This window comes from Pedobacter westerhofensis (assembly GCF_900182595.1).
In the GTDB taxonomy this organism is placed as follows: Bacteria; Bacteroidota; Bacteroidia; order Sphingobacteriales; family Sphingobacteriaceae; genus Pedobacter; species Pedobacter westerhofensis.
Genome location: NZ_FXTN01000008.1, coordinates 288,358 through 330,715, shown reverse-complemented (window position 1 = coordinate 330,715; position 42,358 = coordinate 288,358). Strand labels below are relative to the sequence as shown.

32 protein-coding genes (1 of these 32 cut by a window edge) are annotated in these 42,358 nt (G+C 41.8%); 16 read left to right on the top strand and 16 right to left on the bottom strand.

Features of this window, described 5'->3' with window-relative positions:
- Positions 1–167 precede the first annotated feature (167 nt).
- From FN831_RS17225 to FN831_RS17210, 5 genes are all read left to right on the top strand, one after another.
- Complete coding sequence (locus FN831_RS17225; RefSeq protein WP_185960518.1) at positions 168–1,070, top strand: ATP-dependent nuclease; 903 nt, start codon at positions 168–170, stop codon at positions 1,068–1,070.
- An 8-nt stretch (positions 1,071–1,078) separates the two neighbouring features.
- Entirely contained in the window at positions 1,079–1,228 is a 150-nt protein-coding gene (locus FN831_RS27740) for a hypothetical protein (protein ID WP_185960517.1), read from the top strand.
- A 723-nt stretch (positions 1,229–1,951) separates the two neighbouring features.
- Positions 1,952–3,070 (top strand): Fic family protein, encoded by a 1,119-nt coding sequence (locus FN831_RS17220; protein WP_142529417.1) that lies wholly within the window; start codon positions 1,952–1,954, stop codon positions 3,068–3,070.
- A gap of 430 nt (positions 3,071–3,500) precedes the next feature.
- Positions 3,501–3,791 (top strand): helix-turn-helix domain-containing protein, encoded by a 291-nt coding sequence (locus tag FN831_RS17215; RefSeq protein WP_142529416.1) that lies wholly within the window; start codon positions 3,501–3,503, stop codon positions 3,789–3,791.
- Positions 3,791–5,053, top strand: a complete 1,263-nt coding sequence (locus FN831_RS17210; RefSeq protein WP_142529415.1) for a type II toxin-antitoxin system HipA family toxin — start codon at positions 3,791–3,793, stop codon at positions 5,051–5,053. The genes FN831_RS17215 and FN831_RS17210 overlap by 1 nt, the downstream gene beginning before the upstream one ends.
- A 620-nt stretch (positions 5,054–5,673) precedes the next feature.
- Here the strand turns inward: FN831_RS17210 and FN831_RS17205 are convergent.
- Complete coding sequence (locus FN831_RS17205; RefSeq protein ID WP_142529414.1) at positions 5,674–6,459, bottom strand: hypothetical protein; 786 nt, start codon at positions 6,457–6,459, stop codon at positions 5,674–5,676.
- Positions 6,460–7,686: 1,227 nt separating this feature from the next.
- Entirely contained in the window at positions 7,687–9,267 is a 1,581-nt protein-coding gene (locus tag FN831_RS17200; protein WP_142529413.1) for a hypothetical protein, read from the bottom strand.
- 2,164 nt (positions 9,268–11,431) lie between these two features.
- On the opposite strand from FN831_RS17200, the gene FN831_RS17195 reads away from it, so the two are divergent.
- Positions 11,432–12,448, top strand: coding sequence for an LLM class flavin-dependent oxidoreductase (locus FN831_RS17195; protein ID WP_142529412.1), 1,017 nt, complete (start codon positions 11,432–11,434; stop codon positions 12,446–12,448).
- Positions 12,449–12,578: 130 nt separating this feature from the next.
- Here FN831_RS17195 and FN831_RS17190 read toward each other — a convergent pair whose 3' ends face one another.
- The 3 genes from FN831_RS17190 to FN831_RS17180 all read right to left on the bottom strand — a co-directional run bounded on the left by FN831_RS17190 (position 12,579) and on the right by FN831_RS17180 (position 16,022).
- Positions 12,579–13,223 (bottom strand): DUF6266 family protein, encoded by a 645-nt coding sequence (locus tag FN831_RS17190; RefSeq protein WP_142529411.1) that lies wholly within the window; start codon positions 13,221–13,223, stop codon positions 12,579–12,581.
- Positions 13,224–13,532: 309 nt separating this feature from the next.
- The gene (locus FN831_RS17185) at positions 13,533–14,945 is read right to left on the bottom strand and encodes an MATE family efflux transporter (RefSeq protein ID WP_142529410.1); all 1,413 of its coding nucleotides are present in this window, start codon (positions 14,943–14,945) and stop codon (positions 13,533–13,535) included.
- Positions 14,946–15,059: 114 nt separating this feature from the next.
- Positions 15,060–16,022, bottom strand: a complete 963-nt coding sequence (locus tag FN831_RS17180) for an SDR family oxidoreductase (RefSeq protein ID WP_142529409.1) — start codon at positions 16,020–16,022, stop codon at positions 15,060–15,062.
- A gap of 98 nt (positions 16,023–16,120) precedes the next feature.
- Between FN831_RS17180 and FN831_RS17175 the strand changes: the two genes are divergently transcribed.
- Both FN831_RS17175 and FN831_RS17170 read left to right on the top strand, forming a co-directional pair.
- Positions 16,121–16,891 carry a hypothetical protein gene (locus FN831_RS17175; protein ID WP_142529408.1) on the top strand — a complete coding sequence of 257 codons (771 nt, stop codon included), beginning with the start codon at positions 16,121–16,123 and terminating at the stop codon, positions 16,889–16,891.
- 30 nt (positions 16,892–16,921) lie between these two features.
- Positions 16,922–17,719, top strand: coding sequence for a hypothetical protein (locus FN831_RS17170; RefSeq protein WP_142529407.1), 798 nt, complete (start codon positions 16,922–16,924; stop codon positions 17,717–17,719).
- Between the two features lie 68 nt (positions 17,720–17,787).
- On the opposite strand, the gene FN831_RS17165 is transcribed toward FN831_RS17170, so the two are convergent.
- From FN831_RS17165 to FN831_RS17145, 5 genes are all read right to left on the bottom strand, one after another.
- Complete coding sequence (locus tag FN831_RS17165) at positions 17,788–20,076, bottom strand: GH92 family glycosyl hydrolase (RefSeq protein WP_142529406.1); 2,289 nt, start codon at positions 20,074–20,076, stop codon at positions 17,788–17,790.
- Between the two features lie 3 nt (positions 20,077–20,079).
- A complete protein-coding gene (locus FN831_RS17160) occupies positions 20,080–20,754 on the bottom strand; it encodes a basic secretory protein-like protein (protein ID WP_142529405.1) in 675 nt (224 codons plus the stop codon).
- A gap of 60 nt (positions 20,755–20,814) precedes the next feature.
- On the bottom strand, positions 20,815–22,449 hold the full coding sequence (locus FN831_RS17155) for a RagB/SusD family nutrient uptake outer membrane protein (protein WP_142529404.1): 1,635 nt from the start codon (positions 22,447–22,449) through the stop codon (positions 20,815–20,817).
- 98 nt (positions 22,450–22,547) lie between these two features.
- Positions 22,548–25,586, bottom strand: coding sequence for a SusC/RagA family TonB-linked outer membrane protein (locus FN831_RS17150; protein ID WP_246101593.1), 3,039 nt, complete (start codon positions 25,584–25,586; stop codon positions 22,548–22,550).
- A 396-nt stretch (positions 25,587–25,982) separates the two neighbouring features.
- Positions 25,983–27,512, bottom strand: coding sequence for a DUF6377 domain-containing protein (locus FN831_RS17145; protein ID WP_142529403.1), 1,530 nt, complete (start codon positions 27,510–27,512; stop codon positions 25,983–25,985).
- A gap of 243 nt (positions 27,513–27,755) precedes the next feature.
- Here FN831_RS17145 and FN831_RS17140 point away from each other — a divergent pair, with 243 nt between their 5' ends.
- The 4 genes from FN831_RS17140 to FN831_RS17125 all read left to right on the top strand — a co-directional run bounded on the left by FN831_RS17140 (position 27,756) and on the right by FN831_RS17125 (position 32,550).
- Entirely contained in the window at positions 27,756–29,585 is a 1,830-nt protein-coding gene (locus FN831_RS17140) for an MGH1-like glycoside hydrolase domain-containing protein (protein WP_185960516.1), read from the top strand.
- 162 nt (positions 29,586–29,747) lie between these two features.
- Complete coding sequence (locus FN831_RS17135) at positions 29,748–30,593, top strand: COG1470 family protein (RefSeq protein ID WP_142529402.1); 846 nt, start codon at positions 29,748–29,750, stop codon at positions 30,591–30,593.
- 15 nt (positions 30,594–30,608) lie between these two features.
- Positions 30,609–31,559, top strand: coding sequence for an ABC transporter ATP-binding protein (locus FN831_RS17130; protein ID WP_142529401.1), 951 nt, complete (start codon positions 30,609–30,611; stop codon positions 31,557–31,559).
- Positions 31,560–31,566: 7 nt separating this feature from the next.
- Positions 31,567–32,550 carry an ABC transporter permease gene (locus tag FN831_RS17125; protein ID WP_221931350.1) on the top strand — a complete coding sequence of 328 codons (984 nt, stop codon included), beginning with the start codon at positions 31,567–31,569 and terminating at the stop codon, positions 32,548–32,550.
- Between the two features lie 95 nt (positions 32,551–32,645).
- Here the strand turns inward: FN831_RS17125 and FN831_RS17120 are convergent, their stop codons facing one another.
- The gene (locus tag FN831_RS17120) at positions 32,646–34,235 is read right to left on the bottom strand and encodes a cryptochrome/photolyase family protein (RefSeq protein ID WP_246101592.1); all 1,590 of its coding nucleotides are present in this window, start codon (positions 34,233–34,235) and stop codon (positions 32,646–32,648) included.
- Positions 34,236–34,403: 168 nt separating this feature from the next.
- Positions 34,404–35,081: a MarC family protein gene (locus FN831_RS17115; protein WP_142529400.1), complete on the bottom strand. Its 678-nt coding sequence runs from the start codon at positions 35,079–35,081 to the stop codon at positions 34,404–34,406.
- A 297-nt stretch (positions 35,082–35,378) separates the two neighbouring features.
- Between FN831_RS17115 and FN831_RS17110 the strand changes: the two genes are divergently transcribed.
- Both FN831_RS17110 and FN831_RS17105 read left to right on the top strand, forming a co-directional pair.
- Positions 35,379–36,011, top strand: a complete 633-nt coding sequence (locus FN831_RS17110; RefSeq protein WP_221931349.1) for a sterol desaturase family protein — start codon at positions 35,379–35,381, stop codon at positions 36,009–36,011.
- A 66-nt stretch (positions 36,012–36,077) separates the two neighbouring features.
- Positions 36,078–36,506 (top strand): EamA family transporter, encoded by a 429-nt coding sequence (locus tag FN831_RS17105; protein WP_142529399.1) that lies wholly within the window; start codon positions 36,078–36,080, stop codon positions 36,504–36,506.
- 227 nt (positions 36,507–36,733) lie between these two features.
- On the opposite strand, the gene FN831_RS17100 is transcribed toward FN831_RS17105, so the two are convergent.
- Together FN831_RS17100 and FN831_RS17095 are read right to left on the bottom strand one after the other, a co-directional pair.
- Positions 36,734–37,462, bottom strand: coding sequence for an esterase family protein (locus tag FN831_RS17100; RefSeq protein ID WP_142529398.1), 729 nt, complete (start codon positions 37,460–37,462; stop codon positions 36,734–36,736).
- A 41-nt stretch (positions 37,463–37,503) separates the two neighbouring features.
- The gene (locus FN831_RS17095; protein ID WP_142529397.1) at positions 37,504–38,097 is read right to left on the bottom strand and encodes a GDSL-type esterase/lipase family protein; all 594 of its coding nucleotides are present in this window, start codon (positions 38,095–38,097) and stop codon (positions 37,504–37,506) included.
- A 161-nt stretch (positions 38,098–38,258) separates the two neighbouring features.
- Between FN831_RS17095 and FN831_RS17090 the strand changes: the two genes are divergently transcribed.
- Positions 38,259–39,101 carry a phosphatidylinositol-specific phospholipase C/glycerophosphodiester phosphodiesterase family protein gene (locus FN831_RS17090; RefSeq protein WP_142529396.1) on the top strand — a complete coding sequence of 281 codons (843 nt, stop codon included), beginning with the start codon at positions 38,259–38,261 and terminating at the stop codon, positions 39,099–39,101.
- A gap of 53 nt (positions 39,102–39,154) precedes the next feature.
- Here the strand turns inward: FN831_RS17090 and FN831_RS17085 are convergent, their stop codons facing one another.
- Together FN831_RS17085 and FN831_RS17080 are read right to left on the bottom strand one after the other, a co-directional pair.
- Positions 39,155–39,577, bottom strand: a complete 423-nt coding sequence (locus FN831_RS17085; protein ID WP_142529395.1) for an acyl-CoA thioesterase — start codon at positions 39,575–39,577, stop codon at positions 39,155–39,157.
- Positions 39,578–39,586: 9 nt separating this feature from the next.
- Positions 39,587–41,332 (bottom strand): tetratricopeptide repeat protein, encoded by a 1,746-nt coding sequence (locus FN831_RS17080; RefSeq protein WP_142529394.1) that lies wholly within the window; start codon positions 41,330–41,332, stop codon positions 39,587–39,589.
- Positions 41,333–41,570: 238 nt separating this feature from the next.
- Here FN831_RS17080 and FN831_RS17075 point away from each other — a divergent pair, with 238 nt between their 5' ends.
- Positions 41,571–42,358: the 5' portion of a BNR repeat-containing protein gene (locus FN831_RS17075; RefSeq protein WP_142529393.1), read on the top strand. It continues 550 nt past the right edge of the window; only the first 788 of its 1,338 coding nucleotides appear in the window; the start codon lies at positions 41,571–41,573; its stop codon lies off the right edge, out of view.

The following is a 42,358-nucleotide window of genomic DNA, read 5'->3' as shown; positions in this document are numbered from 1 at the left end:
AGCTGCTTTTGCTCAGTGCCAGATGGGGGCGGCGGGAATTTATTATCTTTGGTAGTACTTAGTGGAGCATCCGCTACTACGCTCGGCAGCCAGTGGGGGGGTCAGTTTGACCCGAAACAGAGGGGGCACTTTCGCTGAAATACGCAGAGGCAGAGATAATACAAGAAATGAAAAAAGAAGCTAGGTCAGTTACCAATTATATGCAGGATTATGCTTCATCCTTAAAGGCTGTAGAAATTACTCCTATAATAAGTTGGAAAGATGCGATCAAAAACGTTGATGTTAATTTCCAATTTGAAGGTGATGATAAGTTCATCCCAATGAGTCACAAAGGTACTGGGTATCGGAGGCTATTTATGGTTGCTCGATTTAGATATTTGGCTGAGAAAAATAAAGGTCATAATGTTATTTACCTAATTGAAGAACCTGAAACCTTTTTACATCCTACTGCTCAACATGACTTACTAAACGCTTTGAAAGAACTATCTGTTGATAATCAGGTAGTCATATCGACGCACTCACCAGTATTCGCAGGAGCTACTGGAATTGAAGGTGTTGTTCTGTGTACAAAGGTCGGCCAATCTAATTATGAAAATGCAAACTTAGACAACCCACAGCTTTTTTTAAGAAAGATAGTAGATGAATTGGGAATCAAACCTAGCTTCAACTTGAGAGATCATCATGAGAAAATTGTATTTGTGGAGAGTTCCAATGATGCAAAATTTTACAATTTGATCTGTGAAAAACTTTTAGATGGTACTTTGACCAATAGCGAAAAGATATTGGTTCTCCCGTTTGGAGGTGGTGAGGATATTGAAAGTTTTTTAAATCTTGACTATTTTGATAGATCGGGAAGACCTCTTTACCTAATAATTGATAGTGATAAACAAGAAAATAAATTTGAAAAGCAAAATGGTCGTGCTATTAAATTCTCTCAAGATAAAGAGTTGGGAAAAGCATGGGTTTTACATAAAAGTTGCATTGAAAATTATTATCACCCAAGGGCAATTGAAAGGCTATATGCTTTGAATAGTAATGTTTTGATTTTTTTAAAGAAGACGATAACGTAAGAAAAATTATGAAGCAGATTATAGCTGACAGGGAACTAACAAATAAAAATATCAAAGAAAAAAATAATTTTAAGATCTTTAATTCCATGACATTAGAAGAATGGGTAGAAGTTGTCGATGACGGTTTAATACAGTTTTTATCTGAAATAATAAAATAAAAATTTAGAGACTTTCGGTTCATACGATGACAGAGAGCAGTTTCCGAGCAAAAGTTTGAAATGGGTATCACCACCATTTTAAAATTCCCCTTCACGCCCCAAAACCTCACTTAACATCTGCAAATCATCCACAAAATAGTTTGAAATCGGAATCTTTACGGCCACAAAAGTTCAGTAGTACTCAAGTACTATCGAACTTTTTTTTCTTAACTTTGGATGATCATTCCTAGCTAAGAAGTACAGCTATTTTGGTGCGATTTTATCCTGTACAGTAGTCACAAATGGATATTATTTTATCCATATTCGCTATTTTTGGATAAAATAATATCTATTAATCAAATCGGGTAAATTTCTTGTTAAACAACTGAAGATTGGGAACTGTTAATTTTTCATCACGTGTTCATTTATGTCATAAAGGTGAAGAGATTCAATTGAAGGATGGACATAAATTTAATATGTGTTCATTTTTTCGATAAAAATGAACACATCGGAAGAATAGAACCTATTATAAGGGGGGGCTGATGCGAAAGTGATTGATAATCTCAGCGAAAATAATGCTAGGTTGTACCCATAACTATGCTTTAAGGTCAAAAATTGAGCTAACCTTAAAATGAATACTAATTTAAGGTTAGCTTAATTTCCCTTCATTGTTTTAAGGTCAAAAACTAAGCTGGCCTTAAAAAATACTATTTTTTAAGGCCAGCTTAGTTTGTATATTTGTATATGGCTTATGTAATAAATCCTGACAGAACTAAACCATGGAATGGTCTCCCTGAGTTGCCAATCGACAAGATACTATATGAAGATATAGATATTTACCGTCAGCTTGGGGATTCTAAGGCTGCTTTGGCAAGATTACAGGGGCGAAGTATTGCAATCCCCAATCAAGCCATGCTAATTAATTCAATAAGCTTACAAGAAGCGAAAGCTTCAAGTGCTGTAGAAAATATTTTTACAACAGACGATGAATTGTATAAGGCCTACAGTGAAAATCCTGCTAATGAACCACAAGGGCCGACAAAGGAGATCTTAAATTATAGGAAAGCATTATGGATGGGGTATGATCATCTCAAGCAGCATGATTTTGATGAGAACTATTTTGTGAAAATGTATAGAATTGTAAGCCAGTTCAGTGACGGAATAAGAAATCCAATCGCACAAGTCTATATTAAAGAAGGGGGGAGCGGACCAAACGCAGGCACAGTTTTTTATACTCCACCAAGAGGTAAAGGGATTATTGAAGCGAAACTTCATAACCTATTGGAATTTTTAAACGATGATAAAACGTATCCATTAGATCCTCTTCTAAAAATGGCAATAGGGCATTTTCAGTTTGAGGCAATACACCCTTTCCGAGATGGAAATGGAAGAACTGGACGTATTTTTAATATTCATTATTTAACTAAAAAAGGCCTTCTGGATTATCCTATATTATTTCTGAGCCGGTACATTATCGATAATAAAGAGGAATATTATGGAGGGTTAGCTGGAATAACGCAAAGAGGCAGTTGGAAAAAATGGTTATTATACATGCTCAAGGCAGTAGAGGTAACAGCAAATATTACATACTATAAGATAAATGATATCATATCTGCTAAAGATGCTATTCTTGAAGCGATCATTGATGACAATGAAATTAGTAGACCGGAAAGCCTTGTAGATGCGCTATTTACCCAACCATATACAAAAGTAAGGCATCTTACTGACCGAAAGCTTTTTGCGGAAAACACTGTGCGAAAATATCTCGATAAATTGTCTGATATGGGTATTTTAGAGAAACGAATAATGCAAGGCAATAGCTATTATTTAAATCTCGAACTTTATCGCATTCTCTCAGAATAGTTTGAAATTCGTTTCACCACCATTTCAAAATCCCCCTTCACGCCCCAAAACCTCAACAACCATCTGCAAATCTTCAACAAAATAGTTTGAAATCGGAATCTTCGCGGCCACGAAAGCTCGGTAGTACTTAAGTACTACCGAGCTTTATATTTCAATTCTTCCACCGATTAATGTCTATTCTGAGCTATTCTATTTATAATCTGAAAAATTTGTGATTTAAGTCGTTATAGTCTGAAAATATTTGTAAATAAGCTGCTGCTGTAGCAGTACAATAAGAATTATTTGTATTTATGGATAAACTTATGCCTAATTCTTTTCTGCCTCTAGCCAGATACATTAAATTTACAGTTAGCAATACCGTTTGTTAATATAGCAAAAATGGATATTATTATATCCATTTTTGCTATATTTGGATATAATAATATCCATTATGAAGTCAAAGCAGGTAGTTGTCTTTCCCAAATACCAGAAGATTTGGGACAAGCTTGGTGAGAATATTAAATTAGCTAGGAAACGACGCAACATTACGGCAATTCAGCTTGCTGAACGTGCAGCAATAGAGCGGGTAACACTTCGCAAAATTGAGCGTGGTGATCCCAGCGTATCGATGGGAGCTTATTTTAATGTGTTAAGGGCACTTAACCTACATGAAGATTTTCTTAAGCTAGCTGTTGATGACGAACTGGGCAGGAAATTACAGGATCTTAATCTGTTATCATAATGGCAGTAAATAAAACAGACATCTGGATTTACGCACACTGGCAGGGAATGATAAGGCCTGAATGTATCGGAATTTTATCTGCCCAACAGAGTAAAGGTAGTAAGGTTTTTAGTTTTGCCTATGATAGAGATTGGTTGAGTACTAAAAACAGATTTGTATTAGATCCTGATATTGATTGGGTAACCGGACCACAATATTTAAGTAATAAAAACAACTTTGGCGTTTTTATGGATTCCATGCCGGATACATGGGGAAGACGGCTTATGCAGCGGAGAGCTGCTCAAAAAGCATTAGAAATGCAGCAACCAGTATCGTCTTTATATGAACTTGATTATTTACTGGGAGTTCATGATGTCACAAGAATGGGAGCTCTACGTTTTAAATTAGATCCTGATGGCCCATTTCTCGATGATAATCTTGACACTCCTGCTCCGCCAATAGCACATATAAGAGCATTGCAGGAAAGTGTGAGGGAATATGAAATGGATGAAGATGGTAAACATGCAGATAAATGGATGCATGTACTAATTGCACCTGGATCTTCTTTAGGCGGTGCAAGGCCGAAAGCCAATATTGTGGATACGAGTGGCAATCTGTGTATAGCAAAATTCCCTTCTAAAAATGACACGACCGATAAGGCAGCGTGGGAATACTTAGCTTATCAATTAGGCCGGAAAGCAGGGCTTGTTCTTCCATCCTGTGACCTTATTAAAGTTCGTGGGCCGTATCGTACATTTTTGTCCAGAAGATTTGATCGTTCTGGAGATGAAAGAATACATTTTGCATCTGCGATGACTATGACAGGAAACAATGAAGACTTGATCCGCGATTTAACACCTAGTTATTTAGATATAGCAGAATTCCTTCAATATTCGGGGGGCAAATATATTGAAGAAGATCTGCACCAGTTATGGCGACGGATAATTTTTAATATGACAATATCAAATACTGACGATCATCTTAGAAATCATGGGTTCCTTCTGAATGCTGATGGATGGAGACTTTCTCCTGCTTATGACCTCAATCCATCGACAGATAAAGCTGGGCTTGCCATTAATGTCGATTCGCATAATAATGCTTTAGATTTGGATCTTGCTAGGAGTGTTGGCCTGTATTTTCAACTTCAGGACACCCAAATGGAAAATATTATTGAAGAGGTAATTTCGGCTGTTAAAGAATGGAGAATTGTGGCAAAGGAAATTGGAATTTCTCGGGCAGAGCAGGAAGTTATGTCTCCTGCATTTCAACGTGCGAACTCCTGAAAGATAATGTAAATCTGGTTGAAAAATAATAAGTTAATTTTTTGAATAAATTTATTTTGTTCAACTTTGTGTAAACACGCTTACCCCGCTTCCCACAGAACAGCGCGCTCAGGGTGAGCTTTGTTTTGCTAAAGCATCAAATATTATTTAAATCTTGAGCTAATTTAATGGTTGAGAAAAGTTTGAAATACGTCTCAATACCATTTCAAAATCCCCCTTCACGCCCCAAAACCTCAATAACCATTTGCAAATCTTCCAGAAAATACTTTGAGATAAGAATCTTCGCGGCCACAAAAGTTCGGTATACTCAAGTACTACCGAACTTTTTTATGTTAGTGCGTTATTAGCCTTTCAGGCTAGTAACGCATTGTAATAATAATTTTGAGCTACCAGCTCATTATTGGCGCTTATCGGCTCATTTGCAGTGCTACTTAGTTACATCAATATCTAACAAGCCATGATGTATATTACATGGATAAGACCACCTCAATTGTAATTGAGATTTGTAATTCTGAAGATGATTTTAAGCTCTCTCGACACTTTCCTTTTTAAAAAAAGAGGCCAGATTCTGTATGATCCAGCCTCTGCTGAGTAAAACGTTAAAATTTTAGAATGATAATCTAAGGGAATTTTTTCATTTCTTTCCAGAAGATTTCATCTCCAGTATAGTAGTCACCTTCTGTGATGAAGGTTTTACATATACATCCTGGATTGAAGCTTTTGCTGTTAATTGGTTTAAACCCTTGACCCTCTGCTGTTTCGTATACCAGGAATAAACTTACTATACAAAGGCAGCCGTTTGGAACAGAAAATTCAAATTCATGAGCATCGGTCTTTTTCATGTTCTTGTTGCACACCATGGTCTGCGTGTTTGCATCTGCCTTGTAAAGCCCGTCCCTTAAACGTAACAGTGATACGCTTACATTGACTTTGCACTGAAAACCCTTGTAAGGGAATTTTACTTGTGAAGGGATAAAAAGCTGGGGCAGCTGAACCTTAATCTTGTTTGCAGCTAATACTACCACTGGCGGTCTGCCTAACAGTTTAGCCACAGTTGATCTCGCATCAAACTCAAAATCATCTAAACCGGCAAAACTATCTCTGTCAAAATTATACCGCTTTGATTTGGGCGCTCTGCAACTGCCCAGGATCTGCGCGAGTCGACCGCTGAGCCTGTTCTTTATACCTTGGTTTGATACCCCTTGCAATTGTACTTTCAACGTGCCTCTAATCTTAGACCCGAGGGCCGATCCCATCCCAAAAGTGTTTGCTGCCCTCTTAGTCTCTAGTGTTTGCTTCATTTTCCCCGGTGCACATCTTGGCTTAACATACTGAACTCCATTCATTACTCTAAATACCAGCGGACCTAGTACGCCTGATATTAAATCTCCATTTTTTCTGGCCATTTTTTCTATGTTTTAATTTTAAACAAATGTAGTACAGAGAGTTGATAAATTCAATGGTTGGACCACAGCCCTTCCTCTTACTTCCTGCGTCATCCGGCCATTACCTGAATTTTCTGCATAAAAGAGTGTTTTTTGGTCATTGGTAATAGAGTATCCGCAGGATTTCAACGGGCTTTCCGGGGGGCTTGATTTGGATGACTCCACAGAAGCAACATTTTAATAAAACTTTCACACCACTAAAAACGCTAGAGTTTTTAGCGGAATAAGAACAGAATTATTGTAGAGTTTCTATGGAGTTAACCAAACTGAGGTACGGCTGAAAGGGAGGCTAAGGTGGGGAGAGCGATGACTGCTCCATTACATAATCTTTAATATCCTAACGGGGGTCATTATGCTCCAAAATACCCACCAACTAAACCGGTTAGAATAACGCGAGGGTTACCCACGTAGCCGACTAGGTTCTGAGTAGCCTTTTTTGGAAGAACCCAAGTTTAGAATATCCTCATTTACCATTTTTCGGTTATACCCAGCAACCTGGCTATGGATTGGTTGCTTTCTCCACAGGACTTCAATTGAATTATTTGTCGGATATCTAACATGTCTTTTCGGTACCACCTATATTTTACAGGATTTATTTACTTATAAAATACAATTTGTTTAAGTCGCCCGATATGACTAGATCAATATTTGCCAGTATATGCAGCGGCACTATTTTGCCAGTTGCTATATAGTGGTTTTTTTCTAAGGAGCCTTAAAATGGCAAATGAAATTGAAGAAAGATGATGGCAAAGGAATTTTTTTGAACTTATATGCTTTTTCTGTATCCTGAAATTCGAATTGTCAATTATCAAAATTATCAATTTTCATACACTTGAAGATCTCAGAAAATCTTTGTTTGACAAAATTGACTTGATGCAGCTATTTTTTGTTATGGAATTGATTTTGAGTTGAATTTGTTACAAGTGATCTACATCAGGAATTTGGTGTTTAGGATATCGATTTCTGAAATGCCAATTCGATCTTTTTTGCGGAGAAGTCATCAATCTGCGTTCCATTTTTGCAAGAGATTTATGTACCATAGGTGGTCATTTCTATGTTAACCATTGAAAAAGCACATGTTTGGAATCTTCATTTCAAACATGTGCGGTAATTACAATATACATTTTTACAGCTCCGGATCCTATCAAATAACAAGATGCTTGTTATAAATCTGATTTTTTACTAAGTCTACAAGTCATCTGGTATTACGGTCTCAACGGCTTTCACAGTCTTGATTATTGTAATTTTTGGACTTTGATCATTTGGTACAACATCAAATGAAATACGAACTCCATATCCTCCAATATTTGGTGCCCAATGTACTGGAGCATTAGTTAAAAAAGGCCTTGAATAAGAAATTGATGCATTATTAATTACAGCCTTAGAAATTTCTCCATTATCAGTGATATATTCATTTGAATAAAATTGTTCATTAGCGTTAACAGGTGCTGTGACTTTTATCAAGATCATTTCTTTCTTTATATTTTGAATCGATGCTCCAGTTGGAGTTGTATTAATTACATCAGGATTCCATATAATAGAAAATGAATTTAGATCCAAGTCATACGTAGCTGTTGTTATAGTCTTTGTTTCCAAATTTTCATGAGAACTTGATCTGACAATACTTGGTACACCAACTATATTAAATACACCCAGTCTTTTTGTGAACAATGGAATGATACCACTATCGTCAGAATATAAATTTTGTGTACCTGAAAGAAGCGTATTCACAGTTCCTAATCCTGTAGGAGAACCAATACTAGTACCTTGAAGTTTAATCGATGTATTCATTTTAAGGTTTACTTTTTCAGTACTATATCCAGTGCCGCCCGAATTTTTCCCTAAAATAGCATTAAAGATACTTTTAGGAAGTCCCTTAATAGGATCTGATGTCGCAACGTAAGAAAGAACGGTACTATCAATCTGATCTATTTTTAATTTGCCCAATCCACTACTGAAAATTGTTTTTAGAGCAGTGGATCCTCCGATACCAATCGAACTTAAGCCAAGATTTAGTGATCCGTTTAAAACACTGGACCAAAAACTACCAGAAGCTGGTTTAGGAACTTGGATTGTACCGTCAATAGTGCCAGTCTGAGTTCCTTCAAATGTATAGTTTGTCACATTCTGCGCATAGAATCCGAATTTTAGAACATTTACGCTATAATCCTGATCGGACAGTGATTGATCGTAAGCCAATTCAAATTGTTCCGCATACCAGCATCCATTTGGTTGTACCTTTTTTGCCCCCTGAACTTTCGTGGTATAAGCCAGTTTAATCGAATTATCAAATAACTCACCTTGTTCAAAATTAAGAATATTCGAATTATTTGATGCATCTGAAGCCCCATTTAGTCCAAGCTCCCACACAATATTTTGAGTAGAACTAAAATTAGAATTATCTAGATAATAGTAGATCCTCATAAGCCCTCTGAACCTATTATAAATAATGAAATATTTTTTTTGACTATCTATCAGTGTACTAGAAAACGTATTTGAATATAATTCCCAACCATCGCTTAATTTATTGTCAGAGATGTATTCTGTTGGAAATTCCCTTGATGTTCCTCCAGCAAAAGGAGATAGAATATTGCTGCTAGCCCAAGGATAATACTGATTAGTCCAAACCAAATCGGACGGAAGTATATAGTCAATTGCTTTATCATTTTTTGAAGGTTTATTTACCGGCTCATCTTGAGTTTTTTTACAAGCTGAAAATCCTAATATGATAAGTAAGGAAGTGCAGAATAATTTTTTGTGGTTTTTCATAAGCGTTTTATTAAAGATTTAATAGTTTATAATCTTACTGGAAGAGGAAAAAAGGTTTAAAATTTGATTTAACATCAATTTGTATTTAGTGATTTTGCCGTGTCCCATTGTTCCTGACTATTTAGCTAGAGAAAAACCTATAGAGTGCTCATGGTTCTTGACTTGGAGATTAATGGGTTCCCAGCCATTCTACCTAGACCCACACTGTTATATAAATTTGACTTTATTTTTCAGGTAGTAGTTTATCTGATTTTTTATGAAGATTTGCATCTTTACTATTTTCTGTTTGAACGCTCTGTTAAAAAGAATTTAATAAAACCGCAGTCGTTGGATTCAGGTGTGTGTTACTTTTATCATATAGCTTAATGTTTGGCCTTAATTTTATGAGAAATAGATGTGATTTTTTCTAATGTAAATATTTAGATGTTCTAATTCTCAGCTATTACACCAATTGATATATAACCGCTGTTTATTAAGAAATAGTCGAGGTAAATGCATAGGAGCCTTTTAAATAGAATATACGCATGCTCCCAGCACAACCAGCCCCTTTGAATATGGGAGGTCAGTATCGTATAGAATATCTAATAATAATAATCTGGGCATAAAATTAAGAATTTAGCTTATTAATATCGGCTGTCGATGAATAGATTGCCTAAATGGGAAATTTTCAAATACCGTTTATCATTTTTTTAATCCATTTTATGCAGCTATGTCTAAAGGAATTGTTTTTCTGCCAAATCAAATATCAGCCTGAGATCGATAAAATACTATAATATAACTCAAATGTCCGCTAATTGCTATATTATTATAAAGGTCAAAAACTAAGCTGAGCCTTAAACATTTAATATATTAAAGTTTAGCTAAATTGTATATTCAAGCCAGTTCAGTGACTAAACAAGCAATCCAATCGCACAAGTGTATATCAAAGAAGCCGCAGCGAACCAAACGTAGGCACAGTTTTTTACACTTCACCGCAGATGGAAGGGGATTATTGAAGCGAAACTTTATAACCTATTGGTTTATTTAAACGATAATAAAAGTATCCCTTAGATTTCTTTTAAAAAATGCGATAGGCTTTTCCAGTTTGAAGTTAAACACCCTTTTCGGGACTGAAATATAAGAACTGGTTTGAAAACGGGTTTACCACCATTTCAAAACCCACCTTCACACTCTAAAAGCTCAATAACCTTTTATACATTATCTGCATAATAGTTTGAAATCGGAATTTTTGAATTCGAAAAAGCTCGGCAGTACCAAAAATGCGGAGATTTTTGTGTCTTCTCAATTTTAATACTTTAGCAGATTCAATGTATTATTCGACTGATACGGTTTTTGATAGTTACAGCCCCTCAAAAATGTGGTAGGTGGATGAGATCAGAAAAATCGAATTAGATATCAAAAAATATATGTAAAAGCCAATCCAGCGGCGCTTGAACTTGAATGTATCAGTGCTATGGCATAAGTATGACTTACGACTGATTAGTTATATTAGATAAAATACTGATTACGAACTTGATATTTTTGAAGACTTCAGAACTGACGTAATGCCTTTTCTTCCAAAAGGAACCATTTTTGACAACGACCTGTACTTAATAAAACAATATCTTAAAGTTATATCACACATCCTTCAGAGCAGGAAAATATCAGGCTTTTAAGGCATTATTATCAAAACGTGAAGCTGAAATAACTAAATCGGCCGAATGTGTTGATTTATATACTGTTGGATTGTCTTGTACAAAGTGGAGTACAATTCACAAATGGCTATTATATAAAGAAATAGCGCCTAAGGACTTTTTAAATTAAGCGTACGAATTTGCGGAGAAGGAGAGATTGCTTAGACTTATGTCAATATTTGATTACAAAGAGCCGAGTATTCATACCGCCAGAAGAGAGAAGCTGGTAATTAAAGTTTACTGGAAGGATGAGGACACTTTGGTAATTAAAAAAAAAAAGGAATGTGTAAATCATTGCGCAGATAGGCAGTTGCGATAAATTGGTTACTATCGAATATTGCTTTGTTTGACCATACAAAAAAAAACCACTGCATCCCAATAAATGACAAGCAGCTCGTGATGGGCGGGAATTTCCTGAAATTTGAGGTAACGGCGATATAATCTTTCCTATATTGGTACTAATAACATACCAGGAAAATAATACGAATATTGTGGAAATAGGAATAGATAGTTTTGCATCAGCAATGTATGGCAGCAACGAGCTTAGCAGCGTTGATGCGATGGAACAGTTACTGGAAAGGATTTCCCTGGCTGATGAAGCTGGTCTGGATATTTTCGGCATCGGTGAGCATCACAAAAAGGAATTTCTGGATTCTGCTCCGGCGGTGATCTTATCAGCTGCAGCCGTCAGAACTAAACGTATCAGGCTAGCCAGTGCAGTTGCTGTTTTGAGCACTTCTGATCCGGTACGGGTGTATCAAAGCTTCGCGACCCTAGACCTGATTTCCAAAGGCCGGGCAGAGCTGGTGGTTGGCCGCGGGTCTGCTATAGAGTCATATCCGCTGTTTGGATTTGATCTTGAAGATTATGATGCGCTGTTTAAAGAAAAACTGGATTTATTGCTCCAGATACGTGACCAGGAGTTTGTCACATGGTCGGGCAAATTCAGGCCGGCGTTGAAAAATCAGCCTGTTTATCCAAGGGCGTTACAGGATAAACTGCCGGTTTGGCTTGGTGTAGGAGGTACGCCAGAATCCTTTGCCCGTGCGGGATCATTGGGCTTGCCCTTGATGGTTGCTGTAATTGGTGGCGAAACAGAACGTTTTAGGCCATTGGTTGATCTTTACAGGCAGGCGGGCCGCAAGGCGGGATTCAACCCGGAGCAACTAAAAGTTGGCCTGCACTCGCCTGGTTATGTTGCTGCCAATATGGAGCAGGCCGTTGCACAATATTATCCCGGCTATGCACAATTGTGGACGAGGCTGGGCAGAGAACGTGGCTGGCCACCGGTAACCGAGGCGAAGTTTAAGAATCTGATCGCCCCTGGAGGTGTCCTAGTTCTAGGAGGACCAGAGCAGGTAGCTGAAAAATTAGTAAGGCATAGCGAAGCCTTGGGCGGTGTTGACCGTTTTACTTTTCAAATGGATAATGCAGGCCTTAATCATCAGCAATTACTGAAGTCGATAGAATTGATTGGTACAAAGGTAATTCCTATGTTGAAGAAATAGTTTAGAACGTTGCAGTAATAAGTCAAGTTCCAATTACATCTCCTGTTTAAGGTCTAAAACTGAGCTAGCCTTAAAAAATTGATATTTTAAGGCTAGCTGTGGTCACACTTGATCCTTACTGTGCAACGCCCTAACCCGGCCATTTGATCTGACCTAAATAATGACTGTTTGAAACCCTGGACTGGTCGTCTGATATAAATGCGATGTAGATTTCTACAATACTGTTTTTTTTACATGCAGCCAGCTGCAGTAGTTCTGATCCTACCGCCCTTTGTGCACCACTTCTAATAAAATCAGCGCTTTTTAATTCCGGGTAAAACGCCAGCACCATTACATGATCTTTTTTTGATGCTCCTTTTTCCAGTGTAGTAGTATCCCAGCTAAACTTCAATCCTTCTTTCACCACCTCTACAGCCAGATTTTCGGATAACGGCAAATTCCCATATGCAAATAATACTTTGGAGTAATCAATGTAAAGTTCTGGAAAGGTGCCTGAGATCAATTTTAGCATTATTTTAACCGCCGCATTGTGATGATTACAGCTGGGATATACGCTCGTTAGATAATTGTATCCGAATTTGATAAAATCTTTTACCGGAGCAAGTAAAGTATTTGTGAGCTCCATCCGCTTTCGCTGGTCAGTTTCTATCCGATCTTTTTCTTTATTCCTTTCCGGAATTGAGCGCAAGAGATTTTCACCGTTTACGATGTAAGCTATTGCTTTGCCTAATCTTCCTTTGAAAGGACCATTAAAGCCGTTTGGTAATTTTGCCATTTTGATTTCGATTTAAATGTTTAATAAAATTTCAATCAAATTCTCATTAATTGCAAGTAAATCAATTAGTTGTCACCATTTGGCGGAAATCGGCGCGAAATATATCCGCCCAGCCCCAAACATTGCTTAAAGATCGTAGGACTTTGGGATATCAATTCAACATCAAAGCTTTCAGTTGGAGATCAGGTAAAACTAACGTACCCAAGGATAGGATACCGCCAGGCGATAGGTAGCTGAAGGGTAGCTTAAAGCCAGCTGATCAGGATACGCAACAAATGTCCCAACCACCAACAGGCACTCAAAGTTCAGTTACACCTGGGTTTTTTTCCATTTACCCTTCTTAAAAAGGATATAGGCAGCTATAGTTAATCCAATCTCTGCGGTAGGAATAGAAATAAACACCCCCTTTGGCCCCATTTCAAAATATTTAGCCAGCAGATAAGCAAAAGGAATCTGGAACACCCAAAATGTAAAGAGATTGATTTTTGTTGGTGTAGATGTATCTCCTGCGCCATTAAAGGCACTCGTAAAGATCATGCCCATACCATAAATGATAAAACCAAAGCTCAAAATCCTGAGTGATAGAGTTGCTACATCCCTGACTGCCTCGTCCTCGGTAAAAAACGACGCAAACAAGTTTCCGCAGGTCAGGAATAAAATACTTACAACCGCTAAGATCACTACCGCATATCTGATCGTTTGATATACCGATTGCTCGGCCCTGTCCACGTGTCCGGCACCCAAATTCTGACCAACCAAAGTTGCAGCTGCATTGCTTAATCCCCATATCGGCAGCAGGAAAAACATCATGAGCCGTAATGAGGTTTGATAACCTGCCGAGCCTGTGTCTCCACCGGTAGTGGCCACCAATTCTGCCAGGAAAATCCAGCTGCAGCTCGCAATCACAAACTGTAAAATGCCCGGAGCTGCAATTTTTGTAATTGCTTTGATCTGTTCCCATTCGGGTATAAAGTACTGGGGACGGATCTTTAGAATATTTTTACCGTTCCATAGACAGTAAACCTGATAGCAAACGCCCAGGCTGCGGCCAATAGTAGTCGCCATTGCAGCTCCCGTTAAACCGAAAGCAGGTATCGGGCCCAGGCCGCGAATAAAAATAGGGCACAGAATGATGTTGGCGATGTTTGCGATCCATAAACTGCGCATTGCAATCGCAGCATTACCGGCCCCTCTGAAGATCCCGTTAATCAAAAACAACATGACGATAATTATGCTTCCACCCATCATAATGCGGACAAACTCAGTTCCATGATTAGCGGTTTCAATTGAAGCCCCCATGATCAGAAGGATATCTTTGGCATATATAAAACCGGCAATGCTGATAGCCACATTCATCACAAATGCGATTACAATAGTTTGCATTCCTGCTTTGGCTGCCGCTTCAGGATTCTTTTCTCCGATGCGGCGGGCAACAACAGCCGTAGCGGCCATGCTCAAGCCAATCGCGAGCGAATAGATGACAGTAAGCACCGACTCTGTAAGCCCTACTGTCTGAATCGCGATCCTGCTGTTTTCCAGATGCCCCACAAAATAAAGATCAACTAAAGCAAAAACAGATTCCATCGCCATTTCCAGCATCATAGGAATAGCCAAAAGGACAATCGCTCTCTTGATGCTGATCGATGTCAAATCAACTTCGCGGCCCGCCAGGGCCTGTTTTAAGACGGAGAAAAAAGAAGATATCTGGTTAGATAGTCGCATAAAGAAATTGAGAATCGTTAACAGGTATATATATCACCTGGAGGATAAAAGTACTCAAATCTTTGAATCGATCAAAACAGACAAAATATCTAGGAATTGAAAATGCCGGGATACTTATTTCTGGCGCAGCGATAGTAAACCTGCAGCAGTTGCAAGCAGTAATCCCGCAACAAGATACTTGCGGTGAGCTTTGGGTTTTCCCGGAATTCCCCAGCCCCCATAGACAGCGTTCCCGTAATCCACAGGACCAAAAACATTCCCATCAGATTTTGCGATTGGATCAGCATTTTTTAGGTACGTACGGATAACCGCGCCTGTGATCCCACGCGTTAATGCGGGAAACAAGCCGTATGATACCCTCAATAAGGTAGATACACTTCCGATCATAACTTCAGCCCGGGGTTTTTCCGCCAGTTTCACTATCGCGATGGCTACACGGCGGGGATCATATACAGGAGGAGCAGGCTTTAGGTATTTGCCGGTATAGTTTGCTGCATGTTGTATCCCCGGAGTATCTAAAAATGCCGGAAAGGCATCGCAGATATGAATGTCTGGCCAATCCGCCAGTTCTGCTTTCAGAGCTGCTGAGAATCCCCTCAGGCCAAATTTGCTGGCAGAATAACCTACTCCGAAAGGAACAGGAAGAAATCCGCCGATAGAGATATTATTGATCAGCACACCGTGCTTTTGATGTTTAAAATAAGGCAGAACAACATGCGCTCCGTTAATGTAACCCATAAGATTGGTATCAATCACCTGCTGATGCACAGCCAATGGCACCTCATCAAAGCTGCCTACGGCGAGCAGACCGGCATTGTTTACCCATATATCTATTTTGCCGCCAAAGGCTTTAGCCTCTGCCGCCAGTTCGATCATCGCACCTGCGTCGGTTACATCAGTAATGATGGTTTTTACCTGCGCCCCCAGCTGGGAACATTCATCTGCTACTTCACGCAAAGCTTCCGGATTTCTCGCAGCCAGAACCAGGGTAGGTTTGTGTAATGCAAATTCTAAAGCGATTGCTTTTCCTGCTCCGCTTGAAGCTCCTGTCACCACTATTGTCTTATTTGCCAGCATAATATTATAAATTACACATTCTTAACCCCTCAGAAATGAGTAATGTTTTAATAAAGGAAGCTTAGTTGATATATTTACTAAAGCAATTACTGATAACAATGATATTAAAATCGATACTTACAATTTTCTTTCTAACCCTCATCATGCCTGTATTCGCCAATACGGATATTGAAAATAAACTGCTCGCAAGTTATAAAAGAATAGATTACTGGTATGAGCGTCAGAATACTGAGCCTGAAGCGGCGCTCGGTGATTCTCTGGTAAAGGCTAATCAGACTTTTCAGTCGATGCTGTTAAAGTATACAGCAGATCGTTCAACATTAGCTGCGGAATTTAAATCACTCAAAGAATCCGGCCTTACCATTGCAACTTCCGAAGACGGCCTTTTCCGTATTTACTCCTGGGATACAGAACTCGGGGGAAGCATGCACATATTTTACAATGTTTATCAGTATAGTTCCGGAGGAAAAGTTTACGCAAAGACAATCTCTGATGGAAAGTTTGAAGCAGGCAGATGGTTTTCAGATATATACACGCATAAAGTGTCTGGTAAAACTTATTATCTTGGGATCGCGCATTCCATCTATTCAAGTAAAGATAACAGTCAGGAAATACGTGTTTTTAATGTTTCAGACGCTGGCTTAAGTGATCAGGTGAAGCTGATCAAAACCAGGAGCGGATTAACCAACAAGCTGCGGGTTGATTTTGATTTCTTCTCTGTTTATCGTCGCCCTGAAAGACCGGTTAAACTGATCACATATGATAAAAACATCCAAGTAATTACTATTCCCCTGGTAGACCAAAAGTATCAGGTGACCGATAAGGTTATCACATACAGATTTGATGGTAACTACTTTATCCGTAATTAACGAAAGCTTAAGAAACTTAAATCATCGCAATTGGCACTCACCAAAGAAGAACGGCAAAAAAACAAAACCCTCCTTTTAGCTACGCTAAACTATCTTTTAGAATATCATTCTGGCGACATGGTATTTGATGGTTACAGTCCTTCAAAACAATGGTTCCTGCATGATATCAGGCGAACTGAAACTGATATCAAAAATTACAGGACAAAAGCGATCCAACGGCGCTTAGAGCAGCATATCATGCTTTTAAAGTATAAGTTTGACCTCGGTTTGAATCAGTATATCAAAGACAATACTGTTTATGACATTGATATTTTTGAACAGTTTAAAACTGATGTTTTGCCTGTTATTTCAAAGAGGAAAATTGAAGACAATGATTTATATCTGGTAGAAAGATATCTTAAGGCTTATGGGGCAAATCCCGGAGAGCAGGAAAACGTTAGCCTGTTAAAGACATTACTGGCAAAACGCGAAGTTGAAAAAAGTAAGTGGGCGGAGCTCACTGAACAAATTACGGTAACGTTTTCCGTTGGGGGAAAAGGAGGACACCGCTGGCTGTTATCTGAAGCGTTAGCACCTAATGGTGTTTTTAAATTAAGTGTACAATTCAGTGGTAAAGAAGAGTATGCTTTGACTTATGTTAACATCGCTTTACCCGGAGGGAACGGAGGCATCTATATCATTAGAGGGTATAAATTACCAATTAAAGCCTATTGGAAAGATAATCACACGGTAATAATCGAGACAAAAAGGGAATATGAGGCATCCTGTGCATATCAGCAAATCACCAGCTATGGCGAACAATTTAATATCGAATACACATTCGTTTAATACATAAAAAGCCAATAGTCTCTTACAACTATTGGCTCAAACTACGACACCAAAATCTTTATGATAAGCTATTTCTCATCTTTAGATAATGAATATGGATATGCGGAGGGATCTGAACCTCTTGCTTTATTTGGTTCTGCCGACATTTTAAAGTTTAAAACTGCCCCGTTCTGCAATCCGCTATGGCTGATCCAGTTTTTTGAATAGTCTTTACCATTCAGCTGCAGCGACTGTACATAACGATTATCATCGCTGTTTGCCGGTGCATTGATGATCACTTTTTTGCCGTTATCCAGTGAGATCGTCACTTTTTTGAATAATGGAGCGCCCAGAACGTACTGGTCTACACCCGGTGTTACCGGATAAAATCCCATTGCCGAGAAGATATACCATGCAGAAGTCTGCCCGTTATCCTCATCACCGCAATAGCCGTTAGGGATAGCCTTATACATCCTGTTCATCGTTTCCCTAACCCAGTACTGCGTTTTATAGGGTGCTCCACCATAATTATACAGGTAGATCATGTGCTGGATAGGCTGGTTGCCATGTGCATACTGACCCATACCTGCAATCTGCATCTCGCGGATCTCATGGATTACGTTACGGTAATTCTGCTCATCAAAGATCGGCGGCATAGAAAATACGGAATCCAGTTTCTCTACAAACTTTTTGGATCCGCCCATCAGCTTTGCCAGTCCATCCACATCATGGAATACCGACCAGGTATAGTGCCAGCTGTTGCCCTCAGTAAAGGCACCGCCCCATAAAAAGGGACGGAAAGGAGTCTGAAATGTTCCATCCTGATTCTTTCCGCGCATCAAACCTGATGCAGGATCAAACAAGTTCCTGTAGTTCATGGCCCTCTTTTTGTAAATATCAGTTTCCGCAGCAGGTTTGCCTAAAGCTTTACCTAACTGGTAAATCGTGAAATCATCATATGCATATTCCAGTGTCTTGGCTGCATTTTCCCTCACCTTAACATCGAAAGGGATATAACCGAGGTCATTGTAATACTTCACTCCGTCGCGCCCAACGGCAGCCATTGGCCCTTCGTTGTTTGCTCCGTGTTTCAATGCTTCCCAGAGTGTATTGATATCATAGCCGCGTAATCCTTTGATATAGGCATCAGAAACTACTGAAGCAGAGTTGTTGCCAACCATGATATTTGCATAGCCCGGACTGCTCCATTCTGGCAGCCATCCACCTTCTTTATAATCGTTGATCAGACCTTCCTGCATTTCTTTATTGATGGCAGGGTAAGCCAGGTTAAGGAATGGATATAAGGCCCTGAAGGTATCCCAGAAGCCGGTGCCGGCAAACATGTAGCCTGGCAATATTTTTCCATTGTAAGGGCTCCAGTGCACGATTTTATTATCCCGGTCCAGTTCGTAAAGCTTATTAGGGAAAAACAGGGTACGGTACAGGCAGGAGTAAAATGTCCTGAGCTGGTCCGTGGTGCCGCCTTCTACCGAAATCTTGCTTAAAGCTGTATTCCAGGTAGCTTTTGCTTTGGCCTGCGTAGCGTCAAATGAATCACCTGCCAACTCTCTCTGCAGGTTTAGCTCAGCCTGATCAAAACTGATAAACGATGATGCTGCTTTTGCAGTTACCTTTTCGCCTTTGGCAGTTTTAAACCCGATCACAGCACCGCTATGATCACTTGTTAATTCCAGCTGGCTGCCCAGTGCATCGCCTTCAAATGTTTTTGTGAGCACAAAATCCTTATTGAAGATAATGACAAAATAGTTTTTAAAGTTTTTAGGGAGCGGGCCTCTGGCATATTTGGTAGTATAGCCAATGATCTTTCGCTCACTGGGAATGATCTTAATATAGGAGCCTTTGTTTTGGGCATCTACCACTACAAATGCGCTATCCGTCTCTGGAAAAGTAAAGCGGAACTGTGCAGCGCGTTCTGTAGGCGTAATTTCTGTAGTAACATCGGCATCTGCCAGATAAACACTGTAATAATATGGTTTTGAGAATTCGGCGTTGTGGCTAAACCAGCTGGCGCGGTCATCATCTTTAAACTTGAGGGATTTGGTGACAGGCATCAGGCTGAATGCGCCGTAATCGTTCATCCATGGAGAGGGCTGATGCGTTTGTTTAAACCCGCGGATCTTATCAGCATCGTAAGTGTAAGCCCATCCATCTCCTGATTTTCCTGTCTGGGGTGTCCAGATGTTCATTCCCCAGGGTAAACCGATAGCAGGATAAGTATTTCCTGTTGACAGGCTGGGCTTGGACATGGTGCCCATCATCGGGTTTACATATTCAACGGGATCGCTGATCGTTTTTGACGTCTGGGCAAAAGCGGAGGAAACAGCTATGCTTAAACAAGCCAGTAATAATTTTTTCATAGCTTAACTAATTGAAGGATTCTGAACGTATGCCGCCCAAAGTTCATCCAGGTTTTTACCAGTAAGCTTGTTCCAGCTGTCTGCCGTATACGTATGGTCGCGCAGTTGCTGATCAATAGTTTTGATGATTTCCGGTTTAACCTTGCTTTCCATCCAGACGAAGAACCTGGCTGTAATCCGGTAACTGTTTTTATAAGTATGCTCTGGTTTTAAAGCAGGCAGCGTCCAGTTGGCGCCGGGGTTATCGATCCCGAACTTATATCGTACAAAGTCGGCAATACCTTCAGTAAGCCAACCAGGGCCTACGCTTCTGCCGTAATTCTGCACGATATGCATTCCCTCGTGGGTCACCACATCGATGTCGCCGGGGTGTTTGCTCATGTAGGCCGGGCTAAATACGATCACGCCATCAGAAGTAGCTGCCACCCCTTTATAGGCTGTGTCAATAAAGAATTTTACTTCTTTGAGTGTTTTGGGATTATATTCTTTAGCAAGTTTTGGATACACCTCAAAAAAGGTAGCGACTAATTTTTCTTTAAGTTTTGGGTCAAAACTTTGGTCATTGCTTTCATAGGTAAGCGTATACTTTCCTTTTTTGATGACTTCCTGTGCATGGAGCTGTGTGCCTGTTAAGGCAAGGCCGATACATGCCAAAATAAGGTGATTTCTTTTTTTCATATGTGTGCTTGTAATAGTTAAAAAGGAGACGTCCATTGCTGAACGTCTCCTGTATGTTATTTAGTATCCCGGATTCTGCTGCAGATTAGCATTTAAATCTCTCTGCTGCTGCGGAATTGGGTAAAGTGCTTTGGTAGCTGCCGTTGGCGTATGGTCCCACCAGGTACCTGTAGTAAATTTGCCAAACCGGATCATATCGTCTCTTCTGAAACCCTCGAATATAAACTCGCGGCCACGTTCTGTGAGCAGCTCGTCCAGCGTAAGTGTGGCTGCAGTATACGGTACATATGTACTGGCTGCATATGCGCGCTGTTTAGAATCATTGATCAGCTGCAGTGCATCGGCGGTTGCCGTACCACCATTCTTGCGCATCAAAGCTTCGGCTTTCGCGAAATAGATCCAGGTTAAACGGTACACGTTCCAATCTGTATTGTTATAATTCAGATCAATTGCAGGAACCCCGCCCGGACCGGCAACCTGGTTACCCAATTTGTACTTATTAAAACGTACACCGCTGTTTTCTTCGCCTTCGCTCATGTTGGACACCGTAGAGTTGGTTTTATTTTTTTGGATGTTATCAACAAAAGTTAATTGCAGTCCATTGTATTCCTCAGAAGCTAATACTGGTGTAACTCCATCGGCAAATTTCACCTGAGGACCTATGCTCAGCCAGCCGGACTTGCGCAGATCAGTTGCCTCGTATTTAGTATAATTGCCCGGAACAACCACAATACCATCATTACCACCACGGCCGCCACCATAGATTTCCTGTTGCTTAAAGTGGTAAAATTCTCCCGGCCATGAGGGTTCAAAGTTTGCAATGGTAAAGTTATAGGCGATAGAGAAAATCACTTCTTTAGACAAATCATTGGTTGTTTTATACTGATCTGTGATGTTTGGGTCCAGTGCCATAGTTCCGTTTTGCGCTCCTCCGGCACCATTGATCACCTGATTAGCCGCGGCAATACAGTCGTCCCAGCGTGCAGTGCCCGTCCATATTTCGGCATTCAGATAAAGCTCGGTCAGCATCGCATAGGCACTGGCCTGCGACATACGTCCCAGCTGTGCTCTGGATAGCTTTGGTGCTTTGTCTATATTTTCCTTTATTTCTTTTTCTATAAAATTGAAGACATCCTTCCTTGCCATCGTTTCAGGTCTTGCAGGAACACCTACCTGTGTCACTACAGGGATATTTCCAAAAAGGTCCATCAGTTTCAAATAATGAAAGGCGCGCAGTAATTTGAGTTCCGCCAGGAAGGAATCTTTCTCTGCCTGGGTAAGCCCCATGTCAGTAAGGCTTCTTTTTTCGATATTCTCAATCGGGTCATTGCAGAATCCTACACCGGTGTACATTAACCTCCAGGCGTTGTTCAGTCCCCCCTCATCAACAGTCCATGTGTGATAGTGCAAGCGTTTCCACTTGCCGCCATCTTCGCCGTGGCGCCCCTTTGTTGGCCACGCCAGCTGATCTGCAGATAGTTCTGCCGGTCTCCACCAGCCATCCTGACCAGATGGGGTTACCCAGGCATTGGCATGGGTATATGGCCTTAATACGGCCGATAAAACCTCGGTTTTATTGTTATAAAAATTATCTGCAATCAATTGGTCGTAAGCATTTTCTTCAAGTTGCTTTTTACAGGCTGAAGTCAGCATTACGATAAACATTCCTATATAGGTGATATATCTCTTTTTCATTTAATTATATTTATGTTTTATCGGTAATAAAGCTATCATCAGCATGAGCATCGCTGTTTATCAGCTGTATGCTGATGATGGTTTCATCTTTACTTAAATTAAAATCCAATGTTTACGCCGAATACATACGATCTGGTAGAAGGGTAAGCGCTGCGGCTGTCAATACCCAGTACCCTGCCGGTATTGTTGGGGTCACTTCCTATACCAGTATCCTCGATATAATCCGGATCGCTGCCGCTGTAGCCCGTGATCGTAGCCAGGTTCTGGCCGGTCACATATACAGATAACCTGTTGATGTACTTGTTTTTGATCTTGAAATCATATCCAAAAGTAACCTCATCCAGTTTCACAAAGGATCCGCTTTCCAGGTAATAATCTGAGTACATGTAGGTATCGTTGATCTGGCTGTATTTGCCGAATGTGCTTTGCAGCAGGTTACCGCTCCAGGTTTTATTGGCATATGAGAGTGCTGTGGCGTTCAGGATATCGTAGTCGAACTTACCTCTCAGGAATACCTTTAAGGATAGGTTTTTATATCTGAAGTTGTTGCCCAGTGATGCATAATATTTTGGAATGGCGTTACCAATTGGAGCAAGATCAGTCAGGTTACGGTCTTTGGAGTTGTTGATCTGCGCATTTAAGACCGCCTCACCTTTGCGGTTATAGAATAACCATTTGCCATCTGGTGTAAAACCTGCAAAGCGCTTGCCCCAGAATTCGCCAAGTTTTCCTCCCTCATAAGTGGTATAGGCATCGCCCAGTGCACCTGCACCACCAATGGGCCCAAATGTCTTGTATAATACCTTGTACTCGTCATTTGAGTATGAGTCAAGTGTATTCTTCAGGGTACTGGCAGTTGCCGTAATATCCCAGCTGAAATCAGGACGTTTCATTGCCGCATAGCTCATTGCAAGTTCGATACCTTTTGAAGAAATCTGTCCAACGTTGGTATATAGTGAACTTTGTACAAAAGGAGGCTGCGGAGAAGTATAGGTATCCAGCAAGTCCTTCACTTTACGCTGGAACAAGTCTACCGAACCGGAAAGCTTGTTGCTAAACAGCGTAAAATCTACCCCGACATTCGTTTCACGTTTTCTTTCAAATCTCAGGTTAGGATTTGGGTTTCGGGTTGGACCGTAAGTTTCCAGATACTGGCCGTCCGGATAAATGTAACGGCCACCACCGCCCAGTGTTACGCGTGAGGCGTTGTTTGCAAAGCCGCTGTTACCTGTTTCACCGTATCCAACTCTCAGTTTTAAATTGTTGATAAAAGTGAGATCCTTGACAAATTGCTCTTCAGAAAGTAACCAGGCAACCGAAGCAGCAGGGAAGTATCCGAATTTATTGTTGTTACCAAACCGTGATGACCCTTCACGACGTAAGATCACACTTGCGATGTACTTGCTGTTGAATGCATAATTTAACCTTCCGAATAGGGCAACCAGCGTGTTATCGTTTTTGTTACTATTGATAGTTGCCTTACCTAATGCCAGGGCAGATCCCTGGGCAAGGTTATCTTCACGGAACAGGTCATTGATAAAGCCCCTGTTGGAAGCACTGAAGCCTTCTTCGATATGGTATCTGTAGCTATAACCTCCAAGTAGGGTAAAGTTATGTTTCTCCGCAATAGTTTTGCGGTACTGAATAGTAGGTTCAAATGCATAATCCTGAGATAAGAAAGTACCTCTGGCTGCATAGCCCCCACCTGGAAAGCTGGTGTTCTCCACAGAGTTTTCGCCGGCTTTGAGAATGTACTGGCCGTCAACACGGTTATCCCTTAATGCCGATCCGAAAGCAGAGAGCGTAAGCCCCTCAATGATGGTAAAGTCGGCCTTCACATCTGCAGAGCTGGTTTGCTGTTTGCGGTAGTTTGTTTCCTGGTTTAAGCGGGCAAGCTCATTCCTGCTGGTTAAATCGAAACGATATGACCCATCAGGGTTAAAATTTGAAAGTGTAGGGTTTTTGGTCAGCTCACTTTCAAAACCTTCACCACCTAAAAGATTGGCATTATTCAAGTTTGTGGCAAGATTAACAGCCATTTTTAAACGGTCATTCAACCCGGTTTGGCCGATACTTAAGCGGACTGTATAATCCTTACGGCCATTTTGTTCGGCAATACCATCGAGGTCACGGTAGTTGATACTTGCTCTGTAAGTTGTCTGATCACCACCACCGGCGAGCGAAAGACTATGGTTTTGTGAGAAATTATCTTTGTTGATCAGCCCGGAGTAGAAATCCGTAGAGCTTCCGAAATTCTGTTGCTTGATGTCGCCCGAAGCAATTCTAGCGCGGAACTCATCTGCTGTAAGAAAATCAAGGCGCTGGTTCAGCACTTCCTTTCTGATGTAGGATGAATAATTGAATTGAGGAGGTCCTTTTTTGCCTTTTTTGGTCGTCACAATGATCACACCGGCATTGGCTGTTGAACCATAAATGGCCGCGCCGGAACCGTCTTTCAGCACGTCAATAGATTCGATGTCGTCCTGTTGAAGGAGGTCAAGATTTCCGCCGGGAATACCATCAATAACGTAGAGAGGACTGGTACTGCCGGTTACACTTACGGCACCACGTAACTGCACACTTACACCACTGTTAGGGTTGGAGCCGCTTCGCGTCACTTGCAGACCTGCTACTTTACCCTGGATCAGGTCCAGAGGATTACGTGCACCTGTGCTCCTGAATTGATCAGGACCTACATGGGTAGCTGCAGAGGATACTTCCTTAGTGTTTATGGTTCCATAACCAATACTTACTACGCTAACTTCACTCAGGTTATTGTTTGATGAAATCAGCCTGATGGTTCTGTTGGCTGATCCGGCACTTTGAGACTGAGAAACAAAGCCGATAAAGCTAAAACTCAGTGTATGCGTCGCTTCCGCTTCAATGCGGTATGTACCATTTGAATCTGTAAGGACTGTTTTACCTGATGTGGTATTCTTTACGGTTACTCCTGGCAGAGGGAGCCCCTTATCGTCCACCACCTTACCGGTGATGATATTTTGAAAACTTGTTATCTCAACTGTGTTGAGGTTGCTGTAGGCCGGCCAATTCGGTCCGCTGGCTCCCAGTACCATGGCAGGGGCGCTGAGCATCACCATAACTGATAAGCCTGTAAATTTGGGTAGAATAATTTTCATATGTGATTGGTTAGATCATTTTAGAATTAGGGAGAATTAGTTTATGTTTTCCGATTACTAAATCGGTTTACTTTCTAATAGCTGCTATTGGAAAGCATATTTTTCAGTTCAGGGAGAGCTCATGTTACAGCGAAGTTTACTATGGTTAGAATTAGGTAAGGCGAGGAAGTTTTTACGAAAAAAAAGACCTCGTTCACAAAGTTGATCATAGTTCGGTTCAGATTAGTATGGCTAACGCGGGGAGCGTAAAAAATCGAAACTGATATTTTTATAAATTATTTAAAATCAAATGATTATAATTAAAAACCCCTTGAAAAATCGAAACTTATCAAGGGGTTTTTTACAATATTTTGCCTGTTTTAGGACGTCTTTAGCGCAACAATTGGTAGAAAACTGTTATGAATTGACGGCCTGTTTTTCCTGGTCATTAAATTTGATTTCCATAATCATTTTATCGAATTCCTCTCCCTGAACAATTGCCTTGGATTTAACCCTGAATTTGTAGGTGTAGATTGTACTGATTGTATTTTCCAAAATATTTGCGATGGTTTGGCTATCCTTTATTCCCAGTCTCACCAGGGCAAAAATCCTGAGGCTGGTATTCAGCACTTCAGTTTTCTTGGGGATAATCTGGTCTTCTGCCTTAAGCAGGGAATTAAAGGAACTGATAAAGTTTGGGAAGAGTTTCAAAAAGATATTATCAAAAGTATCAAACAGTGAGGTACGCTCTTTCTTGATATCTATTCCTCTTGCAATTTCTGCAAGTTCCTTATAACTTTCGTGTCTGATCATCCGCTCTGATGACCGTTTAATCTTTTCCAGTTTCTGGATATATCCTGATACTACCTGAAAGAAGTAACCTATGTATTCTTCTTTGATGATTGCATCTTCAGAAAGCTTTTTATTTAAGTAGTCGAGCTGACGGTTTTGTTCATTTACATTTGCCTCTCTGCGCCTAACGTCCTGCAATTTCCTGTAAACCACATAAAAGATGATGCCGGTAGCGGTAATTGCAGCGGCTAAAATACAGATCAGAGTGGTCAGCGTACGGTTTTTGCTGCTTTCTAACCGGATCAGCTTTTCGGCTTCCAAAGCCTTCATGGCTGTCATAATTTCATCGTTATGCAGTTTGTTCCCATAAAAAGATGCTTGTTCTGTAGCTTCTTTTAACAGAAATTCAGTGTCTTCGATATTTCCTTCCTTGAACAGAAGTTCTGCCAGTCTGAAGATCGCCATCGTCTCTTTAGTTGAAGTTCTGATATCATAGATCGCAGATTTGGTGATCAGACTTCTTTTTTCTGGTCCCTCAGTAAGGTTGCTTAGATTATGCGACGCAATCGCCATCTGATGTTCTGTCAGTGTATCATTGCTCAGCAATCTTCTATAGCAAGCTGCGGCTTCTTTGGTCTTGTTCATGTTATTATACAAAACCGCCGTTAATGATAACCTTTCAAAAGAATGAGGAGGTGAAAGCTGGATGGCACAGATCAGTGCAACCATAGATTCTGACTGGTGTACAGGCGAATAAAACTTATTGGTATTGTACATAGACAGGCGTGTGAATGCCCGGGTTTTCAACTGATAATAACGGAACTTAACCTCGTCTGGCATAAGTCCTACTTCCAGTTGGTCGATACCATCAAAAGCTTCCTTGAACATACCGCAGGAAACCTGGATAAAGCCCAGCTTAATCTGGCTTTCATATCTTCTTGGCACATGTTTCAGACTGGTGGCAATCCTGATGAGCCTTTTGGTGTAAACATGTGCCGAATCAAAAAGATAGTCTTTGTATTCCCAGTAAAGCTGGTCACAAAGTAAATACTGCTTTTCCAGATCGCTGGAAGGTACACGCTGCAGCTGATTTCTTAACCGTATTATCTTTTGTTCTTTCTTTGTATCATACTCGTTTTTTCTCAGTATCTCCATCTTTAAAACCGATAGCAGGCTATCTTGCTGATGACAGAGGGCAGCGCAAGGCAATAGAAAATAGATTATAGCAGGTATAAAAAATTTCATGGGTTTTAGTGAGTTATAGATAGGTGCTGAAGATAGCATACCAATTTAACATTTTATAGTATGATGTGCGTAATAATTATACATTTGAACAGATCTATAGCTGGCGTATAGGTAAAAGATAAAACTGGCACGGTAATATTCAAAACAGGGTTTATGAACAGGATTTTTAACTATTTCTTTACTTTTTCATGCTATTTACTTTTATTATGTATTTTAAGTTCCTGTGCCGGCAGGAAGAATGTAGTGTACAATCAGGAACTGAAAAGGCTAAAAGCCAGTGCAGTTACACAACTCTCTTCACAGGTTGATGAATTTAATGCCTATAAAAACCGTCCTCCTTCTGACGGCCCATATAACTTATCAAATAATAAGGATTTTTTGCTGGAGAATATCCCCTTGTTTGCCAGTTCTGACAGTACGATCAGCAGTGTTTATAACTACCGGTGGTGGATGATCAGCAAGCATCTGAAGGAGTATTACGATCCGCAGGACAAGAAAAAATATTGGGTGGTGACAGAGTTTTTTGGCGTAAAGCCCTGGGCTTCGCTGAGTGGGGCCATAACCTGTCCGGCGGGTCAGCAGTTTTACGATCTCCGCTGGCTGCGGGACGACAAATACCTGAAGTCGTATGCCGACTATTTTATGCGGGGCTCTGCATCCAGGTTAAACCAGCGGGAGAACGCAAACTTTCTAACTTATCTGAGCCGTCCGGAAAGCCACCACTTTTCAAGCTGGATGATCAATGGTGTAGACGCATTTTTAAAGGTACATCCGGATAAAGCATGGCTGCATGAGATGCTGCCTGCAATGGAAAAGCACCAGCAGGTATGGGACAGTCTCTTTACCGTGAAAAGCCCCGGAGCAAAAACTGCAGGAATGTATAAAATACTTGATCTGTATGATGGCATGGAATTTAGCTTGTCGGCAGTGCTGGGGCTGATTGAGAGCAAAGGAGCATACAGCCTGTACACAAAGGACAACTGGCGCCGCTATTATCTGGGCTGGGAAACTACCGGCAATGCCGAGCGGTCGGCGCAGGCCAAAGCATTTCCAAAGGCTTTCCGGAGCGGATATCCCGACTTTTACCTGGTGAGGCCATCCATAAATAGTTATGCTTATGGCAATATGCAGTCACTGGCCAATTTATACAAACTAGATGCAACACGTAAAGATAAAAGCAGCGAATACCAGATAAAGGCCACCCGTATACAGCAGCAAACTTTAAACGTGCTCTGGAATAAAAAAGACAATTTCTTTAATACCTATAGTGCTGGAGATAATGAATACGGCATCCGGGATTACGAAGCAAGGGTTAGAGAGTCGGTTGGCTATACACCATGGTATTTTGACATGATCCCCGCCGGGCAATATCAGGATTACAGCAAATCCTGGGAGATGTTATCATCGCGGAAGGGATTTTACAATACCGCAGGTATGACCACCGCTGAGCAGCAGCATCCCTACTATAACGAACAGGCCTATGCCTGGAATGGCCGGGGCTGGCCTTTTGAGAACTCGATAGTATATAAGGGATATGCAAACTATCTGCGGGACTATAAAAAGACAAGCAGCCTTGCAGAGAAAGAAGTTCTGTATGATTACATTGATAAGCTGGCAAAGATGCACGGCAGCAGGGAGCTCAACATTGGCGAATGGTATATCCCCAGTACCGGAAAGAAATTTGGAGGTGAATCTGACTATTTTCATTCTACCTTCCCCGACATCATTATTGAAGATTTAATAGGCTTTAAGCCTATGCATGACAACCAATTTAGCATCAAGCCTCTTTTGCCCGAAAATAAGTGGGACTATTTTTATCTGGGCAACATCAACTACCACGGGCACAACATTGATGTGGTCTGGAAAAAAGACTGGATGCCGGGTGTACCTGGAAACCAAAGCAGGTTATGTGTTTGGGTAGATCAGCACCTGGCGGGAAGCAGCGTGGATTTATCTGAAGGGCTGGATGTCTCTTTGAAATGAGTTTTATACCTCCTGATCAGCCCCGGCATGATCATTCCTGAATGTGTTAAAAAGTGTTAAATTTTTTTGAAAAAAAGGTTTTGTTTTCTTGATTTGTCTATTCGTTTTTAACCAAATTTAAAATACATTTTTTGGAACTATTACTATTCTAGTTGTTGGATCATGTTAACAAAATTCTCTATTACACGCTCTTGCGCACTGCGTAAGTTTACATTCCTGTTTCTGTTGCTAAGCGGGCAAATTCTTAAAGCCCAATCTCCTGCTGCAGATGGTAAATCCAGTTTTACGGCAAAGCTGATCAACATTGAAGCTGCTACGACTGAGGTCTTTCGGTACAACACCACCCTCCATAATGGCGATGCCAAATCGAAGGTGGTTGAACTCAAGGCCGACCTGCCCATTGGCTGGATGATCAGCTTTAAGGCAGATGGCAGCCAGGTTACTTCAGTGGCGATGGATGCCGGGAAAACTCAGGATATTTCCATTGAAATCAATGCCTCGGCAACTGCAGACCCCAGCAAATACAAGATACCGGTAAAAGCAGTGTCAGGCTCAGATACGCTGGCGTTGAATCTTGAGGCGGTTGTAAAAGGCTCATACGGCTTAACGCTGACTACACCTACCGGCCGGCTGAGCGAGGAACTTACTGCGGGCAGTCACCTGGATATCCAGCTGGTTGTAAAGAATACAGGTACACTTCCCCTAAAGGATATTGATCTCTCGTCCCAGCTGCCATCAAATTGGGAGGCCTCCTTTGAGCCCTCAAAGATCTCAAGCCTGGAACCCGGCAAAAGCCAGGAACTGAAAGCCCGGCTGAAAGTGCCTGACAAGACCATTGCAGGTGATTATGCAGCTACATTTACAGCAAATAATCCCAATGGTAATGCGCCGGCGGTTTTCAGAATAATCGTCAAAACATCCTTGCTTTCCGGATGGATAGGGATCTTAGTCATCTTACTTTCGGTTGGATTGGTATACTATCTCATCCGTAAGTACGGCAGAAGATAATAAGCTATTGCTACGATGAATGATCCTATTATTCAAATCAGGAACTTAAGCAAGAGCTATGGTTCTTTCAGGGCGGTTGAGGGATTAAACCTGGATGTACATCAAGGCGAAATCTTTGGGCTTTTGGGGCCAAACGGGGCCGGCAAAACCACAACCATACTGATGATGCTGGGCCTTACAGAACCCAGCGGCGGTTCCGTACAGGTCTGCGGATACCAGTCTGCAAGCAATCCTATCCCCGTGAAGCGAAAAGTGGGCTATATGCCGGACAGCCTGGGGTTTTATGATCACATGACCGCTTTGGAAAACCTGATGTATATCGCAAGGCTGAATGGGTTTGAAGAGACTGCCGGCAAGAAGCGTGCTTTGGAAATGATGGAGATCGTTGGCCTGAGCACAGAAAAAGATAAAAAAACAGGGGCCTACTCCCGCGGAATGAAGCAGCGGCTGGGCCTTGCAGAAGTACTGATCAAAAAACCTGAAGTGATCATATTGGATGAGCCTACGCTTGGCATCGATCCCAGTGGGGTAAAGGACTTTCTTAGCCTGATTAAATCTTTGAGCCGGGATCAGGGAATAACGGTATTGCTGTCATCTCATCATTTACATCATGTACAGCAAATTTGCGACAGGGTGGGGATTTTTGTAAAAGGCAAACTATTGGCCGAAGGCAATATCGATACGCTGTCAAAAACGCTTTTTGGACATGAGGGATATGTTACTTCGGTAAAGGTAGCCCAGGAGATACCGAGGCCATGGCCGCTGGAGGCAGAACTGATGCAATGGGAGGGACTTAAAAAGATCAGCATTCGTGACAGTGAGATTGAATTTACATGTACCGCAGATCTTACTGCTGCTCTTGTGCGCTTTTTTGTCAAAGAGGATTATGATGTTTTGAGTGTATCCCAAAAGGATTATGGACTTGATGAAATCTATCAGAAATATTTTGAATTAGAACAACGATAAACAGCCAATGAAAAGTTCAGATTTTTTATTCAAATCTTCGGCGTCAAGTCCATTCACCGTGATGATGAGAAAGGAAATGGCAGATCATATCCGTAGCTGGCGCTTTATCGTACTCCTGATACTGATATTTCTGACATTTGTGGCATCAATGTATGTGTCATTGGCCAATATTAAGTCGGCCACAGGAAATGCGGGTGATCCGGATCATGTGTTTCTATACCTAAAGCTGCTGACCACCACAGACAATTCTATCCCTCCCTTTCATGTTTTCCTGAGTTTCCTGGCACCCCTGCTGGGTATCAGCCTGGGCTTTGATGCGATCAATGCCGAGCAGAACAGCGGCACGCTTACCCGCCTGATGGCTCAGCCGATCTACAGGGATAATGTACTGCTCGCCAAGTTTGCCAGTGCCCTTGTTTTGATCGGTGCACTGTTCCTTATGCTGGCGCTCTGGATGGTTGGTGGTGGATTATTGCTGACAGGGGTGCGAATGGAGCCGCAGGAGCTCCTCAGGATCCTCGGATTTGTAGCACTCACGATATTATACGTCGCTTTTTGGCTGAGCCTTTCAATTGTTCTTTCTATCAGGTTCAGGGGAGCATCTACGTCTGCACTGAGCGCAATCGGCATATGGCTGTTTTTTACCGTGTTTTACCAGATTGTACTAAATCTGGCGATCAGATCTGTTTTGCCGGATCCCACCGGTCTTTCCCAGGATCAGATTCTTGGTTATAATGAACTGATAATGGACTTACTGCGTATTGCACCAAACCAGTTGTATATGGATGCTACCACCACCATGCTGATGCCTTCTGTAAGGAGCCTTGGGCCGATGACAATGGAGCAGATGGCAGGTGCAATTCCGTCACCGCTGCCTTTTATAGACAGCGTAATGGTGGTGTGGCCACAGGTAAGCGGGCTGATCGCCGCAACAGTAGCCTGTTTCGCACTTTCTTATTTTCTATTTATGCGTCGCGAGATCAGGAGTTAAAATTACTGTTAGCATTTTTGTTAATACATTGATATTTAGCGCCCTGCTCAAATTTATCGGATCATGCAATGATGTGTTCTCAACCTGGCAGTTCTTTATAATTTTTCAAGGTTCTCCAGGCAGAAGTTTGCCCGCAGCAAAGTGGCTTCATGATCATCAGGAGCCATCTTGTCCCACAGCCGGTACACCATAGACAACCTAATGTTGTTACCCAGTTTAGCCCTGTGGCGGTCATGGAAATCCCAGTACAGGCTGTTGAATGGGCAAGCGTCTTCTCCCGTCCTTTTGGTACGGTCATAATGACAATTGTCGCAGTAGTTGCTTTGTTTGTGGATATAATTGGCACTTGCGGTATAAGGCTTGGATCCGGTAATTCCTCCGTCGGCATATTGGCTCATCCCCCTGGTATTGGTAATTTCTACCCATTGGATCGCATCAATGTAAATACCCAGATACCAGAAATCAACTTCATCAGGATTGATACCGGCAAGCAATGCAAAATTGCCGGTAATCATCAATCTCTGGATATGGTGGGCGTAGGCATGGTTCAGCGATTGTCCAATGCTGTGTTTCAGGCAGTTCATTTTCGTTTTTCCTGTCCAGTACCAGTCGGGCAGTTTCCGTTGGTGGTCAAAATAATTCAGCTTTTGGTAATCCGGCATCTTTAACCAGTAGATCCCGCGCATATACTCACGCCATCCCAGGATCTGCCTTACGAAACCTTCCAGCTGATTGATAGCAATGGACTTCTTATTTTGCTCCCATGCTGCCACAGCAGCTCCAACCACTTCCTTTGGAGAAAGCATTTTGGTGTTCATGCTGAAAGACAGACGCGAATGGTAAACAGACCACTCATCGGTGTGCATGGCGTCCTGAAAAGTGCCGAACAGAGGGAGGCAGTTTTCTGTGAAATAACTTAAAAGTTTTAGAGACTGCTGGCGGTTCAGCGGCCAGTACAGATTTTGGGGATCAATGCTGCCTATAGTTTCAATCCCTGCGTTTCTGATGCGGTGGTATTGTGCCTGTACGGTATTGGTAAATAATAATGGCGGATATGGATGATGGTTTTTGGGCAGTTTCTTGCGGTTATCTTCATCAAAGTTCCATTTCCCGGCGATCGGTTCTTTACCGTCCATCAATATGTTGTGCTTTTTACGCATCTCCCGGTAAAAGTTTTCCATCAACAGACCTTTCTTGCCCGAAAAGAATGTACCCAGTTCATCTCGGGTGGTATAAAAATGTTCAGTATCGCAGGTCTGAGCCGGAATATTTAATGCACTGCAGTAGGTTTTCAGTTCTTCATCAACTCTGTATTCATCCGGTAGCTGGTATTCAAAGCTCTCGATCTGATATTTTTTGATCAGTGCATTACAGTTAGCCGTAAAGCTCTGCAGGTTTGAGGGATCATCCAGTTTGAGGTAAATGGTATCGTGATGCCTGCTGTTTAGCAAATCCGCAAAACCTTCCATCGCAGCAAAAAAAGCACAGGCTTTCTGGATGTGGTGCCAAACGTAGTCGGTTTCCGTGCGGATCTCCATCAGCACATACAAAATCGATTGATCCGCTTGAGCAAACCATGAATGCTTTTGATTGAGCTGATCACCTAAGATGAGCCTTAATTTTTTGTATTTGCTTTTCATTTTGCTGTCCTGATATTTCTGCAGCAGACCAAAAAAATGGTTCACGGACAGATTTGAACGTTTAAAATGAAATAACAGCTGATACGGGAATTTAGTTTCGGGAGGTATTTGGGCGGATTGCCGCAATCATTGTTCTGCAGATACTTGACCAGTTGTATTTAAATCCATATGATACCAAATGCAAAGTTATAGAAGTAAAATAGCGTGGTCCTGTTAAGGCTGAATGTGAAAAAGCGATTTGATCCCCGCAACACCAATTTGCAGGCCTACACAAAATATCAGGAAAGCAGATATCCTGTTTACAATATTTTCCCCGTTGGAGCCCAGATAATGAATCATGTTCTTTGTATTGAGATAGAAAAAGTAGATCATTACACAGATGACGAGTATGGACAAGAGTATCGCACCTGTATTCAAAAAATAAGCCTGGCTGCCGAAAGCTGCACCATGGGCACTTAAGGTAAACAGGACCGAAATGGTGCCGGCACCCGTAGTGGCGGGAAAGGTAATCGGATAAAAGAGTTTGCCCACGATATGTTTGTACGCTGCTACATCCACATCTCCGGCTAACTCCTCAGGGCTTGTTTTTTTCTCATCCGAAGTGATGAATTCCCAGCCCATTTTACAGATCATGATACCGCCGGCAAGCTGTACAACCGGAATAGAGATCCCGAACAGCCTCAGTATCCACTGGCCTGCAAACAACGAAACCATGCAGACAAGAAAGGCATAAAATGTTATCGTCGTCACAGCCGCTCTTTTCTCTGCGCGGTTTAAATGCTCAAAAAATGGGCTGACCATAAATGCAGAACCAATTGGGTTCACTACCGGAAATAAAGCAATGATGCCTATGAAGGTCAGGTGGATAAATGATTCATAAAATTCAGGCATACAGATCAGCGTTGTTTTTGCTAATATAACAATAGTTGAATTAGTAAGGGAATATCCTGTAGAGCCGGATATATTTTACCCCTTGTGTCACCATTATATCAAGTTTTGAAATGATCCCACTGATGAGTGCCCCCTAAACAGCGCGTTTTTTAATTAACATCGTAAATTTGCTGAAATTTAAGCCGAAAGCATAGATAGCAGAAACGGATAGGGTAAAGTACCATATCTGCTGACAACTACTGGATAGTTTTACAACTGTTTAATGCGATTAATTAAATTGAAGCAAATAATACGATTATGGCAAGTAGTAAAAAGAAATTTGTATCAAACTCAGAGGATACCATCCGAATGTTTAAGAGCGATTTTCTGGAAGCGTTTTCAAAAGTACACTGGACAGTCCCTCTATATGTTTTTATTCCGGTAATAGGCTATTGTATATACCGGTCTGCACAAACAGATTTATTGCTTTGGCAATATCCCCTGGTGATCCTGGCGGGAATCTTTATCTGGACACTGACAGAATATGTGCTTCACCGTTGGGTATTCCATTATGAGCTGCCCGGTAAATGGGGCGCAAGGCTTCATTTTGTAATTCATGGAGTTCATCACGATTACCCCAGTGACAAGATGCGGCTCGTTTTACCTCCTTCACTAAGCATTCCCCTGGCGCTTGCCTTCTTCTTTCTTTTCAAATGGCTGATTCCTGAGGTTTATCTTTGGATGTTCTTTGCAACATTTATCGCAGGGTATCTTTTCTATGACATCAGCCACTACGCCATGCACCACTTCAACTTTAAAAGTGGCCTTTTTAAAAAGATCAAACAGCACCATATGCTGCATCATTACCAGGACCCGGAGAAAGGTTTTGGCGTAAGCTCGCCACTGTGGGACCTGATTATCGGCTCGGTATTTAGCAAAAAAGATAATTAACATCCTATATTTCCATTGTTACAATCCTTTTTTGATTTCCGGTGTTAGATAGGAAAAAAGAAAATTATGTGGGCATTATGGGCTGTATTTGCTGCGATATCTGCGGCTTTAGTGATCGTTTTAACTAAAGCAGGACTAAAGAATGTAGACTCAAGTCTGGCATTTGCTATACAGGCCATTCTGATCCTGGCCATCACCTGGTCGGTCGTACTGTATCAGGGAAATTTTGGCGACTGGAAACAGATCGAAACCAAAGCCTGGATTTTACTGATCCTGGCCGGTATCTGCACATCTCTTTCCACCTTGTTTTCATATAAAGCCCTTTCAATGGGCCCCGCTTCCTATGTTGCCACAATAGAAAGATCCTCGCTTGTCATCGCGATCGTTTTATCTATCATCTTCCTTAAAGAAAAAATCACCTGGCAAATCGTGCTTGGCGGAACGGTAATGATCGCAGGTGCTATCCTGATTGCTTTTTCGGCACCGGGTGATTAATGCGTTCATGCAGTAGCTGAAATATTATCACTTTTTGCTGCAACAATTCGGATAAGCTGCTGGATAAACCACTACATGCCCAACGGACAAAGTTTTTTGTTTCTAAACCGCGGCCATGGTGTTGGTAGTAAAGACTAGTATGATATGGTACGGCAGTTTTTAAAAAAACCTTATCAGAAAGTAACTGCGCCAAATGAAAACATCATAGCTTACTTATGGAGGCCGCATCAGATATACATCGGCACCATTCTTCTCCAATAGTGGGGGCGGTGCGCATTACTGCTCCAGATGTACAGCTGGTTTGGAATCTCCTTGTTCCAGAACAGCTGGCTAAGATCTTTATTACTATACAGAAAAGGATCAGTTTCTCCGATGGCGAGAATGATCTCTACTTTGCGGATCTCTGCCAGTAATGTCTCCTCATTGAGGTTAGCGATATACTGCACAGGCATATTGAAATATACCGACTCATCCCGAAAGCCGTCCATCAGATCTTTAAAATCACCCGGATTTTCAGTCAGGTCATACCGTCCGCTGATGCCTACCGCTTTCCTGAAAAGTGCAGGGTATTTCAGCGCCAGATTGATGGCATGATATGCGCCCATGCTGCAGCCAGCAGTTTCAAGATAGCCTCCACCGTTTTTTTGATGCATCAAAGGGATGACTTCATTCAGCAGGTACTGTTCATATTGTAGATGTCTTGAAATGCGGTCGTGCGGATGTATATGCGCATTGTAAAAGCTTTCGGCATCGATACTGTCCACACAAAACAGCTGTACCTGGCCACTGTCAATCTGCTGGCTCATTGCTGCGATAATACCCCAGTTTTCGTAATCAAAGAACCGCGCTGTCCGCGTAGGGAAAAACAGAACTGCCCGGCCGCTGTGGCCGAATACTAAAAGCTCCATATCCCGCTGCAGTGCAGGGCTAAACCACTTGTGATATTCTCTGTTCATTTCGAAAACTTTATAGTAAGGGGAAATATCACTTTTACATGTTACGCTGGAATTAAATAGGGATTAACAATTTCCTTCCACAATGCATATCCTTTTTCACTCAGATGCAATCCGTCCTCCAGATAAAGATCCGGTATGGGCTGTCCTGATTTATCCAGCATTTTTTTAAACACATCTATGAATGTCCAGTTCTTATTCGTTTTAATGATTTCGCTTTCAATCAGGTTATTAGCGTACCTAAACTGTTCTGCCATATGCCAGCGGCTGGGACTTGGCTTCAGCGAAATAAAATAACAGGGCAGATCACCAAAACGATTTGCCACATGTACGGCCATCTGCTGAAAAAAGATCAATAGCTCCTCAGGATGTCTGCCATCGCTCAGGTCATTATCACCGGCATATAAATATATGGCCTCTGGCTTATAATCAACCATCAGCCTGCTAAAAAACCAGACACACGCAGCAAGTGTAGAACCTCCAAAACCAAGATTTGCAATCCTGATATTAGGGAAATCAACCGGAAGACTGTCCCACATACGCATAGTGGAGCTGCCGTAAAAAATTATTTCAGGTTCGTAACCTCTTTTTGAGCGCTCTTTTTCAAGTCGCTTTACTTCATCTTCGTACCAATACATTCAAAGTAAAGGTAATAAGAATTATATTCCTATTCTCCCGGCAGGTTAGCTTACGGTCAATAAATCATTAATTAATCTTTAGTTCCCTGTTATTCCTTTACGGCCTGTTAATGTTGTGTAAATATGGCAATGCTAACTTGCGGACATAAATTAAGCTCACAATGCACCCTGTGATCCGCACCTATTGCTTTAAAATGCTCAGTGTTTTCCTGCTGGTCCTCACCGGATATGCTTGTGAGGCTCAAAGCAGTTTGCTTGCTCATGGTTTCGCACATAATGATTACTGGCACAGGCGCCCGCTGTATGACGCGCTGGACAAAGGTTATGTGAATATTGAAGCGGATGTATACCTGAGAAAAGGCCAGTTGATCGTAGCACATCTGCTGCCGGTGTTGAAAAGAAAAAAAACACTGGAAGAATTATATCTGAAACCGCTGATGGAAGGTGTGTTGGGAACTAACAAAAAGATCCATGGAGTTCTTGCCCCGCTTACTTTAATGATCGACATCAAGTCGGATGCAAATAAAACATACGCAGAACTTGAACTGCTGCTGCAAAAATACAAATCTATTCTCTCGAGTTATGAAGAGGGTAAGCTTGTCCCCCGTCAGGTTACTATAGTGATCACAGGACATAAACCTTACGGCATCATCAAGGAACAGTCTTACCGTCTTGCTTTTATTGACGAAGACCTGATGATGGTAGATAAGGATATCGCATCGCAGGGGATCTATCAGACCGCGAGTTGTAAGTATTCAAGGCTCCTGACCTGGGCGGGCACAGGTGAGTTTCCGCAACATGAAAAAGAGCGGCTCACATCGTATGTTGCAGCCGCCCATCAGTATGGTAAAAAAGTGCGGTTATGGGGATCTCCCGAAAATGAACTGGTCTGGGCCGAGCTGCTGGCCTGTGGCGTTGACCTCATCAATACGGATAAGCTGGAAGAACTTCAGAACTTCCTGCTGGCACAGCAGAGGGTATTCGCTGAAAACGAAAGTAAATAAACCCCAGCCTGATCACGCTAAATCAGAACGTTATCTTGTATAATTTCAATAAATTATACCTCTACATCAAGCTGCGGTGCATTTTCAAATTTTTCCAGCAGGTTGGCCGGTAAATATGGGCGCCCGCTGGATGCAGGGATACAGGTTCCGGTAAAAATCGCTTTGGTCATTATTTTCCCGTTGAGCAGGATAGATTGTTTAAAATGCAGTCTGGGCAGGTTGTCCTTATCAGTAAATAGCGCACAGGTGACAGCAAACTCGTCCCCCTTTTTTAAGGATCTCAGGAAATTGATTTTATATTGCGACAATACCATATATACACCATTCTTTGCCTGTTCCTCAAAATCGAAACCCAGGACTTCCCTGATAAAATCGTGTCTGCAGTATTCCATGTAAAATGGATAATATAACCCATCCATGATTCCCTGAACGTCGATATGTTCTTCTTTGACTGTGTAAGTTTTTGAATATTCCATTATGTCTGATTAAAATACCGGGGTGTTAATAGCTGTGTCTTTAAGTTTCCATGCGCTTTTTAAACGTATTCTAGCCTGGTTCAGCGCCTGGTCATTGCTCATGGTCTGATAAGCGATTGTCAGTCCTGTGAGCGACCAGCCATTGTTGGGATTGATGCTAAGGTCTTTGTTAAATACAGAAACCGCTTTGTTCTGTTCTCCGGCTTTGTTTAATGCTTCGCCAAGATATTGCCTGGCCGGCAATGGCCAGTCGCGCGGCTCATTGTAGATCAGGCGGTCCTCAGCGATTACTGCTTTTTGGAAGGTGATAACAGCCGTTTTAAAATCCTTTTTTTCCTGGGCAATTGTTCCGGACAAAATCAGTTCTGCAACTTCTGAAGCCTCAAAGGCGTTGCTGAAATTATCCATAGGTTCTTTCAGGGATTTATCTGTCATCTTATCCCTTAAAAGTTTTAGTTCATTACTGGCCTGTGCGAGCTGATGTTTGTTCGTATATGCCATTCCCCTGGCAAAATGAACCAAAGCACTGGCATATACCAGGCTGTCTGTTTGTGGCAGCGCTAAGATCTCATCCCATTTTCCAAAACGTACATATGCCAAAACCGGTGTTGAATATGCATATTGAATGTAATTGCCAAAACCACCTTTAATGGCCAGGTAACCACCGGCAACGATCTGTTTCTGTATAGCAGAGGCCGACTCAAGCGAAATTTTGTAATTTCCCCCCATCTGTGCACAGTTGCCTTTTAAATGAATATTATGCAATTCATATAAGCCTGCGTCGTTCACTACCGGGGCATAACTCTTCAGATATTGGCTGTATCCTGCTACTGCCCTGTTGTTAACTGTTATGCCCCGCTGATAGTCGCCCGTGCGAATATAAATGTGCGAAGGCATATGGGTAATGTGTGAAACCGAGGGCATCAGCGTATCCAGCAAATGCGCGCTTTTAACGGCAACTTCAGGATGGGCCGATGCTTCCACAGAATGAATATAGTAGTGATTGGCTCCGGGATGTTTTGGCGATAGTTTGATCGCGCTTTCCAGAAGCGATTTAATTTTTGGCGTCCATTCTTTAGGCTGCGAATCGTGGTCATATAAATCCCATGGATGCAGCAATAGCAGTGCATCAGCATACAATGTTATTGCATCAGCGTTGTTCTGATGATTCAGATATACCTGTTCCATTGCCCTGGCATAGTCTTTACGGAGTGCTGTAACATTAGCAGTTGTATCTGCACTGTAACGGTGCTGTATTGCTTTGATCAGCTCTTTTTCCAGCGGGCTGCAGTTTGCTGAAAGCTGGCTGCTCTTTACCGCAGCCTCATAGGCGCCCGTTGGGGGTACATAACCATTGCTGTAATTAATCGTTGGCCCCATGGCCAGTGCCTTCCCATACCATGCCATTGCGTTTTCAGGATCTAAGCGGGTTGCTTTGGTAAATGAAGCAATGGCCTCGATCGAGTGAAAAGCATAATAAAAGCTGATCCCCTGGTTAAAATAATATTGTACGCTGTCTGATGCCCCGGAGATCTTCCATTTGAAGTGGCCCCAGCCTTTCATCGCGGGAATATCAACAGCAAGATCTTTTTGCGAGGAAAGCGGAGCGCTGCACATTGCTGCCCCGGAAGGAAAAGCCCTATATAAAGGCTGATAGCTGATTTTCGGTTCTGGTTTGGTAATATAATAGAAAGATTGTGATGTAATAAATGCTACTGCAAGTGCGAGGGATAGCGCAAAATATAGTTTTTTCATACTGGTGGTAGTTTTTATGAAATTGCCCATAAAGAAACAACAATGTTATGTATTAATCTCAATTGCTCATACCCCCATAAGAGGGGATTTTATTAGCGTCTTAGTGATCATTTTCTGCTTCCGGCTGAGGGTTGCTAAAAATGAGAGCAGAGCCTCAAAATTGTAACGATACCGATACGCTGCGGGAATGGAGAAGTAAAATTTAATGGTTAATATGCAGAGAATTAAGTTGCCTTGTATGAAACTGCTTTTCTCCCTACTGGTTGTGATTTGCTGTCTCTTTGTTTCCGGGACAGGCATTGCTGATGCGCAAACCATCTCTACTGTAGCTGAAGGCTGGGCCGGCAACTCTGTCAATGCAGTGATCTTTCGTAAAAATTCTATTGCCAGCTGGCAAGGGTACCAGTTTATCGCTTTTTATGACCAGGAAAAAAACGTGGTACTGGGAAAGAGAAAACTAGGCTCAGCAGTGTGGGATACCAGGAAAACGCAATACCAGGGAGATGCGACAGACGCGCACCGGTCCATCAGCCTTATTGTTGATGGTGCGGGCTACCTTCATCTGTCCTGGAACCACCATGGCAATGCCCTCAATTATGTGAAATCCCTGGCTCCTGCCTCACTTGAACTCGGAGAAAAAACGGCAATGACCGGGAGGAAAGAAGATAATGTGACCTACCCGGAGTTTTACACGCTTGCCGGCGGCGACTTGCTTTTCCTTTACCGGGATGGCTCTTCGGGCAACGGCAACCTGATGATTAACCGTTATGAGCTGAAAACCGGTAGATGGATACAGGTACAGGATGGGCTGATTGATGGCGAAGGAAAAAGAAATGCCTACTGGCAAATGGCCACAGATGCCAGGGGAGTCATCCACCTGAGTTGGGTATGGCGTGAAAGCCCTGATGTAGCCAGCAACCATGACATGTGTTACGCGCGATCTGCCGATGGCGGCAAAACCTGGGAGAAATCTGATGGTGAAAAATACCGGCTGCCGATTACACTGGCCACTGCCGAATACGCCTG

What these genes read in the sequence shown, in the direction of transcription:
- FN831_RS17225 (WP_185960518.1), top strand. Translation starts at nt 168, where the DNA reads ATGAAAAAAGAAGCTAGGTCAGTTACCAATTATATGCAGGATTATGCT.
- FN831_RS27740 (WP_185960517.1), top strand. Translation starts at nt 1,079, where the DNA reads ATGAAGCAGATTATAGCTGACAGGGAACTAACAAATAAAAATATCAAA.
- FN831_RS17220 (WP_142529417.1), top strand. Translation starts at nt 1,952, where the DNA reads ATGGCTTATGTAATAAATCCTGACAGAACTAAACCATGGAATGGTCTC.
- FN831_RS17215 (WP_142529416.1), top strand. Translation starts at nt 3,501, where the DNA reads ATGAAGTCAAAGCAGGTAGTTGTCTTTCCCAAATACCAGAAGATTTGG.
- FN831_RS17210 (WP_142529415.1), top strand. Translation starts at nt 3,791, where the DNA reads ATGGCAGTAAATAAAACAGACATCTGGATTTACGCACACTGGCAGGGA.
- FN831_RS17205 (WP_142529414.1), bottom strand. Translation starts at nt 6,459, where the DNA reads ATGGCCAGAAAAAATGGAGATTTAATATCAGGCGTACTAGGTCCGCTG.
- FN831_RS17200 (WP_142529413.1), bottom strand. Translation starts at nt 9,267, where the DNA reads ATGAAAAACCACAAAAAATTATTCTGCACTTCCTTACTTATCATATTA.
- FN831_RS17190 (WP_142529411.1), bottom strand. Translation starts at nt 13,223, where the DNA reads ATGGCAAAATTACCAAACGGCTTTAATGGTCCTTTCAAAGGAAGATTA.
- FN831_RS17185 (WP_142529410.1), bottom strand. Translation starts at nt 14,945, where the DNA reads ATGCGACTATCTAACCAGATATCTTCTTTTTTCTCCGTCTTAAAACAG.
- FN831_RS17180 (WP_142529409.1), bottom strand. Translation starts at nt 16,022, where the DNA reads ATGCTGGCAAATAAGACAATAGTGGTGACAGGAGCTTCAAGCGGAGCA.
- FN831_RS17175 (WP_142529408.1), top strand. Translation starts at nt 16,121, where the DNA reads ATGATATTAAAATCGATACTTACAATTTTCTTTCTAACCCTCATCATG.
- FN831_RS17165 (WP_142529406.1), bottom strand. Translation starts at nt 20,076, where the DNA reads ATGAAAAAATTATTACTGGCTTGTTTAAGCATAGCTGTTTCCTCCGCT.
- FN831_RS17160 (WP_142529405.1), bottom strand. Translation starts at nt 20,754, where the DNA reads ATGAAAAAAAGAAATCACCTTATTTTGGCATGTATCGGCCTTGCCTTA.
- FN831_RS17155 (WP_142529404.1), bottom strand. Translation starts at nt 22,449, where the DNA reads ATGAAAAAGAGATATATCACCTATATAGGAATGTTTATCGTAATGCTG.
- FN831_RS17150 (WP_246101593.1), bottom strand. Translation starts at nt 25,586, where the DNA reads ATGAAAATTATTCTACCCAAATTTACAGGCTTATCAGTTATGGTGATG.
- FN831_RS17145 (WP_142529403.1), bottom strand. Translation starts at nt 27,512, where the DNA reads ATGGAGATACTGAGAAAAAACGAGTATGATACAAAGAAAGAACAAAAG.
- FN831_RS17140 (WP_185960516.1), top strand. Translation starts at nt 27,756, where the DNA reads ATGAACAGGATTTTTAACTATTTCTTTACTTTTTCATGCTATTTACTT.
- FN831_RS17135 (WP_142529402.1), top strand. Translation starts at nt 29,748, where the DNA reads ATGTTAACAAAATTCTCTATTACACGCTCTTGCGCACTGCGTAAGTTT.
- FN831_RS17130 (WP_142529401.1), top strand. Translation starts at nt 30,609, where the DNA reads ATGAATGATCCTATTATTCAAATCAGGAACTTAAGCAAGAGCTATGGT.
- FN831_RS17125 (WP_221931350.1), top strand. Translation starts at nt 31,567, where the DNA reads ATGAAAAGTTCAGATTTTTTATTCAAATCTTCGGCGTCAAGTCCATTC.
- FN831_RS17115 (WP_142529400.1), bottom strand. Translation starts at nt 35,081, where the DNA reads ATGCCTGAATTTTATGAATCATTTATCCACCTGACCTTCATAGGCATC.
- FN831_RS17110 (WP_221931349.1), top strand. Translation starts at nt 35,379, where the DNA reads ATGGCAAGTAGTAAAAAGAAATTTGTATCAAACTCAGAGGATACCATC.
- FN831_RS17105 (WP_142529399.1), top strand. Translation starts at nt 36,078, where the DNA reads ATGTGGGCATTATGGGCTGTATTTGCTGCGATATCTGCGGCTTTAGTG.
- FN831_RS17100 (WP_142529398.1), bottom strand. Translation starts at nt 37,462, where the DNA reads ATGAACAGAGAATATCACAAGTGGTTTAGCCCTGCACTGCAGCGGGAT.
- FN831_RS17095 (WP_142529397.1), bottom strand. Translation starts at nt 38,097, where the DNA reads ATGTATTGGTACGAAGATGAAGTAAAGCGACTTGAAAAAGAGCGCTCA.
- FN831_RS17090 (WP_142529396.1), top strand. Translation starts at nt 38,259, where the DNA reads ATGCACCCTGTGATCCGCACCTATTGCTTTAAAATGCTCAGTGTTTTC.
- FN831_RS17085 (WP_142529395.1), bottom strand. Translation starts at nt 39,577, where the DNA reads ATGGAATATTCAAAAACTTACACAGTCAAAGAAGAACATATCGACGTT.
- FN831_RS17080 (WP_142529394.1), bottom strand. Translation starts at nt 41,332, where the DNA reads ATGAAAAAACTATATTTTGCGCTATCCCTCGCACTTGCAGTAGCATTT.